Source organism: Colwellia sp. 5_MG-2023 (genome assembly GCF_030547795.1).
In the GTDB taxonomy this organism is placed as follows: Bacteria; Pseudomonadota; Gammaproteobacteria; order Enterobacterales; family Alteromonadaceae; genus Colwellia.
Map to the genome: position 1 here is coordinate 115344 of NZ_JAUOPW010000003.1, position 57671 is coordinate 173014.

Below are 57671 nucleotides of genomic sequence, written 5' to 3' on the forward strand. Positions count from 1 at the left end.
TCAGCAACAAGCTTTGGATCTTCACCAAAAGAACGTGTGTTAATAACCGGGTTCATCGCATTAGTATTCACATCAACAACAGGAGCATAGTTGTTGTTAATTCCTAATAACATTAACTCTTTAGCAATAACCATACTCGTTTGCGTAGCAAATTCGATACCTTTAGATTGATAAGTAGCACCTATTGCCATATTACCTGCAAATGATGTGGCTTGAGGCAAACGCACTACCCTGCCACCTTCTTGATCAATAGAAATAATTAACGGTTGTTGCGAATCTGACTTAACTGCTGCTGCTTGTAAATCATGCGTTAACTGAATAATTTGTTTTGTTGTTGATAAGTTTTCAGCAAAAAGCACTACACTCCCAATACCTGTTGTCGTAATAGCATCAGCTAAGGTTTTCGGTAATTCAGTCACCGGCTCTAAACAACGCCCAGTAGTATTCATCGGTTTTTCTGAGCAAAAATAACGGATATCAAGTGCCATTTTAGCTGCTAATTGTTTTTCAAAGTCAGAAAGTTGTATTGAATTATTGCTTTTGGCTGTCATAGGAGAGTTCGATGTTTTATTAACGGATAATTGGCTAGCTGCATTACTAGGTAAAGCATAAGATTTACCTGAAAGTAAGCAGCTGAAAAAAAAGTAAAAAACAAATAATGATCCGTTTTTTATCACCTTGTTTATCACTTAACTAAAGCCAAAACATTATGTACTAAACGGTTAATACCTGAGGCTGCTTCACTTATTGAAGTAGCGAGCATGTAAGCAGGCGTTGTCACTAGCTTATGCGTTTCATCAATAACAATATCGTCAACACCACAATTTTTATGTATCAATCCTTTGGCAGTAATTAACGATGCAGTATCTCTATCAGTACCAATAGTCCCTTGTACTCCTTTAGGGTAAATTAATGGCAACATAGCCGGAGCAATACACATATAACCAGCAGGTTTTTCTGCCTTTGCAAATGCTTGGCAGGCAGATAACACTTGGTCGTTTACTTGATAATTATCGCCATCTAGTGCGAAGTTAGATAAATTTTTTGCAACACCAAAACCACCAGGCACAATAATAGCATCGAAGTCTTGTACTCGTAATTCACATAGATCGTCAACATTACCGCGTACCATACGAGCTGATTCAACTAACACATTACGACTCTCATTCTCACTGACCTCGCCAGTTAAATGATTAATCACATGATGCTGTTCAATATTAGGTGCAAAACAACAATAACTTGCATTATTTTGTTCAATAGCCAGTAACGTTAGTACTGTTTCATTGATTTCACTACCATCATAAACACCACAACCACTTAAAATTACCGCAACTTTTTTCATTTTTTATCCTTATCACTGACAGCCTAATACTAAGATCTTAATACTGATATTTTACGCTATTTTTTTCTGTTGTTCATTTATACTAATAATTAATTGGCATAAAAGCACCAATAACACAGAAGAAAACATTAACCCTGCGAAAGGTAACGCACTACCATCATAAAAGTAGGCTAAAATTGGTCCAGCTAAAGCACCAACACCGAAACGCAAAGTGCCTATTACTGCAGTTGCAGTGCCAGATTGTTCAGGAAACTTAGTAAAAACTAAAGCGTCAGAATTAACAGCAACCATTGAAATACTGCCCATTAACGGCAAGATAGATAACACAGTGAACACAACAGACATTGATAAAAGGTTTACGATAACCAAGGATGCTGATGAAATCAGCGAGATAATTAAGCCATAACGCAACATTTTTCTTGAGCCTTTACGAGAAACTAAACGCGCATTAATAAAATGAGCCGTCATTAGCCCTGCAACGTTAATACCAAATAAAACACTAAAACTTAATTCTGAAACCTTATATACGGTCAAATATACAAAGGGAATTGCCGTAATATAAGAAAAAAAGGCTAATGAAATCATCATGGAACTAATAATATCTAACCTAGCTTCATGATTAGAGAAGACAATTTTATAGCGTTCTAAAAAATTAATTGCTTTAACCTGCTCTACATTGTTTGTGCCCAAGTTAGCATTAGCAGAACTCGGTTTAATTGCATCTGGCAAATACTTCATAGAGAGTACTAAAACAACAACACTGTAAAAAGCCAGCACATAGAAAATTAATTGCCAGCTGTGCGCTACCAATAAGATACTACCGATACTGGGTGCGATCATTGGCGCTACCATCATTATCATAGATACATACGACAATCCTTTGGCAGTATCTTTTTTATAATATTCTCGTATTGTCCCAGGAATAACAACGGTTGCTGCACTGCTAATAAACGCTTGTACAAAACGTAATGATAAAAACTGCTCAATATTTAGCGCAAAAGGCAGTAATAAACTTGCCAGTAAAAAACCACTGATACCAAAGATCACCATTTTTCTACGTGAATGCTGATCTGCCATTGGACCAAATAAAATCAGCCCCAAAGCATAACCTAATAAGTAAATGCTCAAAGAGTTTTGTACCATAGGCATATCGGTGGCTAAGTGTTCAGCTAAAACGGGCATTGCCGGCAAATACAGATCAATAGCTAATGGTGATAACGCCATAATTGATGCAAGTAAAGGTAAAAGCAATTTAAGTGATATCTGTACTGACTTTTCAGCCTTAAATGTATTTTCGGATTCCACTAAAACGTGTCCTTTTGATCAATTTTATTATTAATGTTGTCGTTATGAGAATACTTAAATACTAAACGACCTAACGTTTGGATTGCATTCTCTACTTGTTCATTCCATTGCACACCAAAACTAATACGCATGTAATTAGCATACTTGCCTGACATTGAAAATATAACGCCTGGCGCGAAGCTTACACCTTGCTCTATGGCTTCTTGAAAAAACTCACTAGTATTAACGTGTGACTGACACCTAAGCCATAATACACTTCCACCTTGAGGTTTAGAAACACACACCTCACTTGGGAAATATTCCGCAATTAAAGCACGCATACGTTCACAGTTGTAAATTAGCTTCTTACGCAAAACACTTAAATGACGATCATAATCACCGCTTTGTATATACTCGTTTAAAGTCCATTGTTGTAACATTGGCGTTGAGCATGATTGTGCTCGTTTGACACGTTTAGCCTGTTCTTCAAACTTACCAGGTAATAACCAACCAATTCTATAACCTGGGGCCGCTGTTTTAGAAAATGATGAACACGTCATCACTAGCCCTTTTTCAGAATATAACTGCGCCGGTTTAGGTTTTTTATCTGTAAAGTACAGTTCACTGTATACGTCATCTTCAATTAATGGCAAATCATGTTTTTCAAGTAGGCTCACCAGCGCTTGTCGTTGCACATCAGTTTTCATTGAGCCCAAAGGATTATTTATTGCCGAAGAAAATAAACAAGCTTTAATAGGGTGTTTTTGAATTGCGGTTGTCAGTTCACTTAAGCAAACCCCTTCTTCTGTGCAAGTATAGATTTCTAAAGCCTTCATTCCTAAGGTTTCAATTAATTCAATTATGCCAAAAAAGCAGGGGGACTCTACCGCAATAACATCCCCTCTTTGTGCAACACATTGTAGTGCAATAGACAATGCTTCTTGCGCGCCATTCGTGATAACAATTTCATCGGAATTAATAACAATGCCTTGTTCTTGGTAGCGAAAAGCTAACTGCATACGCAATTTAGCATCACCTGTAACAGGGCCATAGCTCACCGCTTTTTCTGCCACTTTTGATAAAACTGAACGCATTAATCTTGCTAGTGTTTTATCTGGCGGATTGGCTTGGATAGGATTTGATATACCTAAAGCAACAGTATTAGGTATATGTACCGCTTCGTACACTTGCTCTATCATATTTCGACACTGAACAGTTGCTGGTGCACAATGAGACCACTTTGTTGGCATAGGTTTCAATGTTCGCGTTCGCTGTGCCATTAAGTAATAACCTGACTGTGGCCTAGCACAAACACGCCCCTGACGTTCTAATTCAATATAAGCTTGCTTAACGGTAGGCACACTTATTTCAAATTGACGGCTTAACTTACGTAAACTTGGTAACTTATCTCCTGGCAATAAAACACCTGTTTTTTGTTGGTAATCAATAAATTCGATAACTTGTTGATATAAAAAAGCAGGAGAGGTTTTATCAAGTAATTGCATAGTATCAATCTTTAAGTCGAAAAACTGTATAGGTTTCATTTTCATTATTTTGTATATGTTATTAAAACAAATAAACTCTATACTGTCATTCGCTTTCGAAATTTACCTTTATTTATTTGGTATAGGTATTAAACAAAAAAGAGATTCAAAATGAATAATAGTTTCCTTTACCTGATTACTGTCCTTATTTGGGGCTCCACTTGGATTGCCATTAATTATCAATTAGGAGATGTTGCTCCTGAAGCTTCAGTAACTTACCGGTTTGCCATAGCGGCCCTGATTTTATTTACTTTTGCTAAAATAAAGCGTTTACCAATGCGTTTTTCTCTCAAGCAGCACAGCTTATTTGCAGCCTTTGGTATTTGTTTATTTGGATTAAACTATTTACTACTTTATAACGCGCAGCAGCATATTAACTCGGCATTAACTTGTATTGCCTTTTCGACATTAATGTTGATGAATATTGTTAATGCCAAGCTATTCTTTAAAACCCCCATCACAAAACAAGTTTACTTTGGTGGTGCTTTTGGTCTATTTGGCATCATCACATTATTTTGGCCACAGTTAACCGATATTGAGTTAGGCGTTGCCACGCTATTTGGACTAGGTCTTTGCCTAATGGGAACTTTTTCAGCTTCTATTGGGAATATGATATCGATTAAGAATCAAAAAAATAATGTACCTATTGTACAAGCAAATGCATGGGGTATGCTTTATGGCGCTATTTTTACTAGCCTAGCGGTTATTATACAAGGTAAGCAGTTTACCTTTTCATTTGAGCCAGCTTATTTAACCTCGTTAATTTACTTATCGCTTTTTGGATCTGTTATCGCTTTTGGCTGCTATTTAAGTTTAATGACGCGTATTGGGTCACATAAAACCTCTTATGCAAATATCATTTTTCCCGCTATAGCGGTATTTATTTCAACGGTTGTCGAAGGTTTTGCTTGGAGTGAATATACAGTAATTGGTTTAAGCTCTGTTTTACTTGGTAACCTAATCGTATTAACTAAAACATCGACATTACAGCGATTATTTAGTACTAAAGCAGCAGCAAAGGCTTAATGCTGACGGCATATTTACTCAATATATGAGGTATTTGCCAATAGCACACGGCATAGCAGCTCCTTCCTGCTATGCCGTTTTTTTATATCAACAATTTAACGAGTAACACTTAATATAAGCTGATTAACGTTAACCAATTAATTACCAATAGGTGACCCAGGTGGCATAGTAATTTCTGTAGGAATAACCACTCGCTTTCCTTCACTTAAACTAAAATCTATCTGCTGCTCAAGCAATTTAAAATGAGTTGCTAACTTTTTATAATCTCGATCATCATGATTATCATCTAACCAATTTTCAATGTTTTTTAAACTCGCGAGCGTTGCACTACGCACTTCAGGGACTGATGTTGGCGAATGCCATAATTCAAGCAGTTGTTCAATAACTTGTTGATTCACCCGTTGCTGTACTAATAACGCCAAACCACTTTCTGGACGTTGCTTTATTGTTTTATCAATAAGTTGTGAAATAAGTTCTTCAACAGAAAAAACGCTTTCTTGTGTTTTACCTTTTTTGTTTTCTGTAAAAGATAGACTTGCTTGCTGCGCTAATCGCGCTAAACGTTCAGTATTTAATAATAATGTTATGGTATGTTTAGCACTAGCTTGCGCTGCAGAAACAGGATCAAATGTAAGACCTGTTTGTGAGTTAAAGCTTTCACGGTTACGATAATAGCCATAAGCTTTAGGTGGTATCAGTTGGATAATTTTTTCTGGAATAGTCAAAAAGTCACTACTCAGCGTTGCTAGTAATGATGAGAGAGCTTGTTCCTGCATTGCGGCAGAAACAGTAACAAGGCCCTGTTGCGTTTCAGCTTCTTGATTGTCTTTTTTAAGCTCATAACTATAGTTTGAACCCGCTATTAATTTAACGGCAGCCTCTACTTGATAACGATGAAAATTATAAATAGGCACTAAGGTTTGCTCTAATTCAGACAAAGGTGTTCCAACAGCAATGGAATTTAAACCAAAATCTGACAATGCTTTTTTACGTACTTGTATAACTCGCGTTAATTCAATCGCAGCATTATTACCGTTATCCCACAAATGACCTGTACTTTGAGTACTTGACGACGAACGAGCGTCAGGATCTGAAGCATATAAAAGCCCTTGTGCTTGTGTGTCAGCAACCAATGCTAATAACTGCTCTGGCTCATTTTGATAATCGCCATAGCCATAAGTGATAACGTACTTATCCCATAAGCCAATATTTTCTTTATATGCATCAGATAAATCAATTTCGCCATGCTCATCAAGTGTTATATAAGGATGAGGGTAATCCATGACTGATGCTCTATCATTAACACTGGCAGCAAAATTATGCGCAATGCCTAATGTATGTCCAACTTCATGTGCTGAAAGCTGTCTAATACGGGCTAAAGCCATATTTTTCATCGCACTTGTATCTGTATCTTTAGCAGTAAATGGCGATGTTAAACCTAACGCTATTAAATAGTCTTGACGTACACGCAAAGAGCCAAGTGTCACATGGCCTTTAATTATTTCTCCTGTACGAGGATCAATAACAGAGGCGCCATATGACCAACCTCGCGTTGCCCTATGTACCCACTGAATAACGTTGTAACGTACATCCATTGGGTCTGCATCAGCTGGCAGCATTTTCACTTGAAAAGCATCCTTATAGCCAATACTTTCAAATGCCTGAGCCCACCACATAGCACCATCAATAAGCGCGGTACGTATTGGTTCAGGAACACCAGAATCTAGATAATAAACAATAGGCTCAACCGCGACACTGTTGCCAGTTGTAGCACTATATTTCTTAGCTAAGCGATGACGAGGAATTAAGCGTTTGATTAACGGCTCATCTATTTCACTGGCATAATCGGCATAAGCTATCGACCAAAATCCACTAAAAGGATGAAATGCTCTTGTTTGATAATTATCGTCAGGTAATTTAATCAAAGAATGATGTAAATGCACAGTAACCGAACTTGAGTCAGGTGTCACAGATTTTAAATGACTACCAGCGCCAGAGCCTGTAAAAGTAACCATAGCTTCAAGCTCTGTATTTTCAGGAAAGGCTTTAGTGCGCTTTGCATATAAAGCACTGCGACTGTTGTCAACCTTGAAATTCCCCTGTTTTTTATCCTTTAATATTTGGCTAATATTATGAATATCTGATAATAAAAAAGGGGTGTAATCAATTAATACTTTTTGAGTGTTTTTCCTCGTATCAACCGTTTCATTTACGACGGTAAAGCCCCAAATAATCGAGCTAGCAAAAGCTTCATCTATTGATTTTTTTTCTAATAAATTATCTGAATCGGCACGATAATAAGTATTCAACTGTTTTAAAAAGACTTTATTACCTACCCGTTCAAACTTCACTAAACGTGTGTCGCCAAGTTGGCCACGATCTAAACCGATATCATTTGAACCAATCCCATGAGGTAAACTCGATTGAAATAAAAATTCTTGGCCAAAATTATCAATTTGAAGATAAACCTTTCCTTCCTTTTTATCATGATAAAATGAAAAATATCCTTGTTGGGCTATTTTACCTTTTGTAAACTCAGCAAAACTTACAGTGGCTTTTTCAGCGAAACTCATTGTTGAAGTAACACAAAATAATATAAATAATAGTCGATTGATATAATTCATTTTTTTCCTTATTAATTAAACTAAATTAAAATGATTAATGGGTAGTATCTCAATAAAAATAAGTTTAAACCTTAGAAAGCAAAGTTAAACTTGTTATAATCAAGAGGAAAGCAAAATACATAATTAAAAAATTACTATCAACTTTCAAAAAATAGACTGCTATTAACAAGAATGCACCCTCATTAATAGCCATTGTAAAGTATACAACTTTAACGCTATAAGGTAACCCAATGCAACGACTCTCCCCTGCTCTACGCCAAGACAATGTTCCTGAAGATCTTATTTCACTGATAAAAACTATTTTAGCTGCAACTAAAGAAATTTCATTTCGTGTTAGCCAAGCTCATTTAGGCGGCTTAATGGGTTCTACACTCGATGAAAATATTCAAGGCGAAATACAGAAGAAATTAGACGTAGTTGCCAATGAATTATTTAAAGATATTGTTCTTGAATCAGGTTTTGTTAAAGCTATTTCATCAGAAGAAGAAGACACTTCTGTTGCAGGTAACCCTGTCGGTAAATATCTTGTTTCTTTTGACCCGTTAGACGGTAGTTCAAATATTGATATCAATTCACTGATTGGTACAATTTTTTCTATCCATAAAGCGCCTGAAGATATGGACCCAAGCAATCCTGATATGTTCAAACAATCAGGCGATCATCAAGTTTGTGCTGGTTATGTTTTATATGGCCCTGCTACGCTGTTAGTAATGACAACGGGTAAAGGTACACATTTCTACGTACTTGATAGAACCCATGGCGGATACCTATTAGTTCACCGAAATGTACAAGTACCTACTGATACTCAAGAGTTTGCTATCAATATGTCGAATCAACGATTCTGGCAAGAACCAATGAAAAACTACATTAAAGACTTAATTGACGGTGACACGGGGCCTCGTGGTAAAAATTTCAACATGCGTTGGATTGCCGCTATGGTCGGTGATATTCACCGTGTATTATGTCGTGGAGGTCTATTCACTTACCCTACTGATAGTAAAAACCCTGAGCAACCAAATAAACTACGTTTGATGTATGAAGCTAATCCAATGTCTTTTCTTATTGAACAAGCTGGCGGCTTAGCCATGACCAGTCAAGGTCGAATTATGGATATTGAACCTACCAGTATTCATCAGCGTGTTGAAGTTATCATGGGATCTAAAAACGAAGTAGAAGCTTGTTTGGCTTATTATAAATAGTTAAATATCTTATTAAGCTTCTGAACAAGCACCATGATAGTGTGCTTGTTCAACTCCCTACAAAAATAAAATAACACTCGTGTTATATCCCCGATAAAATAATGACTATCAACCAACTGAATATTACTTATACAAACCTATTAAACCTAATATTTAAGCGTGAAAATAATATATAACACAGTTTAAATCGCCTTATAAAGCTACCTACAGAGTAACTAGCATAAATTACAAATTGTGTACCAAGCTCATTTAGCTTATAGCAAACTTTAATCACAAATAGTGTTAAACTATATCCTGCCAACATTTTTCTTGATAAAATATTACTAATATTATTTTTCATCCGAGATTATTTCATGCCAAATTATGTTGTTGGTCACAAGATACCTGACTCAGACTCTATCTGCTCAGCCATCGCTTTATCCTATTTAAAAACGACTTTAGGAGAGGAAACTGTTCCTGCTCGTTTAGGTGAGCTTACACCAGAAACCTTATTTATTTTAGATAAGTTCGGTTTTGAACAACCAGAGCTTAAAACAAGTTACGCTGGTGAAAACATATATATTGTTGATCACTCTGAACGTACACAAGGGCCAGATGATATTGATGAAGCTACTATTTTAGGTATTATTGATCATCACAAACTAGGTGACATTACTACTTCAACACCATTAGAAATTTGGGTGCGTCCTGTAGGCTGTACTAACACTATTATTAAAATGATGTACGATTTTCACGGTGTAGAAATTCCTAAAAATATCGCCGGTGCTATGATGTGTGCCATTTTAAGTGATACGGTTATTTTTAAATCTCCTACTTGTACTACCGCTGATATTAAGTGTGTTGAAGCCTTAGCTAAAATTGCGGGTATTGACAATCCAACAGATGTAGGCATGGAAATGTTTAAAGTAAAATCAGCTGTTGATGGAACACCGGTACGAGATCTTGTATTACGTGATTTCAAAGATTTCAACATGAATGATAACCTTGTTGGTATTGGCCAATTAGAAGTTATTGATTTAGCTATTTTTGATGATATGAAAGCTGATTTAGAAGCGGATATTGCTAAGCTTAAAGCTGAAGGTAATCGCCATACTGTTATGCTTTTATTAACAGATATAATGAAAGAAGGCTCAGAGTTACTAGTTATTAGTGACAATGAAAATTTAGCCGAAGCTGCTTTTGGTAAAGCAACTACCGATGGCAAAGTATGGCTTGACGGCGTACTCAGTCGTAAGAAACAAGTTGTACCACCTTTACAAGATGTTTTTGCTTAATCGCTAATTTCAACTAATTAAATTATTTGAAATACAAAAAAACCAGCAGTTGCTGGTTTTTTTATATCTAATCATTAAAGGTTGAGTCTTTATTATCAAAGGTAATAAGTATTTATACCAGGCGAAAGCACAGAGTTGACGCTAGTCATTACTCTATACATTCGATACTTCGCCTTTCAGGTTATCCTTCGGGTGTTCATATTATTACCCGAAGAATTTATGAGTACTTTCAATACAATTAATAAAGGGTTTCAACAAAAATATTAGACTCTTTCGAATACAGTTGCTATCCCTTGCCCTAACCCTATACACATAGTGGCTAAACCAAGACTCACATCTTCACCTTCCATTAAGTTAATCAGGGTTCCTGAAATTCGCGATCCTGAACAACCTAACGGATGACCTAATGCGATTGCACCACCATTCAAGTTAATTTTATCCATTTGATCTTCTACTTTTAAGGCTCTTACACAAGAAAGTGCTTGAGCAGCAAAAGCTTCATTAAATTCAAATAACTCAATATCTTCAATAGATAGACCTGCACGTTTTAATGCTTTTTTCGTCGCTGGTACCGGACCAAAGCCCATGGTTGATGGATCGCAACCAGCAACCGCCATTCCACGAATTTTCGCACGAGGCGTTAATCCCAATGCTTTGGCTTTCGCTGCTGACATCACTAACATTGCTGAAGCACCATCAGAAAGCGCAGAAGATGTGCCTGCCGTTACGGTACCATTGGCAGGATCAAACACTGGACGCAAAGCAGATAAGCTTTCAGCGGTAGTTTCAGGACGAATTACTTCATCATGTTCCACTAACGTCAACGCACCTGAAGCGTCATGACCTTGCGTTGCAACAATTTCATTATCCCAACGACCAGCCAATTGTGCTTCATAGGCTTTTTGATGAGAGCGAGCACCAAATGCATCTTGCATTTCACGCGTTATACCATGTTGCTTACCAAGAAGCTCAGCAGTTAACCCCATGTTACCAGAAGCTAAGGCGATGTGCTTATTTAATGCAGGATCAAAATCAACATCGTACATCATAGGTACGTGACCCATATGTTCAACGCCACCAATTAAAAATACATCACCTTGGCCACACATAATGCTAGTACTTGCTTGATGCAATGCTTCCATAGAAGAACCACACAAACGATTGACAGTAACACCACCAATAGATTTTGGTAAACCAGCAAGTAAAGATGCATTACGTGCAATGTTAAAACCTTGCTCTTTAGTTTGTTTCACACATCCCCAGATAACGTCTTCGATATCTTCAGGATTTAATGCTGGGTTACGTTTTAAAATTTCTTTCATTAAATGCGCTGATAATGCTTCAGCACGTACATTACGAAAAACACCGGCTTTAGATCGCCCCATTGGAGTTCGTATGCAGTCTACAATTACAACTTCGTTCATTTTATTCTCCTCGGGTTAAGCGTTAGTTTTAACGTCTGTAGTGAAGTAAGATTTACCAGACTTAGCCATATCACGTAAACCATCTGTAACTTGATATATTTCACCTAAGTGAGCATATTTATCAGCCATAGCAATAAAGTTATTTAAACCTAATGTTTCTAGATAACGAATCGCACCGCCTCTAAATGGTGGGAATCCTACACCATAAATTAAGCCCATATCAGCTTCAGCTGCAGTATCAACAACACCTTCTTCTAAACAACGTACCACTTCATTTACCATTGGAATCATCATACGTGCAATAATTTCTTCACTAGTGAAGTCTTTTTTAGCAGCACAGTGTTGAGCAAATAGTTCATAAGCAACAGGCGCAGCAACCTTCATTGGGCGACCACGTTTGTCTTTCATATGATCATAAAAGCCGGTACCATTTTTTTGACCTAAACGATCATTAGCATATAACGTGCTTACAGGATCATTATCAATTTTGGTCATTCGTGTAGGGAAACCAGATGACATAACACCAGTACAGTGATCCGCGGTATCAATACCAACAACATCAAGCAGATATGCTGGCCCCATAGGCCAACCAAATTCTTTTTCCATCACTTTATCAACCGCAGTAAAGTCTGCACCTTCAAGTACTAATTGACTAAAGCCAGCAAAGTAAGGGAATAAAACACGGTTTACATAAAAACCAGGGCAGTCATTAACAACAATTGGTGATTTACCCATTTTAGCAGCATAAGCAACAACAGCAGCAACCGTTTCATCAGAAGTATCTTTACCGCGAATCACTTCTACTAATGGCATTTTGTTTACTGGGTTAAAAAAGTGCATACCACAAAAGTTTGCAGGACGTTTTATACTTTGTGCTAATAAGTCAATTGAAATAGTAGACGTATTAGATGTAAGAATAGCATCTTCACTGATTACCGATTCAACCTCTGCTAAAACCATACCTTTAATTTTAGGGTTTTCAACAACCGCTTCGACAACAATATCAACATCTTTAACGCTGTCATAACTAAGAGAAGGTGTAATGTTATTAAGTACGCCTGCCATTTTCTTAGCATCCATACGTCCACGTTCAACTTGTTTCGTTAAGATGCCTGTCGCCGTTTTTAAACCTAGGTCTAGCGCTTGATCATTAATATCTTTCATAATGATAGGTGTGCCTTTGTAAGCAGATTGGTAAGCAATACCACCACCCATAATACCAGCACCCAATACAGCAGCTTTACTCACAGACTTGGTCGCTAGCTTACTTGCTTTTTTGGCTTTACCTTTAATAACTTGGTCTGCCATAAACAAACCAATTTGCGCAGTCGCTTCGTCAGTTTTTGCTAATTTAGCAAACCCTGCATTTTCTACCGCCATAGCACCAGCACGATCTAAACCTGCAGCCGCAATTAATGTATTAATCATCACCATTGGTGCTGGATAATGCTTACCTGCTTTTGCTGCAATCATGCCTTTACACGTAGTTGAAGACATGATCATTTCTGTTTGAGATAACGTTAATGGCTCTAATTTAATCTGACGTTTTGCACGCCAATCTAATTTTCCTGCAATAGCAAGTTTAAGCATGCTAATAGCAGCTGAGCGTAAACTTTCTGGTTTAACAACCGCATCAACAAGTCCTTGTGAAAGAGCCGCTGACGCTTTAAATGCTTTACCTGTAGACATCCATGTTGCTGCATTATCGAAACCAATTATACGAGGTAATCTAACAGTACCACCAAAACCTGGCATTAAGCCTAACTTCACTTCAGGAAGTCCTATACTAGTATTAGTATCAGCAACACGATAATCACATACTAAAGTCATTTCACAACCACCACCTAAAGCAATACCATTAATGGCTGCAATAGTAGGTAACTGAATATCTTCAAATGAATCGAAAACATCTGAAGCATTTTTAGCCCAAGAAACTAATTGTTCTTCTGGTTGATTAAATGAACTTAAAAATTCAGTGATATCGGCACCAACAATAAAGGTTGATTTTCCAGACGTAACCATCACGCCTTTTGCATCACTACAATTATTAATTGCCGCCACAACAGCCTTATATTCTTCAAAGGTTGCTTGATCAAATTTGTTTACTGATCCTTGAGCATCGAACTTAAGTTCTACAATGCCGTCTTCTAGTAACTGGGCTGAAAGGCTCTTGCCTTGATATATCATGCTTTGTCTCCTTCACCTAAAAGTGGTGTTGATGTATTGATGATTATTGATGTTGTTCTATATTTTTTAGTCAATTTTCTCATACCAAAAAGTATAGATAACTAATAATAGCTGACTGAGTGTGCCTTGAAATATAATGAATAGCAAATTTATTTAAACGATTGTTTTAATCGTTTGTATTAATTTTATTTTAATAAGCTTAAGCTGCTGTTTTTTATATAAAGATATAAGGTACAGCTATCAGATAGAAAATTTGTTTCTGATTAGCAATTGACGTAGAGTATGGCTAAGCTCTTTACTATCCAACGGTAAAATTCATTTATGATCAGTTTTTTTAAACGCTTTAATCAACCTGAGCACTTATTATTAGCGATGGCTTTTACCATGCCGCTAGTCTTTTCTGTATGGATGGTACTACTCAATAATTTTGTAATAGAAAAAGCAAATTTTACTGGTGTCGAAATTGGTATATTACACAGCTTGCGTGAAATACCTGGCTTCTTAGCTTTTACAGCAATTTATGTATTACTCTTTATTAAGGAGCAGCGACTCGCATTAATTGCTTTAGCTATAACTAGCTTAGGGGTATTGTTAACCGGTTTTTTCCCGAGTGTCGCAGGCCTATATATTACAACTATATTGATGTCAGTTGGTTTTCATTATTATGAAACCTTGAGCCAATCATTAACTTTGCAATGGATCGATAAAGATAAAGCGGCACACTTCCTCGGTAAAATGTTATCTATGAAAGCAATCGCTTCGCTGCTCGCTTTTTCGAGTATCTGGCTATTAATGGAGCACTTTAACTGGTCTTATCAACTAACCTATACCTTATTTGGCGGTATGGGCTTATTATTCACATTAATACTGGTGTTATCCTTTAGACACTTTGAAGCAAAAGTAGAGCAAACAAAAAAAATTGTCATCAGAAAACGCTATTGGCTATTTTATGCTCTCACTTTTTTCAGTGGAGCCCGCCGACAAATTTTCGTTGTTTTTGCTGGCTTTTTAATGGTAGAAAAATTTCATTATAGTGTTGCAGATATCAGCGCTTTATTTCTTATTAATTATGTATTTAATTGGTTATTTGCCGCAAAAATAGGGAAATTAATTGGAAAAATTGGCGAACGCTCTATACTACGATTTGAATACATTGGTTTAGCTATTGTATTTATCTGCTATGGCTTAGTAGAAGACCCTAACCTTGCAGCAGCACTATATGTTATCGATCATTTGTTCTTTGCACTTGCTATCGCAATAAAAACCTATTTTCAAAAAATTGCGCAACCCGAAGATATTGCAGCAACCGCAGGGGTAAGTTTTTCTATTAACCATATTGCAGCTGTTGTAATTCCTGCGTTGTTAGGAATATTATGGATTGTACAACCTACGTGGGTATTCTATATAGGGGCTGGATTTGCACTATGCTCTTTATGCTTAGCTATGCTAATTCCAGACGAACCAGCACAAGGGAATGAAATACGTATAGCGAGTAACGCTCAGGTAAAGTAATGACAAAAAATGAAGAGTCTTGAATTATTAGGTAAAGTTAATAGTCGCATTATTTAGGGCTACTAACTTTGCGTTTTAATTCATATGGAACCTGATATTTAAACTAACTGTAATATCAGTTTAATGGTTAAGTATGGCTTTTAAGAAACGTTAAAAATTCATCAGAAGGCATTGGCTTGGCGTAATAAAAACCTTGTACTTCATCACAACCTAATTCAATTAATCTTTCTTGCTGCTCAATTTCTTCTATCCCTTCCGCAATTACCTTTAAGTTCATCTTTTTACCTAAATCGATAATTGTTTCAGCAATTACCGACTGATCTTTTTGGGCTATATCACGTATAAAAGCACGATCGACTTTAAGACGATCTAAAGGAAGCTTTTGTAAATAACTCATTGACGAGAAACCAGTACCAAAATCATCAAGTGCAATACTAATGCCTTGCCCTTTCAATTTAACTAGTGCATCAATGACTACTTCAGGATCATCCATTAAGATATTTTCGGTAATTTCTAACTCTAGTTTACAAGGCAGTATTTGATGTTTTTGCGTTGCATTTAGAACGATATCCACAAAATTACAACACCTGAATTGAGGTATAGACACATTTACAGAGATAGTAATATTGTTGAATTTTTCTTCTTCTAGCAGTTTAATTTGCGAACAAGCTTGATTAATAACCCACTCACCAATTTCAACAATCAAACCTGAGTATTCCGCTAATGGAATAAAAACTGCGGGAGAAATAAAGTTACCATCAATTGTGCGCCAGCGAAGCAAGGCCTCAGCACCAATAACTTTACCTGAGCTTAATGATAATTGTGGTTGATACCATAATTCAAGACGTCCCTCTGAAAAATCATTTCGCAGTTGTCTAATCATATTTAAACGCCATTGCGTTTCATCTTCTAACTCAGGATTATAATAAGCAAAATGTGTTTCACGTTTTTTCTTTGCCAGATTTAAAGCAATATTAATTTGATTAAGTACTTTTACCCCACTACTACTGGCATGTTCTTTTGTACAGAAACCAAAACAGGCATTTATCGGCAGTTTTTGCTCACCAGCAGTGAATGGGTGTTCAAATAACGCCAATAAAGCATCAGGCGTTACCATTGTTTGAGAGCCAATAATACCGAATACATCGGCGCCCACACGAGCAACTTGACAGTTACTGCATAAACTTTGCAGTCGCTGAGATACCGCAGATAGTAATTGGTTACCTATATTCTGCCCTAAAGCGTCATTAACATCGCTAAAATGATTTAAATCAATAAGTGCAGCAACATAATCATTAGGTGCATCTTTACTAAAAGTCTCCAGCATACGAACAAATTCTAACCTATTCGGTAAATTAGTTAGCCAATCTTTATACGCTGCACTTTTAAGCTTTTGAAACAAATGTACATTTTCATAACCTATAGAAACACCTGTTACAAATACTTCTAATAATTGTCTTTGAATATCTCTAAGTGGTTCCGTTAAGGTTAAATAGGCAACAGCACGACATCCACCTCTGGCAATATATAAACAAAGAGAATCATTAAAGTATAGATGCTCTTTTTGCATATAACACATTTGTATATGTTGATTAATTTGTTCGTTATCCAGAGTCGCTAATTTTTGATTAGGTAAAGAGGAAGAAAAATCTTGCTGCGCGATAATATAAAGACTTAAGTCATCGGTATTGTCTATTATACCCTGCCCTCTAGCACAAAATAGACCTTGAACATCTTGATTTATCAGCTGAGTTAATTGCTTTAACGTGCCTTGCGCATATTCTACTATAGAATGTAACTCAAGAAGGCTAGAAGAGCCTGACACGATTTTCTCTAAGCCTAGACTACCTTCTGTAACCGTTGCTATTTGTTGATAAGAACGAATAGCGGCATAAACAGTAGTAACCAGCTTACGCCGTGTTAACTCTGTTTTGGTTTTGTAATCATTTATATCATATTCTTTAATAACACTTTCTTCAGGTGCGTAACCTGGTTGGCCTGTTCTTAAAACAATACGTATATCTTGGCGGTTTAGTGATTCACGAATATATTTAACAACCGCTAAACCAGCACTATCAGTTTCCATGACTACATCAAGTAATACCAAAACGATGTCGGGGTTACTTTCAATAACTTGACAGGCATCCTGACCGGAATAAGCATGAAAATACTCTAAACGTCGGCCTAGCACTATTAAATCTGATAAGGCTAATTGAGTAACTGAATGAATCTCAGGATCGTCATCAACAATCAGAACCTGCCAGACTTCATCACCAGTGCCTTCTAAAACCTCTTCTTCATCACTATCATCGATAAATAGAAAGTCGTCTTGTGAGTTGTCTGATGCGTGCATATTGTCCTTAAGCAATTAGCTTGTGGCTAATTAAAATTAAATTTCTATCAATTATTTATCATTGTACTTAGGTATTCTATAACTATAACTGAACTATACCTTATTGCTACTTTTTTGAAGCATTCTTTCGTTTTTTTCATTCGAACAATGTTAGTTTAGCTAAATATTCCTTTTTGTTGCACATATTTTAATAGGTTTCACGTAACGTTAGTTGTTAAAAACCTATCTATTGTGACAAATTAATAATAAAGTCGTTAAGATAATACAGAAATTATTAACTTATTTTTCAGATAGTTAATAAATACAAATCTAGCACTAAATTATATAATAAAAGTCATTTTGACAAATTTCAATAAACCCATACAATAAAATTATATTTATATCGCTATATGCATGGTCATATATTATTTTATATCAATAAATAACGGTAAAACCTACACTTATATTGATATTACTAAAATATTTTTTAGTATGGAGTATTAACTTGAAACCAGATACATCAGATGTTGTTGTCATTGAACAAACTGAAGATAATCAACGCAACTTGCCGATTGAAGAAACTACAATTGGTAATAGCATTGAAACACCAGCACATAAACAGTTTTTTAAAATAACTCAATTATTCGGTGTAGAAGCCCCTTTACTCCCCCCTGAAAAACAAATGCCACTTCAAGATCGTAGTACTAAGCGTCAAAGATTAGCAAGCCTGCGAAAACAAGAAAATATTGAAGAGATCATGGTAAAAACTTTTGCATTTTGTGCAAATAAACCAATAGATAAAAGACCCGATTTAGATTGGTTTAATCAATACATTAGCTTAGCTGAAAATATTAGTAACGCCACAATGCAAGATTTATGGGCCAAGATACTTGCTGGAGAATTAGCTCGCCCAGGCTTATATTCACTGAAAGCATTAAAAGTTTTTCGAGATATGAGTATTGTAGACGCTAAATTATTAGCAAAAGCTTGTTCTTTAGCGGTAAAAGATAATAGTAAGAAAAATATTCGTATTATTTCCGGCTCTTATCAACAACCAGGACTATTCAATTTTTTTAATCAGGAAAGGCAGCAGTACATAAATTTAAGTCATTTTGGTTTAAATTATGCTGATATATTATCTTTAGCGGATAACAAGTTAATTTTTAAACAAGAAAGTGAATCAAGCATGATGAAAAGTGGCGAAGTACTTAATTTTTATTATAATGGCGAGCCGCTCACGCTAAGCAGTAAGAAGAATAATATTGCCTTGCAGTTTTATAAATTCACAGCTATTGGTGCCGAACTAGCAAACTTAATTATTGATAAACCAAACAAAGAATTTTTTTCTATATTAAAACAACAACTAACCCACCACTTTAACGTAGTGAGTAGTAGTTAATCTTACTTAAATTCCGTCACCGTCGGTATGTAAACCACATTCACGTTGTCCACCACCAAAGCGTGTCTCTTCTTCAGTCATACCTAAGGTTAATGGTCTTGTACTATGGACATCACCTACCGACACATAACCTTGATCCCATAATGGATGATACGGTAAGTTATGCTTAGTTAAGTACTGATGAACGTCTTTATTGCTCCAATCAATGATTGGATGCACTTTATAACGACCACGTAATGTACCGACAACACCTAAACCTTGACGATGTTCTGATTGTTGACGTCGAACACCTGAAAACCACGTTTGTGCATTTAGCTCAGTTAAACCACGCTCTAGTGGTTCAACTTTATTACGACGATTATAAGCTTTCAACGCTGCATCCGTCGATGCCCATTCTTCGCCATATTTAGCCATTTGCCACGCAGCACTTTCTTTCGCTTGATACACTTTCAAGTTTAAGTTTAAGCGCTCAGTTAACTGCTCAATAAATTGATACGTTTCTGGAAATAAATGTCCTGTATCAGTTATTAATACAGGAATATTGCTATCCACCTGCGTTAATAAATGCAACATAACTGCCGATTGAATACCAAAGCTTGATGATAACACAAATGCACCTGGCAAGTTTTGCATTGCCCATTCAGCACGTTCTTGCGCTGTTTGTTTTTCAAGTGCAATGTTCCACTGAGCTAATGCTGGATCAGGAAACTCAAGTTCGGTGGCTACTGCTGTTTTAAGCATGATGAAAATCTCTAAAACTAACGATTACTTGCTCAACAATTCCGGCACGAATAACGAAGTCACCAAAAGCTTCACCTTCGTTACGCTCAGCAGCCCAACGAGCACTGAGGTCATCGATTTCACTTAATACACCGGCTTCATCAACGTTCTCTTTATAAAGCTTAGGTACACGAGAACCTGCTAAATCACTGCCTAAATACATGTTGTATTTACCTGGACCTTTACCAACAAGACCAATTTCAGCAAGCATCGCTCGTCCACAGCCATTTGGACAACCCGTAACACGTAAAATAATGCTATCGTCTTGCAAACCATTTTTAGTCAGAATTTTTTCCACATCATCTACTAAACCAGGTAAATAACGCTCTGCTTCAGCCATCGCTAATGGACACGTTGGAAAGGCAACACATGCCATAGAGCTTTTACGTTGCTTAGAAACACCATCATTAATTAGGCCATGATCACGTGCTAACTGTTCAATAATTGCTTTATCCGCTGCATCTACACCGGCAACAATAAGGTTTTGGTTTGCAGTTAAACGGAAATCACCTTTATGTATTTGTGCTATTTCACGCATACCTGTTTTTAATGCTTTAACATTCGTACCTTCAAAATCAAGAATACGTCCATTCTCAATAAATAAGGTTAAATGATGTTTACCATCAATGCCTTCAACCCAGCCAAAGTTATCACCACGGTGAGTAAATTCATATGAACGTGAATCTGAGAACTTAACACCCGCCCTTCGTTCAACTTCAGCTTTAAATGTATCAACACCAACACGATCTAACGTGTATTTAGTTTTAGCATTTTTGCGGTTAACACGGTTACCCCAGTCACGTTGCGTAGTCACAACAGCAGCTGCAATCGCTAACGTGTGCTCTTTTGGGATAAAACCAAAATCATCAGCACAACGTGGATAAGTCGCATTATCACCATGAGTCATGGCTAAGCCACCACCAACAAGTACGTTGAAACCAATCAACTCACCATTTTCACTAATAGCGACAAAATTCAAATCATTGGCATGAACATCAATATCGTTATTTGGTGGAATTACAACCGTTGTTTTAAATTTACGTGGTAAGTAATTACTACCTAAAATAGGCTCTATTTCTTCATCTTCAGTAGTTTCAACACGCTCTTCATCCAACCAAATTTCAGCATAAGCACGCGTTTTTGGTAACAAATGTTCACTGATCTTTGTTGCCCATTCATACGCTTCTTGGTGTAATGAAGACTCAACCGGGTTAGATGTACAAAGCACGTTACGGTTAACATCACCAGCCGTTGCAATTGAATCTAAACCGACACTATTTAATGTTTGATGCATTAACTTAATGTTTGGCTTTAATACTCCGTGAAACTGAAACGTTTGACGTGTAGTTAAACGAATACTGCCGTATGAAGTGTAGTCATCAGCAAATTTATCAATCGCTAACCATTGGCTTGGCTTGATAATACCGCCAGGTAAACGCGCACGAAGCATAACATTATGTAATGGCTCTAACTTTTGTTTCTGACGCTCAGCACGAATATCACGGTCGTCTTGTTGATACATTCCATGAGTACGTATCAACTGGAAGTTATCGCTAGTAAAGCCACCAGTAATTCTATCTTGTAGATCTTCTACAATTGTACCTCTAAGGTAATCGCTTTCCGCTTTTAAGCGTTCGTTATCAGCCTGCTTACCTTCAACAATTAGTACAGGGTTTTCAACTTTTGTGAAATCGTTGCTCATTAGTAAACATCCTTCTGGTAACGCTTATTAGATCTAAGTGATTTTAAGTAATCTTCGGCTTGTTCTGTGCTTAATTTGCCATGCTCTGCAATAATTTCTATCAAGGTTTGATGAACATCTTTCGCCATACGGTTAGCATCGCCACAAATATATAAATGTGCACCACGCTCTAACCAAGCAAAAACATCGCTAGCTTGTTCTTTTAATCTATCTTGTACGTAGATTTTTTCTGCTTGGTCACGAGAAAAAGCAACATCCATACGTGTAAGTAAGCCAGATTTTAAATAGTTCTGCCATTCAACTTGATATAAGAAGTCTTGTGTGAATGTTTGATCACCAAAGAACATCCAGTTATCGCCCGTAGCATCACGCGCTTCACGCGCCTGCATGAAAGCTCTAAATGGTGCGACACCTGTACCTGGGCCAATCATAATTACTGGCGTGTCATCAGACTCTGGTAAACGGAAGTTGTCATTATGCTCAACAAAAACACGTACTTTTTGGCCTTCTTCTAAACGATTCGCTAAGAAGCCTGAAGCACCACCAGTACGACTTTCACCATTAGCATCAAAATTAACGACACCAACAGTTAAATGAACTTCTGCTTCAACTTCAGCTTGTGCTGAGGCGATAGAATATAAACGTGGCGTAATTTTACGTAATGCATCAACAAAGGTTTGTGCATCAACATCCGCCTTAGCTATTTTCACTACATCAATAATTTGATGTTCGCCGGCAAATTCACGCGCTGAATTTTTATCGCTTGCAACTTCTGTTAACTTAGCGTCTTTAGACTGTAGAGCCCAAAATTCAATAAACGCAGGCGCTGTTTGTGTAATTTCTAATTGACTGATTAAGGCATTCTTTAAGGTAAACTCTTGTACTTCACCTGATACTTTTAGCGACACTTTCTCATCGCCTGAGAAACTAAGTTCACTCAATAAGTTATCAACAAGTGCTTCATCATTTTCAAACCATACACCTAACGCATCACCTACTTGATAAGTTAAGCCAGATTCGCCTAAGTCAATTTCTATGTGACGGACATCTTTAGCTGAGTCGCGGCCAGTAATTTTTTGACTTAATGAAAACTCTGCCGCTAATGGGTTTTGTTTAGAGTATTGACTTGCAGCCCCCGCTGTTGGCAAGTTATCAAAGCCACCAAGACTTGCAGTAGTCGTTGTAGCTGGTTGAGTAAACTCGTCTTTTAATGATTCAATAATGCTTGAAGTCCAAGCTTCACAATCACTATCGTAATCAACATCACAATCGACACGAGGAGCAAGTTGCTTAGCACCGAGAGCCTGTAAACGTTCGTCGAAATCTTTACCTGTTTGACAGAAAAATTCGTAACTGCTATCACCTAACGCTAATACGCTATAGCTTAAGTTAGGTAATTTAGGTGCTTTTTTACCTAATAAAAATTCATGGAATTCAATAGCGTCGTCAGGTGCTTCACCTTCACCATTCGTACTGGCAACAATTAATAGGTGAGTTTCATTTTTTAATGATGACTTAGCTTTATAGTCAGCAGTATTTTTTAATACCACAGAAATGCCGGCTGCTTTAGCGCTAGCGGCAAGTTTACTCGCCACACCTTTAGCATTACCAGTTTGTGAAGCATATAAAATAGTTAAGGTTTTCGCGGCAACAGCAGCCAATGGCGCTACCGGTGAAATCTGTGCGTTTGCACCTTGCTCACTTTTTGCAGCTAAATAACCACTTGCCCAAGCAAGTTGTAATGACGAATAACCAGATGTAGCTTGTTGTAGTAAAACAAGTTGATTCGCATCAAGTGAACTTGATACTGTATTTGAATTTTGCTGCTCTTGTGGCATAAGAATATTCACCCATAACAATATATGAGTAAATGATAGTCAAAAACAAATAAAACTAAAAAGAATAGATAGACGTTTATTATTCCAAAAAAGAATATAAGAATAGTAAAAGTTAATAGAACCTGAAACTAAGTCAGGCTCTACATCATTAAGTGCCTTTATTTATTACTAGAAGTGAATTATTGCACCTGCAAATACACCATCAAAAGTTAAATTAGAATATAAATCGTCTATATCATTTAAGTCTAATTGAACGTTACGATAGCCTAAAGTTACATCAAAATCGATTGCAAGATTATCAAGTACTGAATAACTAATACCTACTTGATAATCATGTACACTACTGCTGTCATATGAAACAAAATTGCCTTCAGCAAACACATTAAAGCCAGTAAAAGGTAAACCAACAATCGTTTTAACATAAAATAAAGGTAAAATACCAGACACTGAAAGTTGGCTATTTGTTGGCGTAGTCACGCCATTGGCTGTAACATCACCAACAATATTAATCTGACTATCTAAATCACGAACTGTAAGACCAAAATCAAAAGTTAACAGGTCATTATCAAATACTTCGTAGTAAAAAGTATAATCAATATAGCTAGCATCAAACGTCGTCGCTAAATTTGTATTGCCATCATAAACAACATTGTCAAATTCAAAGCTGCCACTAAAATTGGCATCACCTAATGTATCAAGGGTGGTTGATACCAATTTAATATTAGGAATTAAAGGAATTGGGTGTTCAAGCGCAACAAAGTAACTTCCTTGATTTTGATCTTTAAACTGAGCAGCCGCCTGCTCTGTATCTCCCTCACCAAATGAACCTTCAGCTTGGCTTACCCATACTTGACCACCGATATAAAGCCCTAATAATGTATCCGCTTTTACACTAGTAGCACAAAGCACTGTCGCCAAACAGGTTGCTATGGTTGCTTTTTTCATTCTTATTACCCTTTTCTTAGTAGTTCATTTAAATCAATTAATGCTGCATTGGCACGCGAAATATAATTAGCCATAACTAAAGAGTGGTTAGCAAGCACACCAAAGCCATCGCCATTTAAAACCATAGGACTCCAAAGAGTTTGCTGACTAGCTTCTAATTCACGAATAATTTGTTGCAGGCTAATCGTTGCATTTTTATTTTTTAGCACACTTTCAAAATCAATTTCTATTGCTTTTAAAAAGTGAAGTAATGCCCATGCAGCACCACGCGACTCATAAAAAACATCATCAAGTTTCCACCAACTGGTTCTTACTTGCGAGTGATTGCTTTCATAGCTCGATTGTCTTGCTTCATTATCACCCGCTAGGTCAGTATTAATTTTTTCTTTGCCAACACTCGCGCTTAGTCTTTGAGAGTAGCTACCTAAGCGTTTTTGAACTTCGTCTAAATATGAGGTTAGATTATCAGCACGCGCATAAAACTGAGCATGGTCATCTTTAATTTTACTCAAACCAACTAATGCATTTCTATATAGGTGTAAACTTTCAATTGCTTTTCTATATTCTGACTCTGCACTTGGCATCGCCCAACTTTTATTATCAATATTAAATTGAGGTTGCGCTTTTTGAATATGAATGTTTTCCAAAGACTGTGATTGCGAGCGACTAAAATCTTTACGCAGCACCAATGCCATATCGCGCACCATTTCTAATACACCAAATTCCCATGCTGGCATATTATCTAGAAATAAGCCTGGTGGTAATGCATCGTTAGAGATATAACCACCGGGTTTATCTAAAATACTGGTCGCTACCTTAATCAACGTGGTGGTGGTGGTATAACCAACAACAGGTACTACATTATCTGCCTTTGCCGATATCGTTACTTCTTCTTTAACATCAAAAGATTCAACACTGAAACTCCAATACACACCAATAAAATAAAAAAGTAAGAAAATACCCGCTGTTATATAGCCAACGTTTTTAGCTGAAAAATTTGTTTTCATTTTTTACTCCTAATGATGATGCTTATGCATTTTTAACATTGTTTTTTGTGCTGCTTTTTCTTGAACAGGACTATAAACAGGTACTTCCATAGTCACAGATACATTATTAGAAAAATGTAATGTTAACTCAACCTGTTCCTTGGGGTTTAACGGTGTTGCAACATCAAAAATCATCAAATGCAAACCAGAGGGTTGTAACTTCACTCGTGCTTTTGACTCAATAGCAAGTGAATCAAGTTTACGCATACGCATCATACCATCAGTCATAATATGCTGATGTATTTCAATACGAGGTGAAATATCACTGCTAACACTTAATAGAGAAACCGTGCTGTCGCTTTGATTTTCAATTTCCATATAAGATGATGATATTGAAGTTCCAGGGATGGTGGCACGTATATATGCCTGTTCAACCACTAGGGTTGAATTTTTATCTTCTGGTATAAGGTTCGCCGCACTTAAAAAGCTCATCAAACCACAGACTAGTAATAAACAAAATAAATAAATATTTTTCATTTGATGCTATACATCCTTTTTGATAACCCTTAAGGTTTAACTTTATCACTCTTAGCAAAGTAACAAAATGACTGACTTCATTATAACCAAAGAAAACAATGGTGTATTTATTATTATTTTAAATCGTTTTGAGAAAAAAAACGCTCTAAATAAGGTAATGTATCAAGAGCTTTGCCAACACTTTGACTATGCTAAAAAGAGTGAGAAAATCAACTGCATTTTAATTCGCGGCAATGAAAAATGCTTTTGTGCCGGCAATGATCTACAAGACTTTATTGAGAACGCTAAAGGTGATGCGCTTGTAGCCCTCGATTTTGTCAAAACCCTCAGTGAGTTTAATAAACCAATTATTGCCGCAGTAGCAGGTGATGCTGTTGGCATTGGCACAACATTACTACTACATTGCGACATGGTTATTGCAGCAAATAACGCCAAATTCAAACTCCCTTTTACACAGTTAGGTTTATGCCCAGAAGCCGGTTCTAGCTTCTTATTAACACGATTAATTGGTCAAAATCGTGCCTTTGAATTAATGGTACTTGGTAACACTTTTTCAGCTGAGCAAGCATTAGAATATGGTATAGCTAATCAAATTTGTTCACCTGACGAGCTATTATCAATAAGTGAAAAAATTGCAAATACCATCGCAAACCTGCCAAGCGATGCAGTAATGACAAGCAGAAAACTTATTCGCCAAGCGAGTCAATCGCAATTATCACAAGTCATAGAAAACGAAGGTCAAGAATTCTCACGCTTAGTTAACACACCTGAATGCAAGGCTATTTTAGGAAAATTCTTTAACTAACCTTGGCTTGCTTCTTAACTGCTTTCTTAATTTTTTTTGCTAAAGATTTAACTTGCTCTTCTAGCTCATCATCATCTTGATATTCCACTTTTGCAATAACATCTTTAGCTTTGTCAGGTTGATTATTATTCAAGTAAAGTTGAGCTAAACGATATCTTCCCCATTGCTGATATTGATCAGCCTGCAAAGCAAACATCTGCTCTAAAGCGATGATACCCGCTTGAATTTCTTCGCCTGAATTAACCGCAATCTTACCTAACTGATACAAAACATGTTGTTTTTCTTGTGCTGATTCAGCATATTCTAATGCCTTATTCAGTGCTACACGTGCCTCTTTCCACAGCATACTATTTTCTTTAGCTTGCCCACTATAAACACTACCCTGAGTAAAATAAATTTCAACACTATTAGGGGTAATAGCTAAACCATCCGCAATAGCTTTTTCAGCTAAATCACTTTTGCCTTGTTGCCAGTAAACTTTCGCTAAATTTGCATAGCCCTTTTCAGAGTCTAGGGTTAGCAATGTTTTTGCATAAGCTAAGCCTTTTTCAATATCACCACCAGCAATGCTTGGCGCACCTAAGTGAAAGCCAATAAGCCCCTCTAATGTTTCAATATGCTCAGGATTTAAACTTAAAGCATGCTCCCATGACTCTAATGCTTCACTTGCATAGCTTAATTTAGAAAAAATACTAACTTTTTGCGCCATCACAATCGCGCTACGACCAAAATAATAATAAACCTCAGCATTATCTTTATTGTCTTCACTTAATGCTTCTAACAATTCATAGGAATCTTCTGTGTTATCTTCTCGAAAGAGTATTCGGCTATGTAAAATTTTTCCTGATATCGTATTTTTTTCTACTTTTGTTAAATTAGAAAAACGCTCTTTTGCTACGACAATTTTTCCTGCTTCAAGTGCTTCTATTACACCCTGTTCACTATTATCACTCGCGAATAACGAAAAATTAATACCTAAAACTAAGGTAGTGAGTACTAGGCTCTTTAACATAGGTAAACGTTTTTTCCGTTGTTGCATGATTATTCCTTGTGTGAAAATGCTTTTTAAACTTTTTATTGAGCCTTAGTATATTGTTTTCCTGAATGATTTCTAGTCATTAACCATATAATTGTAGCAATAAGTAGAATCGGCCAAAAAACACCTACCGCGACCATAATTAACGAACCTACAATTAAAAGACCAGCAAAAATCAATGAACCAAACACACTTAACACTATTGCTAACGCAATTAACACTAAAATAACGGTAGCCACAGCTGAAACTCCTATTGCTTTTAATGGCTCAATTAGTTCGCCATCCATGTACACATTAATATCAAGTAGCTCTAAAAAACTCACACCTAACACATAGGTTAAAAATAAGGTTGCGAATATTGCTAATAATAACGATTTAAAAAATGTCATTGTGTATCCTCTTTTTATGCTCTAGAAAACGCAAACGTTATCTATATTTGCTTTCAGGTAACAGAACACTTGCAACGACATAGGCAACACCAGTTGCAAAAGGAAATAAGATCAGTGCCCCAAGAGTCGCTATACGCACAGCAATACGAGGAAAATCATAATGCTTTGCAATACCAGCACACACACCTGATACTTTTTTATGAACACTATCTTTAGTCAACGTGTCATCTATGTTTTGATTGTTTGAGAACTCTCTTTCATACTTCATGCGTTTATTCCTTTATTATTTGATTTGTTATACAGGGCAATTAGTGTCAACCTATAACAACTTTACCGATTCCAACTGCCCTATAGCTATTTATTTTTTAGCTTAGTCGCTACTCTTATAACGACTAAGCAGCTGATAATTTTTGTTTGATTTTTGCAAGTTCTTGAGTGATCGCTTCTTCTTTCTCCATGTCAGCAAATTGAGCATCTAAACTTTGCCCTTCTTTACTTGCTGCCATTAAATCATAAGCTTCTACTTGCGCTTCGGCTCTATCTATCTTTTGCTGATAACGTTCGAATTTACTCATAGCTTCATCAATATTATAAATTGCAGCGTTTTCACGAACCTTTAATCGAACATGTACTGACTCTTGACGTAGCGTAAATGCTTCTTGACGACGTCGTGCTTCTGATAGTTTTTCTTGTAAACGTGCAGCATCTTCTTGTACTTTTATTGAAAACTCAGCGAATGCATCACTTTCTTGCTGAAGGGAATTAAGTTCATTTTGATACTTATGCTTTTGTGCCAATGCTGACTTAGCAAGATCTTCTCTATCTTTTGCAATAGCCAATTCAGCTTTACTTTGCCACTGTTCCACACTGTCTTCTGCAAATTTTACTCTACGTTTATGCGTTTTTTGTTCAGCAATATTTTTTGCTGCCGTTGCGCGCACTTCAACTAAAGTCTCTTCCATTTCTTGAATAATTAAGCGAATCATTTTTTCAGGATGCTCAGCTTTATCAAGCATACTATTTAAATTAGCGTTAACAATATCGGTAAAACGTGTAAATAATCCCATGACTTCTCTCCTACTATTTCAGTATATTAATATCAGTTGTTGAAACATTTTCTAGCTGGCTTACCGGCTGTTCATCTTTAGTGCTTTCTTCTTCTGTTAACCAAGCGATAGATTTTTCAATTGATTCATCAAAAGAAAAACTTACGCTAAGGCGATTAACTTCCTCCATGATAGATTCTTGTAATTGCACGGTTAGATCGCTCATCACCTTTTGTCCTTGTACCATTACCATTTCACTTAATGACTTTTCGATACTAGCCGAGTCTGTTGCACTTGCATTTACGCTAAAAGCTGCGCCTAAAGTAATTAATAAAGCAACGGTAATAGCGCTACGGTTAAAATGTTTCATGTCGAAATTCCTTCTTATGTTTTGTGTAATTGTTAAGTAAACCTAGTTCAGGTTAAATAATGTTATTAAGACCTAACTGTATTTTTAATTACTGCCAGGTTGTATTCATGTATTAACTATTACAAGTGCCGTGCCAAATGATAAAAAAACAACAAACTACTGATTTAAAAGAAATAAATAAAAATCGCTACAATCCAGTGAAGATCGCGACATAATATGTCAAACTAAAAAATAGTTAAATTGACCTCATCGTTAGTTAAATTGACCAACGACTTACCTAATAATTAATCCAATAATTTCCACGATGATTTTTAGCCGTAAAAAGATCAACTATTACGACAAGACAAGTGAATGTTAAGCCAGAGAAGTAAGTGCTTTTAAAACTGATGAAGTAAAAAGATTTTAAGAAAGGTAAGAGATTGTAGGTATACAGAAAATACGGACAAGTATAATAATGGGGAAAACTTCACCCTACTGATCAAAGTGAGTGATCAGTAGAGCATAAATAAATTATCGGTTTACTCAGGTAGCACAACTTTAGCAAATGCCTGTTTCAAACTATCACCGTTAGCATTGGCATTGCTAGAACAGTCACTTAAATCACGACGGAACTGTCGAGCGCCCGCTAAACCATTACACATTCCTAACATATGTCGTAATACATGCCATGCTCTATTACTACCATGTTCAGGCGTTATGCTAATGTATGTATCGATATAATCAGCCATAGCATTGATAACTTGCTCACGAGAAATAATTGGTTTATCAACCCCGTAAATTTGCTGATCAACCTCAGACAAGAGATAAGGACTACTATATATTTCGCGCCCTATCATTACGCCATCAACATGTTGTAAGTGTTCTTTGGTTTCAGTTAACGATTTAATACCACCGTTAATTGAAATATTTAAATTAGGGAAGTCTTGTTTAATTTGATAAACACGCTCGTAATCTAAAGGTGGAACATCACGATTCTGCTTAGGACTTAATCCCGTTAGCCATGCTTTTCTTGCGTGTATAATAAAGTGATTACAATCGGCTTTCGCCACTTCATCAATAAAAGTATGTAAAAACTCATAAGAATCTAAGTCATCAATGCCAATTCGTGACTTTACAGTAACAGGGATATTAGTCGCATTCTGCATTTCGTTAACACAATCCCCCACAAGCGTCGGCTCAGCCATTAAACAAGCACCGAAGCGTCCATTTTGTACGCGGTCAGACGGACAACCAACATTAATGTTAATTTCATCGTAACCATACTGCTCTGCGATTTTAGCGCATTCCGTCATATCTTTAACGTTACTGCCACCTAATTGCAGCACCAATGGATGCTCTGCCTCGTTATAAGAAAGATAATCACCTCGACCATGTAAAATAGCCCCAGTGGTCACCATTTCAGTATAAAGCACGGTATGTGCCGACAAAACACGATAAAAATAACGACAATGACGATCAGTCCAATCGAGCATGGGTGCTACAGATAGCTTGTGATCTAACATATTACTTTACTCTCAGAAGAATTAGTTGGGGTAGAATAGTTCATAAATAAAATATCGCTATATTTATACCCTTTCTCAATTTGGTATACCCCAATAGAATGATGGTATTCAATACTAATACCTATTCTTTAAAAATGGAGGCGTAGTATACAATGAATCTAGAACCTTCATCAAACAACTTACAGTAAAGCTGATATGTAGAAGACACTGGTAGTCTTTTAACAAAGAAGTTAACCTGTATTTAATTAAGTTTCGCTAAAGTAATGACTGTAAAAATTTTATCATTTAGCGACACGTTATATTCTAATAAGTAGGTACTCAGTTGAATAAGATATCAGATAAAAACCTCAAGACTATTGTGTATACAGTAGCAGCGTTAATCGCCTTTGCTGCGAATTCAGTTTTAGGGCGAATGGCTTTAAAAGACAGCGCTATTGATGCCTCAAGCTTTACAGCAATTCGTCTGGTATCAGGCGCAGTAATGTTATTCGTTTTATATATTTTATTTAATATGAAATCAAAAAAACAAAACAATACACAACTAACAAAGGGAGGTAGTTGGAAAGCGGCACTGATGCTATTTACTTACGCTATCACTTTTTCATTGGCGTATGTCTCTTTAGATACAGGTACAGGCGCGCTGGTATTATTTGGTGCTGTTCAGCTTACCATGATCATTGCGAGTATCATTTCAGGGAATAAATTACATAAAACCGAATGGATCGGCATTATTGTTTCTTTTTCTGGTTTAGCCTATTTAATTTATCCAACCGTTACAACACCTAGCGTATTTGGCTTTGTGTTAATGGGAATATCAGGTGTGGCTTGGGGAATTTACACGTTAACGGGCCGCGGCTCTATTACTCCACTACGAGATACTACGGTTAATTTTAGCTACACTATCCCGTTTGTTGTAATACTGGCATTTGTGATGTTTCCTCATATACAAATTTCTACTGAAGGAATTATTTTAGCGATATTATCCGGAGCGGCGGCTTCAGCGCTTGGCTATACACTTTGGTATATTGCTTTAGCAGGTTTATCTGCTACGGAAGCAGCTGTAGTACAATTATCTGTGCCAGTTATAGCCTCTATTGGTGGTGTTATATTTTTATCTGAATCGGTAACTATGCGGCTGATTATTGCTTGTGCCCTCGTTTTAGGCGGTATAGCAACCGTTATTATTGGTAGAAATAAAGTTTAATGGAAATTGTGTAAAACATACTCAATAAATAGCCTTACACGCAGTGGCATATTATTGCGATCGCGATAAAGCATAGAAAACGCGCGATCTTTACTCTGCCACTGAGGAAGAATGCGCTTTATATCACCTGACTCTATTAAAGGTAATGCTAAATAATCAGGTAAATAACTGATACCGAGCCCAGCTTTAACTGCATGTGTAACCATTTGAATTTCATCTACTTCTAAACGAACAGATTTATTAGGATGGTAATCAAACTCCTCATTTGTTTCTTGATTTTGTAATCGCCAAGGTATCAAAGGATAACTGATAATAGTTGCGTGATTGGATAACTGTTCAGGGTGAGTAATATCATCAGCGATATAGTTGGCGTGAGCACATAAAATATTGTGGGTGTACTTTAATGGTCTCACAATCCAGTTTTCAAGTGCCGGATTGCCCATTCTAAATGCCACATCAATACCCTGCTCTTCTATATCAATTAATTTGTTTGAAAACCGCAAATCTAATTGAATTTCGGGGTTTTCCTGCAAGAAATCATAAAAAATAGGTCGTAAGAATTGTGTGCCCGAATAAATAGGCGCTGTAACTCTTATTTTTCCTTTGGCTTGATGTTTATCTTTATGGAGATCGTGATCAATGTCATCAAGTTCATCAAATAAAGCACTAGAGCGTAAAAAATATTGTTCCCCTGTATGGGTTAATGTTACCCGATGTGCATCGCGGTTTAATAACCTTAATTGCAAATCGGATTCTAACTGCTTTATTCGCCTGCTTAGAGTTGATAGAGGCATATCAAGACTAATTGCAGCATCTTTAAAGCTCGCTAACTTTGCTACGGCACAAAAACAGCGCAAATCATCAAGAGAAAAATTAGCTTTCACTACGTCCTACTACCTTTACTTTTATTATCACATTTTTAGGTATCTGAACCCGATATAGCTTCAATATTGACAATTTCGCTACGGTTTAACGTAATTTTAAATCGCTGAATATTCTCACCATCATGATCGACATTGCGAAGAATCAGGTTAATTTGATATCGTCGTTCAACGGCCTGACTTGATATTTTTTGCCCTTCTAAATTATATAAACGGCCAGCCCCTTTTTTCAAAAAGCGAACAAATGGTGTTAAATTAAAAAACACTTGCTGCTGTATTTCATCAAAACCGGGCAAAAATTCTTTAGACAATACTTTATTATCACACCTAAAGTGCAGTAAACGCGCAGCTTGTTTATTTTGTTGCCGACGTTGTTGAAGTAATTCATTCACGCCTTTGGGCAAATCTTTGGTATTGATATATTCTAGCCATAATATCTGACTTAAAATGCGCTTTTGGTTAACACTATGACGAAATAAGTTTTGCCATTTGGGTCGGCCTTTTTGTATTTTACGCCAAATTAAACTGGTAACATCTTCTTTAAATGTTTCTCGTAAGCCATAAATAACGCCTAAAAAAGCAATTAACGCAACGGTTACTTCTGTAAAACTTGAACGAGCATTAAGAACTAATACCATCACAAACGCCATAATCACAGCGGTAACAGTACCTCGAACTAAACGTTTTAAATGTAAATCCAAATAACGAGTTTTCTTTTGAAATACAATACCGTACTCAATTAAACGCTGTAATAACCTCATTTTATTGGTAATACGATTCGGATCTTCGAGTGTTACTTGAGAGTTATATTTACATTCGATACGGTAAGCATTCTCTCCGCGGCAAAAAGCAAATAAATACTCTCGTTCAGCCGTAAATTCACTACTTTTTGGACCTTTAGACAGTAATTTTAAGAATGACTGCTCAATATGCCAACTTAAGTAATTATCGGCATTCTCAAAAAAAGAACTTAGCTTAGTATCAGAGGGGGTATAGCGACGTAACTTTTTCACTAAACCTGCGATTTGATCTGCTACTTCAATAGCTGCGGGATAAAACTCTTCTGCATTTTTCAATTTCAAGGTTTGTTTGATGTCAGTATCAAGCGCTATTTTTAACTGATAAGAGTATAAATTCAGGTTCAAGCGATAGTCGCTCTGACCATCATCTTCGCCTTCAAAACGTTGACTGATAAAACGACTTCGCACTAAAGGGAGATGCACTTGATCTGAATGATAAGCACTATGGCTTGTAATATTGCTATAGAAATAATCTTCAGCGTTTAAAGTGCTTGGACTTATGCCCATTTCAACAGGTAATGAAAAATAAAGATCAATACGCTGTAACGCCTGTGGCGACAGCTGATGACTGATTTTAATAGATAAATTCTCATCTTGAGATAATTTAATTTTCTTCACTCTTTAATACTTCTCTTGATAATAATATTACTAACGTTTTATCCCTTTTATTTAAATCATACTAACCTTAATACTTCAGATAAAGCAAAGGCTTAATTCAAAACTTATATTTTAATAAATATCTTATGTTGATAAAGCTTCAACGACACGAACCAAAATAAAATCACATGCGACAATGCAAACAAAAATGACGCTAATGTAGGTTCAGCAAAAAGCTTATATTGTTCATATAACCAACGATACAAACTACTATCTCCTACAGGTATTATCAAATAAGTCGTTACGAATACAAATGACAATACATAAACAAACAAAGGATTTGTGCCGTACACAAGTAACGGCGACACTAGTTTTTCATGACCTTTTATATCAATTAACCAAATAAATATGGCTAATAAAAGACATGCAAATCCGGTCGTATATATTACATATGAACTCGTCCATAATGGTTTATTAATAGGCAGTACAAGATGCCACAAAGCGCCAAGCCCTATCGCAAGACTACCAATAATAATAAGTTTAATAACACTCGATTTTTTCTCTTTAATACTGGTTAAATAACGTGTTAATTCAAACCCTAGCAACATATTCACTACTGCAGGAATAGTACTCAGCAGGCCTTCAGGGTCAAAACTAACATCACGCATCGTATACATATGATTGGCACCTAAGATAGCTAAATCGAACTGTCGAATAATATTCCCCTCTAGCGTTAAACCTGCCTCTCCTACGCTTACCAATAAGCCCCAGTAAGCAAGCAAAATAACTCCTGAGATAATAAAAATACCACGACGATTTAACAATAAAACTAAACTGGCGGCTATCACATATGCTATGCCAATCCGTTGCAATACCCCCATAATTCGTAAATCTTCCAGTGGCGTATCAAAAGGTATTACATTTAGCATAAAACCAATAAAGAACATGATAAAGCCACGTTTAAGGATCTTTAAAAATTGTTCTGAATTCGCAGTAAAATCACTTTTTTTAAAAGAGAAAAACATCGCTGAGCCGATAATAAACAAGAAAAATGGAAACACTAAATCTGTTGGCGTAGCACCATGCCAATCTGCATGTAAAAGTGGTGCATAAACATGTCCCCAAGTACCAGGCGTGTTAACTAAAATCATTAAGGCAATCGTAATACCTCTAAAAGCATCAAGAGCAAGATATCGAGTCATAAATCAAAATCCTAAAGTAGTTAAAGTAAAGTTTGTCTCAAATGACAACGCTATCATTTAGTTAATGTAAATGATCATCATGGTTTTGGCTAATTAAATACTTAATACAAACTTGAGCTAAGGTTAGTTCTTAATTTAATGGCGATAAAGAGCTTGCATCGTTCAAGTTTACCTTTATAAGGTATAGGCTAAGCGAGTCTAATATTTAATCTAACATCACCATAAATCGCCAAAAGTGGCTATGTTTACTTTCGAATAATCGATTAATATAAATAAATAGTCCAGTTTGATTTACATTTGTTTCAGAAGTGTGCAAAATCAAGCTATTGCAAATAACTAAAGGCGCGAAAGCTACATGAGAGTAGAGTTTATTAACCCATTTTTATCATCAATGCTTAATGTAATGTCAACAATGGCACATATGGAATTAATTCCAGAAAAGCCAACGTTGAAAAAAGATGAAACCTCGATGGGTGATGTATCAGGGTTAATAGGTATGATCAGTCCTGAAGCTAAAGGCTCTCTATCTATTACATTTGATGCTCCTTTAGCACTAGCAACAATGAAGGGAATGGTTGGCGAAGCACCCGATGAGATAAATGACGAAATAACAGATTTAGTGGGTGAGATCACTAATATGGTTACTGGTGGCGCAAAACGTTTACTTAGTGAAAAGGGCTTTGATTTTGATATGGCAACCCCTATTGTTGTTTCTGGAAAAAATCATAGCATTCATCATAAATCCAAAGGACCTGTCGTCGTTATCGCACTACGAGGCGAACTGGGTAAGGCCTACATTGAATTTTCTTTTGATGAATAATTAATTGACTATTGGCTGCTCTTTTCCTGACATATAGTTATCATTCTCTCGTTATATTGGCGCATAAAATTGAGCTCTTTTTTACGCGCTAATCGCTCCTCTTCAGAGCGAATAACATCCCCCGTATTAGAGTTATATTTTTTTCCACATAATGCAATCATTGCTTGATAATCTTTAGGGTGTACGCCAGGAATATTGATACTTCTTGTTGACGTAGTCTGTAACCGATAGTCTTTATTTTCTATTGCTAACGCCAGTGCTTGGTTTAGCTTTTCTTCATCAGTATGTTCCAAGATACTTGCCGGTGTCTGATTACTTTCCTGTGTACTTTCTTGCATTGTTTCTTCTAAATTAGTGTCAGTTGTGGCTGTGCTATCAACAAAAGTTTGATTTGTACAACTCGCACAAAAGGCCACGACTAACGTTAGGATGCTCCATTTCATTTGCTACAACTCCTTTTTTGACGCCATAGTAACGCAAAGGTGAATAATAATAACCAAGACATACTACCAGATGATTTATCATTGCCTGCTTCAGGCTCTGAGGTAGGCTCTGTCTTTGCTTCAACGGTAAGATTAACCAGCTGTACGGAACTACTGACATTGTCTTTACTTATCACAACAGACACTACAAGCTCGCCAGAAAAATCACTGTTTGGCGTAACCGTTTGCCCTAGGAAAGTATAATTATCACCCGCTTGAATTGTTATTGAATCTGCCGCTTCACATGCATAAGTAAATAATGCATTGGTTAACTCAATACTGTTTCCCTGAACAAGCGAGATAGCTTGTTGGCTAGTAATTACAAGATCCTTAGCAGCTAATGCCTTATTAATATTAAAGGCTCCTTGGTTTACGGCATAAAAAATATTATCACTACAAACAAGCTTAATTCTAGCTTCAGCAGTATTAATGTCATTCGGACAAAAACTGTCTATTGATAGCGTAGCATTACCGTTATTACTTATATTATTAGCTAGCGTTATATCAAAACTTTCTCCATTATTTTTTGAAAGTAAAACGTCAACAGCCGCACAATTAATAGGTAAGGTATCAGTCTGAGCAACTTGCCAACTTATATTATTATCACTTTCTGTCCAAACATCTTCTGCTAATGGGGTATTAAGAGAAAAAGCTTCTCCTGAATCAACAACCGTTAATGTAGTCTCATCATAACTAACACCGCCATTTTGATCAAAAACCATCAAACGAAAGTTAAGGTCTCTATTTGTGGTGGGTAATGATTCCCCGATAGTATGAGTGCCCGTAAGTACGTTTGATAATTGTGGAAAGAATCGAGTGGCATGTTCATTTGGTAGAAAAGCTCGAAATAAAGGTCGTGTTCCATCGTCCACTTGCTCGGCAAGCGAAGCACTTTTTTCCCCTAAATCAAATTGTTGCCAACTATAACTCAGCTCATCGCCATCAACATCTGTAGCGGTACCTGATAATTTAAATGGTGTTCGTGCCGGAATAGTATAATCCAAACCGGCGTCAACAATAGCGACATTATTGCTATCAACAGAAGCAATACCACAGCTGTCACCAACGCTACTTTCTAAATAAGCATGTATTTGATCGATTGATCTTGCATGAAAAAATGCATCAGAATGCGACTGTAGATTTTGATCATCACAAAGCCCTGCATAAGACATAATTGTTGAGCCACTACCCACTTCATAAGCTGAGCGTTGTACACGATTACCAGAGCAAGCTCCTCCTGTACCATTGAAGCTGTGTTCAGCACCAAATTGATGGCCTATCTCATGAGCAACATAATCGATATAAAAAGCATCATTAGTAGGATTTAAGTCGCCAGTAACGCCATCACCTTTATATATTGGGTGGCACACAGCACCAAGCACAGCTAAACCGCCACCATCAGTATTAAGCACATGACCTATATCATAATTATCACTGCCAATAATACTATTAATAACACCTGTATTTAGCCCGCCATCATCACTGTTATTATTGAAGGGATCTGTTTCTGCGTCGGTAAAAACTAACAAATCATTATTTTCGACTAACTCTAATTTTATCGCTAAATCATGCTGATAAATTTGATTTAACCGGTTAACTAAAGTGATTATCTCTGCCATAGTAGTATCAACTGTACCACCATTAAATTCTGTATATTCTGCCGCTGCAGATATAGCGATACGATATGTTGTTAAGACACTTTCAGTGTTGTTAGCACCTTCTTCTTTACTCATTTTATTTCGTGATAAGCTTTCTAAAGCGGTAGATAACTGCGTAATATTTTTGGGTTGATGAAAGGTAAGTAATTTTTTATCTTGTACTCGGCTATTTTCTTTAATGTAACTTGTATATTTAGCATTTACACTATTAAAGACGCGTTGCACCTTTACAGGAGAAGCATTTTCTGAAGTTACTATTGATGATTGGCTTTTTGCTAAAGACTGGGCTGCTTTTTCTTCAATATAAATATTTTCAGGCTCAACAAAAACCCGTTCTCCATTATAATAAAACATGCCATGAAAACCATTGGATGTAATATCAAAACGACCGGTATTGTTGCTATTATCAACCGCTACCCCCGAAAATGTTCGAATATGAGGGTATTTTTTAGCAAGCCCTTCAGACATCACACTTTCAGGCGTTAATTCAAAATTAACGAGTGCGCCACTAGGTAATGGTAATGCAATGATTATCGCCTTATCATCACTAAACAAAGCGGTTTGTAATTCTGGTGTGTTGAGCGTTAATAAGCCTGAACTAGTATCTTGATGAAAAATGCTTTTAGCTTTCACGGTTGGTTCTTGAGCATAAACCAATGTTGAAAATACACTTTGAGTACATAATGCTAATACACCCCCAAAAGTAACCTTTTTTAATAGTTTTGCTTTTTTCTGTAAATTCATACTGACCGCTCGATAGTAAAATAGTTATTTGTCATCAAAAGATGTTTTTAGTTGGAAAGCATACGACTCGATTTAATCTTCTTGCCACTGTGGCTTAATTAACGCTTGATATCATTAATTAAGATTTTATCCTATGCGCTAAGATTAACGAGTATAGAACAAAAAAGCCACTGACAATGCAGTGGCTTTACTTTAAAACTTGCTAACAAAACTCAACGTAGCAAAATATATACACTAGTTGAGACTTTGTTTAAGCCTGTGTAACCGGATTATTAACTGACTTTTGTTTCTTTTTACGACTAAAAACACCACGTAAATCTTCAATAATCACATATAAACTTGGAATAAAGATTAACGTAACTACAGTGGCAAAAAGCACACCAAACGACAAGGATACTGCCATTGGGATAACAATTTGCGCCTGAGCACTGGTTTCAAAGAAGATGATAGGCACTAAACCAATAAAAGTGGTTAATGAGGTTAGCATTATTGCTCTAAAGCGCTTAGTACCTGCATGGATAACAGCGTCTTTTAAACGCTCTCCACGTTTACGCGCATTATTGACATAATCAACCATTACCAAGGAATCATTCACCACAACCCCTGATGCCGCTAAAATTCCCATAATGGATAATGCACTTAAATCCATCCCTAATATAAAGTGCCCAAATACAGCACCAATCACACCAAAAGGAATTACCACCATAATCATACACGCTTGTGAGTAGGACTTTAGCGGAATGGCAAGTAAAGAGAAAATAACCATTAACGAAATCATAAAGTCTCTGAATTGCTCACCTGCGCTATCCATTTCTTCCTGAATACTACCCGACAATTCACTTTGAACACTCGGATACTGCCTTAACAGTTGAGGAATATAGTTATCACGAATATCTTTGGCTATTTCAAATGGTTCAACTTGCTCAGAATCAACACTTGCCCAAACATTAATTGTACGATTACCACCCTCACGACGAATAAGTGTAACGCCATCTGTTAATGATATTTCAGCAAGTTCAGATAATGGTAATTCAGCACCATTAGACGTTTGAATCATCACATCATCAACATGGCCAATACTACTACGTTGCTCAAGTGGATAGCGTACCATCACTTTTATCTCTTCACTGTTACGTAAAATACGTTGTGCTTCAAGACCATAAAAACTATAGCTAACTTGTGATGCTACCTCAGCTAAAGTTAACCCTAAACTGTAAGCTAATGGCTTAAGTTCCAACTGAACTTCTTTAGCACTGGTTTGACGAGAATCATTAACATCACCAACACCTTTTAACGAATTAAGTTTAACCTTTAAGTCGTTTGCTGCTGCGAGTAATTGTGCATCGTCAGTACTTTCTAATTTAAAAGCAACGTCACCATCATCGCGACCGCCGCCAAATAAATTATCATTGATAGATAACGATTTAACGCCAGGGTAATCAGGAATAGCTTTTCGCCATAAATCCGCTAATTCAAAAGTATTAATCGCCCTTTCTTTTGGAATAACTAACTTAACCATCACATTACCACTAGTACGGCTACGTAAATCAACCTGCATATCAGCAATCATTGAACTGCCATATTGTGCTTGAATATCATCATCAACGGCGTAAAGAATACGTTCAATATTCAACAATACTTCCAATGTGGATTTCTCAGCAGCATCTACGTTCATTTCAATACTGACACTAGGAAAATCATGTGGGATTTGAGGCTGACCAATATATCGAACAAAACCACCGCCAAATAAGCCAGCACTTAACAACATTAAGCTAATAAAAAACATTAACACCGCATAACGATATTCAATACACATTGTTAATGCTGGTCGATACATAGTGTCAATAAAAGCTTTTAATTTAATATCAATCCAACGACGAAGCCTATCTAGCGGATTTTTAGGGTTAAAGGTCTTTATTTTCATTTTAACTAAATGCGCAGGTAAAATGAGTTTCGATTCGATCAGAGAAAAAATTAAACAAAGTACAACTACCGCACCAATAGCTTTACCAAATGCAGAAGAAGGCCCTTCACCAAAAAGGAAAGGTACAAATACCGCAATAGTAGTTAACACCCCAAAGGTAGCGGGCATTGCGACACGCTTAACACCACGAATAACATTTTCGGTTGAATGTCCATGCTCTTCTATTTCATCATGCGCACTTTCCCCCATGACAATCGCATCATCTACAACTATCCCGAGTACAAGAATAAAAGCAAACAGGCTAATAATATTAATAGTGACACCAACAAACTCCATTGGCATCACTAATAGCGTACCTAGAAAACACACAGGTAACCCCATCATCACCCAGAATGCTAAACGTACACGTAAGAACAGTGCTAGCATAATAAAGACTAATACCGCGCCGCTTTCCATGTTGCTTAACATCATGTTTAAACGGCCTTCAAGGTAGTAGGTCATATCAACCCATGTCTCTAACTTCACACCTTTTGGTAAAACACTGTCTTTGCTCTTTACATAACTATTAATTACCTGAGCAACATCAGTAATACTTTGATTGTCGGCTGCCCCAATAAACAAGGTAACTGAATTCTTACCATTAAACTTAGAGTATTGAATGCCTTCTTCAAAGCCATCAATCACTGTAGCAACATCCCCTAATAATATTTTAGTACCATCAGCCAATGTAATAATAGGGATTTGTTCAAACTCATGACCACGATAAGCTTGATTCTCGACCCTAAGGTTTATATAACCATTTTCGGCACGAATTTGCCCAGCAGACATATTTCGAGATGAGCCACGTACAGCATTGGCTACATCGACAAAACTTAAACCATACTCTCTCAATTTGTCCTTACTGACTTCAACAGAAATTTCGTAATCTAAGCCACTATAGATTTCAGAAATATTTATTTTAGGTAATTGTTGAATTTCATGATGAATTTTACGCCCTAGTTCTTTTAATTCACTATTCGTTAAATCACCATACAAGCTAAGGTACATAACTTCTTGACGATACTTTTCTCTTTCAACTTTAATGCGTTCCATGCCATCAGGGAAACTTGAAATGGAATCAATCGCTGATTTAATTTCTTCGAGTACCACTTGAGGATCGTAATCGAGCTCTACTTCAAAAAAACCATTAGAAAAATTTCTGTTAGAGTAAGTAATTACACGTTTAAGACCTTGCACTGTTTTCAGTGCCTCCTCGATCTTAATGGTAATACCTTCCTCTACCTCTTGCGGGGCTGCGCCAGGATATTGCGCAACATAGGAAACCCAGTTGATTTTTACTTGTGGAAACATTTGCTTGTCAATAGTTTTTATGGTTAAAAAGCCACCAATCAAAATAAAAACCATTAACAAGTTAGCTGCTATAGTATTACGGGCAAACCAAGCAATAATACCGGTATTAGTATCAATAGACTCATCAATTTTTGAGGGGTTCTTCTCTGTTTTTGCGCTACTATCCGAAAGAGAACTCATCATTACTCCCCTTCGTTTTCATTATTAACAACATCAATTTTTTCTGGTGATGTACTACTGTTATCATTTGTTTTTTCTTGTATATCAGTTACTAATGATAATTTCATTCCTTCTACAGGGTAATCTAATGAAGACACGATCAACTGATCACCATCAAGTAACCCTTTATTGATAACCACATCCCCTCCTTCTTGACGAACAATATTAACATCGGCGTAATGAAGTTTTGACTCGCTATCTAAAAGTGCAACTTGCTCGTTTACGACTAAATATTGAGGGACAATACTCGCATGTTCAATATTTATACCTAAAATTTTAGCTGTCACATAAGAGCCAAAACGTAACGGCAGATCATGCTCTTTGTTACTATGATTAAGGTAATAAGGATCTTGAATTTCGGCGACTAGGTAGGTCATTCGACTATTGTCATCAACAACACCTTCACTTCTCACTATTTTCGCTTGCCATTGTATTTCTTCACCAGCAAATGTACCGGATAAATTTACCGTTGATTGTAAACCTTGATCGATAAGATATTGTAGCTGGTTATCGGCAACAGGTAAGCGAACTTCGGCAATAGCCGTACCTAATAACATTCCTATTTCACTGCCCACACCGACAAAGGAGCCTAAGCCAATACTTCGGCTATTAATCATAGCATCATAAGGTGCTCTGATTTCAGTACGTTGTAAATTTCGCTCGGCACGTAAAATAGCTGCTTGAGCAGATTTAACATTCGCTAACTCTTGTGCAAGCTGCGGTTTGCGCAGGCTTAGTTCAGTAGGCGAGGTATCCGTTATCTGTTGCCATTCTTTTTCAGCAACCTTTCCTTGTGCTACTTCAGTTTCTAATGCAGCACGTGCCGATGCCATATTTGCCTGAGCGTCAATAAGCGCAGCATGATAATCATTAGGATCGATTCTAGCTAATAATTGACCTTTTTTAACCAAACCACCACGAACGAATGTATCACTTAGTTCAACAACTTCACCACTTACTTGCGCAACAATCGTTGTTTCATATTTGGGTTTTACAACGCCATAAGAGCTTACTTTCATCGTCATTGGCATGACAGTAATATTTTTAACTTCAACGATTGGTGTATTATCCACTTCAGCTTTTTCTTCTGGTGGTTTTTTCATACTAGAAAAACCAATATAAGCACCAATACCAATAGCTAAAATGGCGATAGGTATGATAATTTGTTTTTTACGAGCCACTGTTTTATCCCTTTAATAATCTAATTTTATTTTTATACAGAAAACGAATATCAATTCTCTGATTATCTGAATGAACAATAACGAATATGGTATAACGAAATTTATCAAACATGTTACTGTTTATTACAAAAAACACGCCTATTTGTAAAAAAAAACCAAAAACACCAATTCTGTATATTTATCCCTTATTTATCAATATATTGCAATATTTATTTAAAAAGAGATTTTTAGATAAAAATATCATACACTAAATAATTAAGTCACTTATTGGCTTATTTCACCACTTTTTAACTTTTCACAAATAATACCTGTTAAATTAACAACTTTTGTACGAAAGGATTAATCATGTTTAATAAAATAACCGACTTCTTCAATAACTTACTAGATTCCAAAGCTGACAATACTCAGTGTCAACTTTCTATAGAGATTGCTTCTGCGGTACTACTTTGTGAGGTAATGCGTGCGGATAGTGTTTTTACCGAAAGTGAACAGGATACCCTTAGCAATATTTTAGCTAAACAATTCAACCTGAATGTCCAAGAAGTCAGTACTGTTTTACAACAAGCTTTTGAGTTAAGTGAAAATGCTAGTGATTTTTATCAATTTACGTCTAAATTAAATCAACACTACTCCTTAGATGATAGGATCGAAATTGTGTCATTATTATGGAAAGTTGCCTATGCTGATGGTGAATTAGCAAGTATTGAAGAACATATCATTCGAAAAATCGCTGATTTACTTCATTTAAGACACAGTGAATATATTGCAACTAAAATTGCAGCGGAACAGTTTGCCAAATGAATAGATTTACCACCAAAATAATTTATTAATGCGTAAGAGAATCGGTTATTATACTCATCAATATTTTCCCTACTTATAACGGCATTTTTAATGACAGATTCAACAGCACAACCTAGCAACTCACCTCATGTTGAAATAGGAAAATACAATACACTTACTGTTGTTGCAGTAACGCCAACTGGAGTTTACCTAGACGGTGGAGATTTAGGTGAAATATTACTTCCGAACCGACATGTGCCAAGTGATTGTAAAATTGGTAATAGTATTAAGGTTTTCATTTACTTAGATTCGGCAGAGCGAATTTCAGCAACCACTGAAAAAGTACTTGGTCAAGTAGGTGAGTTCGTATCCTTAAAAGTAGTACAAGTAAATAAAATGGGGGCCTTTTTGGACTGGGGGTTACCGAAGGATCTACTTGTTCCTTATAATCAACAACATTCTGAAATGGAAGTTGGAAAGTATTACTTAGTACGCATTTTTCTTGACCAACGTACAGAGCGTGTTGCTGCATCAAGTAAACTTGATAAATTTATTGATATTTGGCCCGCAGAATATCAACAAGGTGACAAGGTAAAATTAATTATAGGCGGAAAAACTGACCTAGGCTTCAAAGCCATAGTAAACGATTTACATTGGGGCTTACTTTACGACAATGAAATTTTTCAACCATTACGTATTGGTAAGAAAATAGATGGCTACATCAAACAAGTTCGCGAAGATGGTCGCTTAGATCTTATTCTAACTCGTGGTAGTAAAAACACAGTAAAGAGCTTTGCAGATAAACTTGTTGACGCTTTACAAAAGAATAATGGTTTTCTACCACTGCACGACAAAAGTGCACCAGAATTAATACAAAGAACGCTTGGGGTAAGTAAGAAAACGTTCAAGGCTACAGTGGGTAATTTGCTGAAAAATGGTAAATTAACGATAGAGAAAGATGGAATTAGGTTGAAGTAGTCAATCCTTTTGACTACTTTCATCTTTACAATTTAACGTAACATTGTAAACCAGCCCATAAGCATAGGCAGTAGAGGGAAAGCAATAAACGCTACTAAAATTAACGAAATTAAACCGAAACCTGTACTATCTTTAAAATCTTCATTCTGTGACATTGTGAGGATACCCTTAATAGGAAAAAAAACAGGCGTAGTCTAACGATTAACAAAACGAAAAAAAAGGTTTATTTGATCTATATCAAATATAATAATCAGTGATATATAAAAATAAACCTACTTGGCATAACTTATTAATAATAAATTGAGTCTTATACTTATTCCACACTCAATGAAATAGATAGTTATTATGTTGCGAAAAACCTGATATGCTTCTTTATTGACCAATACTTAATATGCTAAAAATAAGATCAACATCTTGCAAAAAACACATAAAATAACTAACAAATCAGATGATGAATTATATCAGCCTCATGTGGTTGCTGTCTTTTCTTTGGTTGGCATGTCAATCCTTGCCACTATGGCGGTTATCGCATTATTTAACCAAACTTATATCTTAGCTGTAACTTTATTTGGCTCAAGTTTGCTATTTTTTATGGGCTACTATGTTTATAAAAAGTTTAATAATTCGATATTTAGCTCTGCGATTGTTCTATATTCGCTTTATTCTCTTATGTTTTACCTTGTTTATACTGGAGGTGTAGCACAGACAGGACCATTATGGATATTTATCATTCCTCCTATCTCGTTATTTATTCAAGGTCTAAAATACGGCTTAGTCAATATTGCGATGTTCGTTGCCGTTATCAGTATTATAATGTTTATACCAACAGATGTTATGACACATGCGCCATACAGTATGGAATTTAAATTACGTTTGTTATACTCGTTTTTAACCGTGACAGCTCTCTCTGCACTATATGAATACTCTAGAGAACGCTCATATAAAAGCGCATTAAGGTTAAGTGAAAAGTATCAACAACTCGCTAATTTTGACCCGCTAACCCAGCTATCAAATCGTCGTGGTGCCCTTGCTATTTTACAACAAGAACAAGCTCGTATATCACGTAAAGAAGATCCATTGTCTATTATTTTATGCGATATAGATTATTTTAAAAAAGTAAATGATCTATATGGGCATAACGCTGGTGATGCTATTTTAATAGCGCTAGCAAAGATATTTATGTCTAATATGAGAGAACAAGATTCTATTGCACGCTGGGGCGGAGAAGAATTCTTATTTATTTTGCCACAAACAACAGCTGCCAATGCCAATGTTGTGGCCGAAAAAATTCGAGGTCAGATACAAAACCATACGACTTTTTATCAAGATAAAGCAATTAAGGTAACTTCGAGTATGGGTATTGAGCAATTCGATGGCACGAAAAGTATTGATGAAGTGATCAATAGCGCAGATAAACACTTATATAAAGCTAAAGATGCAGGCAGAAACCAAGTTTTTCCTAAACTAGAAACTACTGACGATTTGTAGACCTAGCTTCCACTTACGGCCCAGTTTTAAAATCATTCAGGTTTAATAGCAACAATTTGTGCGATAGCTTGCTTCGCATGGTTACCTTGTGAGGTAAAAACCTCTCCTTCAAAACTATACAATATTTTCCAATCTGAAAAATATTCAAGCAGTTCATTAGGCTTTAATAAAAAATTAGAATTTTTAGGCCTGCCTAACTTTGCTTGTTTTTCTGTGAAGGTTTCATAAATAATCATGCCCCCTGGTTTTACAGCAGCTTTAATCTGCGTCATCAGCGGACGATGTAAGTAACGAAAAACCATAATAGCGTCAAAGGTTTCTGCCTTTAATGGTTTATCGTTACCTTGATCAAAATGGACTTGATCAAAATGATCTTGCTCAAAATCTACCTGCCAATATTGCGCTAACTTTTGTGTATTTAGCTGCAAACGATTAACGGCCTGTTCAACCTGCTTTAGTGATTCACCATTAATATCAGCAAAAACAACATTAATATCATTCTCAAGTACATGCAGACCATTTCGCCCTTCACCACAGGCAAGATCGAGTACCTGCGCTTTACTATCAAACGTTAGCAGCTGCGATGACAATAAGTATTTATCTATTAATGATGAATGTTTCAAACCTAAATTCCAGCAATTATACGACGTTATATCTCAAAGTAATTGGTAAAAACTTTATAAAGTTCAGTCCCTTGATTCACACTTGCAGAAGCGAAATGTAAAATAGGAAGGACATCTTTATCAAGAATAACATTATGTAATGGATTACCATCACCGTAATTATCCATTCTTAAAATACGTGCTAATGGCTTACCTGCGGGTAGAGGCTTACCAAATTCAGCTAAATAATCCACCATCCCCCCCATAGGAGAGTACAATGCTTTATAGTCTTTTAAATAACAAGCATAGCGTGTCATTTCTTGAGGTTGATACCCTAATGACTCAGCTTTTTGTAACGATACCTCTTCAGAAGGGGTTTCTAGGCAACTACTAAGCCCAATCACACCTTTGTACTGTAAGTAGCTTAAAATACCTAATGCGTCTTGATGCGCGACATCCAAATCAATTTGCTCTTGAGAGCCCAGCTCTACAGTAAAACTCTCTTTAGCAAAAGCCCCCTCGCCCATGACAAAGTTTCGATCTAACTTTTTATAGGCTTGTTGCAAGCTCCACCAAGGACAAAAAGTTGCTTCATCCATTGCACCATCGAAATCATTAGGAATAAAAAGGGTATGAGGTATATCAAAGTAGCTAGCACTTGCCTTCGCGTATTCAGGGCAATATAAATGTTTACTTGAAATGGGGCCAGTATGTAAGTCGAGTACTATATCAGCTTGATGTGCCATACGTTGTAACTGATAAGCAATGCGTTGACCAGTAGTCAGTCCCCAAATATTATGATCCAACTTTTGTTCAATTTGATCGATTAATACATTTTCAAATCCTACTCTAATTTCATCTTCACTCGCATTAATATTTTGCTGAGCAAAAGGTACTATAATTGACTCATCAAAATGGTACATTCTATTCCAGTTCACGCCCGTAATAGGGTCAAATCGACCTAATGTATATTCACCATTTTTATGGTTACAAGCCACAGGATTGGCATAAGGTACCAAAGTAATATCACTTTGAATTTTGCAATCTTTTAATAGCTCTAGCAACTGAAAGATAACTGCATTTCCTTGTACTTCAGCACCATGCATATTTGCTTGAATATAAACATTAGGCGCTGTACTTTGAGTTCCAGAGGCTGTATTACTTTTTTCACTTTCAAACGAATAAACAGGCACGGTTAACTTAGCGCCACTAGCCATTTCCCCAACGTGCATAATACTTTTTTTGAAGGTATTCATCATTTATCTCATTTATTAACCGGTATAGGCAAAACTACGCGAATATTACTCGAATACTATTCGAATACTATGCAAGGTATGAACTCGCAGGTTTCGCAGCTCTAACTTCAACTAATTTATTTTCTTGAATTACATATTCTGCCGCCAATTGGTGACATAAGAAAAACGGCATGCTTTCAGTAAACCCATAGGCACCACAATAACCAAAAACTAATTCATCACCAACCTCAACATCTTTTGGTAAAGATAAATGACCAAGTTTATCCATACTTGTACAAAGAGGCCCATGTAAATCAAAGTATTGGCTTGACTCATTCGACTGACGAAGTAAGGTAACTGGAAAAGGTTGATCTGTTATTGCTGGACGAATAAGATGGTTAATACCTGCTGCCAACACCAATTGTTCTTGACCATAATTAGTTTTTCTATCAATTACCGGAACAACATAATAGCCACATTCAGCAACCGCAAAACGACCAAGCTCTAACCAAAGCTCATCAACGCCAGCCTTGGCTTTAATGTCAGCTAAATCGGAAATAATTTGCTGCCATGCTAACGTTTTACCTTCACCAAGATAATCGATACCTAAGCCACCGCCTAAATCAAGAATTTTTAGCTCCATACCAATATCGTTGGCAAGTTCAGTGAGTGGCTTAACCATTTGCCCCCATAAGGAATACATTTTTTCATTACTGAGCATGTTGCCCCATTGAAAAATATGTAAACCACAAATATTTAATTCGGGATAGTCACTTACTTTAATGTGTTGCCATTCTTCTACCGATAAACCAAAAGGCGTTAAGCTATTACCACCTAATGGATTCTTTTCACCATCAGGCCACTGTAACTGTACACGCAGTAATACCGTTGGTTTTTCACTAGCTGGCTTTTCCTTAACAACTTCATTAAGCCAAGTCAGTTGATTTAAGCTTTCAATCACAAAAGTACCGACACCTTTTTTGACAAAAGCATCAAGTTGTTTTTTAGATTTAGCGGGACCTGTATTCAAAATACGGCTAGGATTCACACCTTGTGCTAATACTTGTGATAACTCACCGGTGCTAGCAACATCAAAATCAAACCCTTCACTATCTAATGTTTGAATAACTTTAGATAAAGGATTGGCTTTAACAGCAAACCAAAGCTTAATCACATCTTGTTGCTGTAATGTCGCAAGGTGTTTTTTTAACGTATCTAATTGATAGACAAAATAGCCTTGTTCATCTTCGGGCGATTGATGAGCTAATAACGTACTTTCAAGATTGGTGTCGAACCAAGTAGGTTTAGTCATAATATTTCAATTCATTTATTACACTGTAAGTTTCAATTAATTCATTATTATTAATAATCTAGCTTTAAGCTATATAGTTCAAGTTAAAAGCAAAAACACGGAATTGATCATCAATCAATATTCCGTGTTTTTTATGCTTAAGCGTTTAGCCCATTCTTTGAAAATTAAAATACTTTCCCAAGAATTTATAAGTACTTTAACGCTTAACTTGCACTATACAGCAACAAGTTGAACAATTAACGAAGGATAGATTCTAACTCTAATGCCGCATCACTTTGTTCATCACGATATTTAACGATCAACGCACATGCCATGTTCAAGCCTTGTGCTTGCGCCCAATCTCCTTTTACAGGGCGAGTGCCCGGAACAACAATAGCATTTTCTGGAATTTCAGCGCCTTTTTCACGCATCACTTCATTAACACAATCATATACTGGTACTGATTTAGATAATGAAACACCTGGTGCTAGTACAGCGCCTTTTTTCACTACAATACCTTCAACAATAACAACACCGGCACTCAAGAAAGCATTATCTTCAATAATTACTGGGCTAGCACCGATCGGCTCTAATACACCACCAATTTGAACCGCAGCTGAAACATGAACATTTTTACCAATTTGAGCACATGAGCCAATTAGAGCATGGCTATCAACCATAGTACCGGTATCAACAAATGCACCAACGTTAATATAAGCTGGTGGCATAATAATGACGCCTTTAGCAACATGAGCACCAGCACGTACAGATGAACCGCCCGGTACTAAACGAACACCATCCTCAGGTGTAAACTGACGAGCAGGTAAATTATGTTTATCAACAAAACCTAAATAGTTATCACCAAAAGCAATGTTTTCACCCGCTTTAAATGCCGCTAAAATACCTTGTTTTACTTCAACATTGGCATGCCAATTACCGTTTTCATCTTGAGTTGCTGCGCGTAGTGCACCAGTTTCTAATTGTGCTATTACATCTTGCCAATTCATGCGATATTCCTATTTTCATGTATATTTATAAAAGAAGATTGATTAGCTTGCACTAACCATTGATTAATTTTTTCATCAAATGCCAATAACTCTGTATTATCGGTTAATTCAAGGTGTGTTAATGGCGCTCGCAATATCGGTGTTTTAATATTTTGTTGCTGCTGCATTAACATTTTGACTGGGATAGGGTTAGCAACACAAAATAGTGCTGCTACAGCCCTGTTCCATAATGGAAACATAGTGTTGGTTTGCCCAACTAAACATAGTTGAACATACGTTTGTGTTGCTTGAGGCCATGCATTAGCGCAGACCGAGACTAAACCTTTCGCACCTGCCGGTACTAGATATGGCATCATGGCATCTTCACCACTATAAAGTGCTACACCTGGGCATTGTTCACGGTAATTAAGAAATTTATGTAAATCGCCACTTGCCTCTTTCATTGCCCAACAATTTGGATGATTTTGCAAATTTTGTAAGGTTTCAACGGGAATTTCCACGCCACTACGAGAAGGCACGTTATATAACATACAGGGGAAATTAGCAGCATCTAGTAGAGCTTTAAACCATTGTGTTTGGCCAACGACACCAGGTTTAGCATAAAGTGGGGTTCCAAGTAAAAAACTATCAATAGGTAACTGGTTACAATAATCAACCCAGTTAATTTGTTCTGCTAGATTAGAGCCACCAACAGCAACCATTAACGGTGTATTAAGCTGTAGACTGCACACAAACTCAACAATACTCATTTGCTCATCACGGGTTAATGCTAAACCTTCACCTGTGCTACCAAGTAACAGTATACCGTTACCTGCTTCAGCTTGTGCTATTGCGATTCGTTCTAGACTAGTAAAGTCAATTTGATTATTTTCTAAAAATGGCGTCACTAAAGCTGTCCATAAAGAACAAGCGTCAAGGTTTCTGTTGCCAATAAGTTGGGAATTTATATTTGTAGGTGATTGTGTATTCATTGCTCTCGAACTCATAATGTTTATATCGGCTTAAGCACAATACAAATTAGTTCGGAGGGCTTTAAGGTATTCACAATAAAGAGCTAAGTATAACAACCTTATGTTAAGGCTATTATTGGCTTTTATGCAAAGACCAGAAGCTCTCCACTCAATTATAACCTACCTTCTATTAAGGTAGCTCAATATCAGTGACAGTTGTCGGGATTCAGCCCTTAAACTTTGGTTAGACACCAAGGTAAACAACCGATAAGTGTTTTATCAAACAAATACTTATCTCGGCGCTAATCCCCCTCATTACTATTATCAGATTTTGATCTCTGTGCAAAATAACATTGCAAATAATAACTACCTGGTTAACGCTCCTCTTCTGGCCCCTTTCCTCATAACTATTAACATTTTATTTGTATTCCTATCAGTAACTGCCGTCATCATTTATAAAATATAAACATTGCTGACACTTATCTTGATGGTTTATCTAAAATATCAATAATTTAGAGGTGAACTTTTGATATTAAATCAAAAATCTGAATTAGGGACGCCGCTATTTAAACATTGTTATCACTTTTCTGTCAATATCGAAATATTCAGACTATAGAAAAAACCTTGAATACAGTAGAATACTATCTTCTAACTTATTCACTGTTAATCATCATTATGTCAACTTCAAACATCAGCCAAATATTAGTACGAAATAGTGCACTATTATCGGCTAAAACGCCCTTATTTATTAATTTAATGGCAGATGGTTTTATTGAAAGCTATCTACTTGATAATCCAGAGGCACAATTAAGTTGCCATAATACTAATTTTGTCGATTATTTAGCGATAAAAAACAAATTTGATAAACAGGTCGAAACAAGTTTTGCTAGCGAATATAAAACTGAACGACAACACGACTTAGTTGTGATTAACTTCCCAAAAAGCAAAGATGAACTTGCTTTTACTTTTGCGGTGATTGCCCCTTATTTAAGCAACGATGCTAAAGTAATCTTAGTAGGCGAGAAGAAAGGTGGCATACAATCTAGCACTAAATTAACCGGAGAATTTCTTCAGAATTGTCAAAAAATAGATGCTGCACGTCATTGTTTACTCTTTGCCGGCATCGTTAACCCTGAAAATTTAAATAAGCCGTTCAATATTGAAGGCTGGTTTAAACAATATCAAATTAATATCAACAATATATCGCTTACTATCGCTTCATTGCCAGGTGTTTTCAGTCAGAAGAAGTTAGATATTGGCACCGCATTATTATTAGATAACTTACCTCAGTTTATGCAAGGAAAAGTGCTAGATTTTGGTTGTGGTGCAGGTGTTATCAGCTGTTTTATCGGTAAGAAGTTTGAATCTACCCAATTAGACTTACTGGATGTAAGTGCTTTAGCAATAACATCAGCCCAAAAAACACTCGCATTAAATAATTTATCTGGTACTGTTTTTGCCTCAAATAGTTTATCTAACGTAGCAGGAAAATATCAACATATAGTCTCTAATCCGCCTTTCCATCAAGGCACCAAAACCAGTTATCAAGCAAGTGAGGATTTTTTAAGAGGAATTAAGCCTCATATTGAGCCTCGTGGAGATATCACCATAGTTGCCAATAGTTTTTTACAGTATTTACCGATCATGCAAGAATACATAGGAACAACCAAACGATTAATTAATAAACAAGGATTTAACATTTATCACTGTAGAGCTAATTAATGGTCAACCAGACTTGATAAATGTATTTTTTTCAGCGATGGTTATGCCATGAAAACAAAAAATAAATTAATATCTAATCGAAGATTTTTACTCGCCAGTATTTTAGGCGTAGCTTCTTTCGTAATAGTCATTATTCTAACCAGTATTATCTATATTGTAGAAACTCAAGAAGAGTTAAAGTTAGAAAAATACACTCGCGCTTGGGCCAAATCTATTGCTCAAGCCAATGTAACCTACTTAGTTGAAAATACAAAAGGCGCCGAAAAAAGAGCAAACGCTAACCTAAAAAAACTCGTGACAGCTGACTACATTAATTATATTCATATTTATAAAAAAGAAGGCACTGAAACGACTTACTTTACTGGTTTTAATAAAAGCATCTATCATCCAGCAATTCCAAGTAAAGTTGCTCAAATAGATGAATTACTAACTCTTAAAAATCAAAAAAATAATTTAGAGTTAGTGGTAGAAATAAAACAAAATAAAACCATAGTCGGTTATTTGTATATTCAAGCAAGTAAAAAAAACATTCATGATTTTAGTCGACAGCTAACGTTCACTGCGATTGCATTATTGCTATTCGCTTTAACGCTCTTCTTTATATTAGCATCTTCAATTAAAAATAAAATCAATCAATTACTCACTACTTTAGTTGAGTCATTACAAGAAATATCACACAGTAAAAACTATAATGAACAAATAGACCCCCTACCACTTATTGAATTTGATATTTTAGCTCAAAACATTAATATTTTATTAAATAGAACAGCGAAGCACATCACAAAAAAAGATAACACACACCAACAAGCCTTATTAGAAAATAATATATTGGCAGAAAAGGTACAGGCTAGAACGAATGCTTTAAAAGAATCTAATCAAGAGTTGCTTTCAACTTTGGAAAAATTACATCAATTTCAAGGGCAGTTGGTTGAAACCGAGAAAATGGCCTCTCTAGGCGACATGGTTGCAGGTATTGCCCATGAAATAAATACCCCGATTGGTTTGGGTGTTACGGCCTCAACACTAATGAATGACCGTTGGATGGAAATAAAACAAGCCTTTGAAGATAAAACGTTAAAATCCAGTCAGCTAAAAAAATTCCTGACTCAGGGTGAAGAAAATATAGAGATGATTTACCGAAACCTAGATCGGGCTGCAAAATTAATTTCTAGCTTTAAAAAGGTGGCAGTTGATCAAACAAGCACAGAAACAAATTCGTTCAATTTTAAAACGCTGCTTGAAGAAGTATTTATCACCTTAAAAGCGAAACTACATGAACAACATATTGATCTCATTATAGACTGTCCTGACAACCTTATTGTTGAAAGTAAAGCCGGACAGATTAACCAAATATTGGTTAATCTTATTTTAAATTCAATTATTCATGGTTTTGAAGGCAAGACTGATGGTGAAATAACTATCTCTGTATTTTATCTGAGTGATCAATTACATATAAGCTATAAAGACAATGGTACAGGTATTGATGAAAGTGTAAAATCGAAAATATTTGCTCCTTTTACCACAACTAAACGCGGTAGCGGTGCAAGCGGTTTAGGACTCCATTTAGTGTTTAATATTGTGACCCAAGCCTTAAATGGACATATCGATTTTGAAAGCGAAATAGGGATAGGCACTAAATTTAATATCATTTTTCCCGCTTTACTTACCTTAGAACAATAAATAATGGTAATAGTTTGCAATATAATTGTTATTTAATTTAGACTTAGTTAACATGGTTTACAAAGTGTTAACTATACTTTCACGATAAAACAATAATATTAAAAATTCGCTTGAACATCTCTATTAAATTAACGGAATTGGCATGGAAAATTATCAAATACTCATAGTAGAAGATGAAGACGTTACACGTTTCAATTTACGCAATTTATTTGAAGCTGAAGGTTATAATGTATTTGAAGCATATAACGAAGAAACGATGACCATTATGCTAGAGCAGCAAGATATCAACCTAGTGATCATGGATATTAATCTTCCGGGGAAAAACGGCTTATTACTAGGCAGAAATTTGGCAAGTAATAAAAATTTAGGGTTAATATTCTTAACAGGTCGTGATAGTGATATTGATAAAATACTAGGGCTAGAAATTGGTGCTGATGATTATTTAACAAAACCATTTAACCCTAGAGAGTTGACCATTAGGGCGCGTAATATTTTAAGCCGTATTGGTAACAGTAAAAACGACATCGAGTTAGAACAACCTATTGTTACTTTTAATGAGTGGAAATTAAATGGTCATTCACGCGAAATGACTAGTCCAACAGGAGAAGTAATTCCTATTCCTCGCGGAGAATATAGAGCGTTACGTTTATTAATAAAAAATGAAGGCAATATTGTTTCTAGGCAAGAATTAATTAAAGAAATGACTGGTCGAGATTTGCGAGACAATGATAGAACTGTTGACGTAACAATTAGACGATTACGTAAACATTTCGAATCAAATGATAATACCCCTGAACTAATCAATACCATACATGGTGAAGGTTATCGTTTTGTAGGTAAAGTAACCTAGCCTTAACTACAATAAATATAAATTAACAACCATTAAGCTACAAACCTGAGAGCCAATCATCAAAAGCGGCTATCGCTTGTTTATTATGAATTTTAAGCTCAGCAAGTTGTTGAGCTTTACCACTCGTACCCATTGTGGTTTTTTCCATTTCTTTCAAGCGTATATGTAATGACTTTAAACCAACGCTACCTGCTGCACCTTTCATTTTATGACAATGTTCTTGCCATAATTGTGAGTTATCGCTCAACAATGAACTTTCAATATCATTAATATATAAAGCCACCTGTTGAATATATAAATCAAACATTTGTTTTACCACGCCGTGACCTAAGCGTTGTACATAGTCACTAAGCAGCTCTTTATCTAACTGTGTCGACTCAACATTTTCATTCATAAACCACCTACCATCTTATTTATAGTGCGTTACTTATTAACATAACAAGTGAATGAATAAGTATTTGCTGCTTGAATTCTATTCTAAATGACTACGCAGTATCCATCCATAGTTTCACTTACATAATTAAAAATTAGTTTACCGCAAATCATCTTAAGCTAATAATTGATTAATTTTGAAGTAGTATGGCTATAAAAAATAAGATAGAATGTGCGCCCTTGAATTTACTTGTTGCGCGGTTATTTAGCTATCATCACGCAGCCTTAGTTAAGTAGCTATAGCTTAAAAAGCGGAGTCACAATGCCGACAACGATGCCTGATATTGCCAACCATACCACAGCCCAAACAGAAGGAACACTTGACTGGGTAGGGATGAGTAATATTGAAATGCCAATTATGGTCGCCTCAAAAGGCCAGAGCGAACGTATGGTTTCAGCCCATATTGATGCATTTGTTAATTTAAAAGAAGCTCAGGCTAAAGGCATTCATATGTCACGTCTGTATTTACTTCTCGACGAGTTATCAACCAGCAATGTACTGAACTATCAA

49 protein-coding genes and 1 riboswitch (2 of these 50 cut by a window edge) are annotated in these 57671 nt (G+C 36.2%); of the genes, 15 read left to right on the forward strand and 34 right to left on the reverse strand.

Annotation, left to right across the window (positions count from 1 at the left end):
• The 4 genes in view from Q4496_RS03650 to Q4496_RS03665 are tightly spaced (at most 51 nt apart) and all read right to left on the reverse strand, a layout consistent with a single transcriptional unit that may run on beyond the window.
• Positions 1-677 carry the start of a glycoside hydrolase family 3 protein gene (locus Q4496_RS03650; protein WP_303609955.1) on the reverse strand. 1312 nt of this gene lie to the left of the window's left edge, so 677 of the gene's 1989 nt are visible here — the first part of the coding sequence; it begins with the start codon at positions 675-677; its stop codon lies off the left edge, out of view.
• 8 nt (positions 678-685) lie between these two features.
• The gene (elbB, locus tag Q4496_RS03655; protein ID WP_303609956.1) at positions 686-1342 is read right to left on the reverse strand and encodes an isoprenoid biosynthesis glyoxalase ElbB; all 657 of its coding nucleotides are present in this window, start codon (positions 1340-1342) and stop codon (positions 686-688) included.
• A gap of 51 nt (positions 1343-1393) precedes the next feature.
• Positions 1394-2647 (reverse strand): multidrug effflux MFS transporter, encoded by a 1254-nt coding sequence (locus Q4496_RS03660; protein ID WP_303495274.1) that lies wholly within the window; start codon positions 2645-2647, stop codon positions 1394-1396.
• Complete coding sequence (locus tag Q4496_RS03665) at positions 2647-4131, reverse strand: PLP-dependent aminotransferase family protein (protein WP_215972288.1); 1485 nt, start codon at positions 4129-4131, stop codon at positions 2647-2649. Before Q4496_RS03665 ends, Q4496_RS03660 begins: the two co-directional genes overlap by 1 nt.
• A 150-nt stretch (positions 4132-4281) precedes the next feature.
• On the opposite strand from Q4496_RS03665, the gene Q4496_RS03670 reads away from it, so the two are divergent.
• Positions 4282-5196, forward strand: coding sequence for a DMT family transporter (locus Q4496_RS03670; RefSeq protein ID WP_215972146.1), 915 nt, complete (start codon positions 4282-4284; stop codon positions 5194-5196).
• Positions 5197-5333: 137 nt separating this feature from the next.
• Here Q4496_RS03670 and Q4496_RS03675 read toward each other — a convergent pair whose 3' ends face one another.
• A complete protein-coding gene (locus Q4496_RS03675; RefSeq protein WP_303609957.1) occupies positions 5334-7820 on the reverse strand; it encodes a zinc-dependent metalloprotease in 2487 nt (828 codons plus the stop codon).
• Positions 7821-8050: 230 nt separating this feature from the next.
• Between Q4496_RS03675 and Q4496_RS03680 the strand changes: the two genes are divergently transcribed.
• Positions 8051-9019, forward strand: coding sequence for a class 1 fructose-bisphosphatase (locus tag Q4496_RS03680; protein WP_215972148.1), 969 nt, complete (start codon positions 8051-8053; stop codon positions 9017-9019).
• 353 nt (positions 9020-9372) lie between these two features.
• The gene (locus tag Q4496_RS03685; RefSeq protein ID WP_215972149.1) at positions 9373-10293 is read left to right on the forward strand and encodes a manganese-dependent inorganic pyrophosphatase; all 921 of its coding nucleotides are present in this window, start codon (positions 9373-9375) and stop codon (positions 10291-10293) included.
• A gap of 263 nt (positions 10294-10556) precedes the next feature.
• On the opposite strand, the gene fadA is transcribed toward Q4496_RS03685, so the two are convergent.
• Together fadA and fadB are read right to left on the reverse strand one after the other, a co-directional pair.
• Positions 10557-11717 carry an acetyl-CoA C-acyltransferase FadA gene (gene fadA, locus Q4496_RS03690; RefSeq protein WP_215972150.1) on the reverse strand — a complete coding sequence of 387 codons (1161 nt, stop codon included), beginning with the start codon at positions 11715-11717 and terminating at the stop codon, positions 10557-10559.
• Between the two features lie 15 nt (positions 11718-11732).
• Complete coding sequence (fadB, locus tag Q4496_RS03695; protein WP_215972151.1) at positions 11733-13904, reverse strand: fatty acid oxidation complex subunit alpha FadB; 2172 nt, start codon at positions 13902-13904, stop codon at positions 11733-11735.
• Positions 13905-14225: 321 nt separating this feature from the next.
• Between fadB and Q4496_RS03700 the strand changes: the two genes are divergently transcribed.
• Positions 14226-15416 carry an MFS transporter gene (locus Q4496_RS03700; protein ID WP_252727391.1) on the forward strand — a complete coding sequence of 397 codons (1191 nt, stop codon included), beginning with the start codon at positions 14226-14228 and terminating at the stop codon, positions 15414-15416.
• A 127-nt stretch (positions 15417-15543) separates the two neighbouring features.
• Here the strand turns inward: Q4496_RS03700 and Q4496_RS03705 are convergent, their stop codons facing one another.
• The gene (locus Q4496_RS03705) at positions 15544-17769 is read right to left on the reverse strand and encodes an EAL domain-containing protein (protein WP_215972152.1); all 2226 of its coding nucleotides are present in this window, start codon (positions 17767-17769) and stop codon (positions 15544-15546) included.
• A 484-nt stretch (positions 17770-18253) separates the two neighbouring features.
• Here Q4496_RS03705 and Q4496_RS03710 point away from each other — a divergent pair, with 484 nt between their 5' ends.
• Positions 18254-19147: a TIGR03899 family protein gene (locus tag Q4496_RS03710; RefSeq protein WP_303602104.1), complete on the forward strand. Its 894-nt coding sequence runs from the start codon at positions 18254-18256 to the stop codon at positions 19145-19147.
• Positions 19148-19153: 6 nt separating this feature from the next.
• Here Q4496_RS03710 and Q4496_RS03715 read toward each other — a convergent pair whose 3' ends face one another.
• The 6 genes from Q4496_RS03715 to Q4496_RS03740 all read right to left on the reverse strand — a co-directional run bounded on the left by Q4496_RS03715 (position 19154) and on the right by Q4496_RS03740 (position 25935).
• A complete protein-coding gene (locus tag Q4496_RS03715; RefSeq protein ID WP_303609958.1) occupies positions 19154-19888 on the reverse strand; it encodes a phosphoadenylyl-sulfate reductase in 735 nt (244 codons plus the stop codon).
• A complete protein-coding gene (gene cysI / locus Q4496_RS03720) occupies positions 19881-21629 on the reverse strand; it encodes an assimilatory sulfite reductase (NADPH) hemoprotein subunit (RefSeq protein ID WP_303609959.1) in 1749 nt (582 codons plus the stop codon). Before cysI ends, Q4496_RS03715 begins: the two co-directional genes overlap by 8 nt.
• A complete protein-coding gene (locus Q4496_RS03725; RefSeq protein WP_303609960.1) occupies positions 21629-23467 on the reverse strand; it encodes an assimilatory sulfite reductase (NADPH) flavoprotein subunit in 1839 nt (612 codons plus the stop codon). The genes cysI and Q4496_RS03725 overlap by 1 nt, the downstream gene beginning before the upstream one ends.
• A gap of 168 nt (positions 23468-23635) precedes the next feature.
• A complete protein-coding gene (locus Q4496_RS03730; RefSeq protein WP_215972156.1) occupies positions 23636-24412 on the reverse strand; it encodes a TIGR04219 family outer membrane beta-barrel protein in 777 nt (258 codons plus the stop codon).
• A gap of 5 nt (positions 24413-24417) precedes the next feature.
• Positions 24418-25419 carry a DUF2333 family protein gene (locus Q4496_RS03735; protein ID WP_215972157.1) on the reverse strand — a complete coding sequence of 334 codons (1002 nt, stop codon included), beginning with the start codon at positions 25417-25419 and terminating at the stop codon, positions 24418-24420.
• A 9-nt stretch (positions 25420-25428) separates the two neighbouring features.
• Positions 25429-25935 carry a copper chaperone PCu(A)C gene (locus Q4496_RS03740; RefSeq protein ID WP_215972158.1) on the reverse strand — a complete coding sequence of 169 codons (507 nt, stop codon included), beginning with the start codon at positions 25933-25935 and terminating at the stop codon, positions 25429-25431.
• Positions 25936-26002: 67 nt separating this feature from the next.
• On the opposite strand from Q4496_RS03740, the gene Q4496_RS03745 reads away from it, so the two are divergent.
• On the forward strand, positions 26003-26740 hold the full coding sequence (locus tag Q4496_RS03745) for an enoyl-CoA hydratase-related protein (RefSeq protein ID WP_303602087.1): 738 nt from the start codon (positions 26003-26005) through the stop codon (positions 26738-26740).
• On the opposite strand, the gene Q4496_RS03750 is transcribed toward Q4496_RS03745, so the two are convergent.
• The 6 genes from Q4496_RS03750 to dusA all read right to left on the reverse strand — a co-directional run bounded on the left by Q4496_RS03750 (position 26733) and on the right by dusA (position 31083).
• A complete protein-coding gene (locus tag Q4496_RS03750; protein ID WP_303609961.1) occupies positions 26733-27779 on the reverse strand; it encodes a lipopolysaccharide assembly protein LapB in 1047 nt (348 codons plus the stop codon). The genes Q4496_RS03745 and Q4496_RS03750 overlap by 8 nt on opposite strands.
• 35 nt (positions 27780-27814) lie before the next feature.
• Complete coding sequence (locus Q4496_RS03755; protein WP_303609962.1) at positions 27815-28165, reverse strand: hypothetical protein; 351 nt, start codon at positions 28163-28165, stop codon at positions 27815-27817.
• A 37-nt stretch (positions 28166-28202) separates the two neighbouring features.
• Positions 28203-28433 (reverse strand): PspC domain-containing protein, encoded by a 231-nt coding sequence (locus Q4496_RS03760; protein ID WP_215972162.1) that lies wholly within the window; start codon positions 28431-28433, stop codon positions 28203-28205.
• A 124-nt stretch (positions 28434-28557) separates the two neighbouring features.
• Positions 28558-29232, reverse strand: coding sequence for a phage shock protein PspA (pspA, locus tag Q4496_RS03765; protein ID WP_303609963.1), 675 nt, complete (start codon positions 29230-29232; stop codon positions 28558-28560).
• Between the two features lie 13 nt (positions 29233-29245).
• Complete coding sequence (locus tag Q4496_RS03770; protein ID WP_303609964.1) at positions 29246-29581, reverse strand: hypothetical protein; 336 nt, start codon at positions 29579-29581, stop codon at positions 29246-29248.
• A 518-nt stretch (positions 29582-30099) separates the two neighbouring features.
• Positions 30100-31083, reverse strand: coding sequence for a tRNA dihydrouridine(20/20a) synthase DusA (gene dusA / locus Q4496_RS03775; RefSeq protein ID WP_303609965.1), 984 nt, complete (start codon positions 31081-31083; stop codon positions 30100-30102).
• Between the two features lie 322 nt (positions 31084-31405).
• On the opposite strand from dusA, the gene Q4496_RS03780 reads away from it, so the two are divergent.
• Positions 31406-32287 (forward strand): DMT family transporter, encoded by an 882-nt coding sequence (locus Q4496_RS03780; protein WP_215972166.1) that lies wholly within the window; start codon positions 31406-31408, stop codon positions 32285-32287.
• On the opposite strand, the gene Q4496_RS03785 is transcribed toward Q4496_RS03780, so the two are convergent.
• From Q4496_RS03785 to Q4496_RS03795, 3 genes are all read right to left on the reverse strand, one after another.
• Complete coding sequence (locus Q4496_RS03785) at positions 32284-33171, reverse strand: LysR family transcriptional regulator (RefSeq protein WP_215972167.1); 888 nt, start codon at positions 33169-33171, stop codon at positions 32284-32286. The genes Q4496_RS03780 and Q4496_RS03785 overlap by 4 nt on opposite strands.
• Before the next feature lie 35 nt (positions 33172-33206).
• On the reverse strand, positions 33207-34586 hold the full coding sequence (locus Q4496_RS03790; RefSeq protein WP_215972168.1) for a hypothetical protein: 1380 nt from the start codon (positions 34584-34586) through the stop codon (positions 33207-33209).
• A 104-nt stretch (positions 34587-34690) separates the two neighbouring features.
• Complete coding sequence (locus Q4496_RS03795; protein ID WP_215972169.1) at positions 34691-35767, reverse strand: acyltransferase family protein; 1077 nt, start codon at positions 35765-35767, stop codon at positions 34691-34693.
• Positions 35768-36122: 355 nt separating this feature from the next.
• Between Q4496_RS03795 and Q4496_RS03800 the strand changes: the two genes are divergently transcribed.
• Complete coding sequence (locus tag Q4496_RS03800) at positions 36123-36587, forward strand: chemotaxis protein CheX (protein ID WP_215972170.1); 465 nt, start codon at positions 36123-36125, stop codon at positions 36585-36587.
• An 8-nt stretch (positions 36588-36595) separates the two neighbouring features.
• On the opposite strand, the gene Q4496_RS03805 is transcribed toward Q4496_RS03800, so the two are convergent.
• The 4 genes from Q4496_RS03805 to Q4496_RS03820 all read right to left on the reverse strand — a co-directional run bounded on the left by Q4496_RS03805 (position 36596) and on the right by Q4496_RS03820 (position 44145).
• A complete protein-coding gene (locus Q4496_RS03805) occupies positions 36596-37030 on the reverse strand; it encodes a hypothetical protein (RefSeq protein ID WP_215972171.1) in 435 nt (144 codons plus the stop codon).
• The gene (locus Q4496_RS03810; protein WP_303609966.1) at positions 37027-39471 is read right to left on the reverse strand and encodes a reprolysin-like metallopeptidase; all 2445 of its coding nucleotides are present in this window, start codon (positions 39469-39471) and stop codon (positions 37027-37029) included. The genes Q4496_RS03805 and Q4496_RS03810 overlap by 4 nt, the downstream gene beginning before the upstream one ends.
• Before the next feature lie 250 nt (positions 39472-39721).
• Entirely contained in the window at positions 39722-42928 is a 3207-nt protein-coding gene (locus Q4496_RS03815) for an efflux RND transporter permease subunit (RefSeq protein ID WP_303609967.1), read from the reverse strand.
• Complete coding sequence (locus Q4496_RS03820) at positions 42928-44145, reverse strand: efflux RND transporter periplasmic adaptor subunit (RefSeq protein ID WP_215972174.1); 1218 nt, start codon at positions 44143-44145, stop codon at positions 42928-42930. The genes Q4496_RS03815 and Q4496_RS03820 overlap by 1 nt, the downstream gene beginning before the upstream one ends.
• Positions 44146-44490: 345 nt before the next feature.
• On the opposite strand from Q4496_RS03820, the gene Q4496_RS03825 reads away from it, so the two are divergent.
• Both Q4496_RS03825 and Q4496_RS03830 read left to right on the forward strand, forming a co-directional pair.
• On the forward strand, positions 44491-44946 hold the full coding sequence (locus Q4496_RS03825; RefSeq protein ID WP_303609968.1) for a TerB family tellurite resistance protein: 456 nt from the start codon (positions 44491-44493) through the stop codon (positions 44944-44946).
• Between the two features lie 90 nt (positions 44947-45036).
• Complete coding sequence (locus tag Q4496_RS03830) at positions 45037-45903, forward strand: S1 RNA-binding domain-containing protein (RefSeq protein ID WP_215972176.1); 867 nt, start codon at positions 45037-45039, stop codon at positions 45901-45903.
• Between the two features lie 32 nt (positions 45904-45935).
• Here the strand turns inward: Q4496_RS03830 and Q4496_RS03835 are convergent, their stop codons facing one another.
• A complete protein-coding gene (locus Q4496_RS03835; protein WP_289847522.1) occupies positions 45936-46058 on the reverse strand; it encodes a hypothetical protein in 123 nt (40 codons plus the stop codon).
• Between the two features lie 259 nt (positions 46059-46317).
• Here Q4496_RS03835 and Q4496_RS03840 point away from each other — a divergent pair, with 259 nt between their 5' ends.
• Positions 46318-47391: a GGDEF domain-containing protein gene (locus tag Q4496_RS03840; protein ID WP_252727393.1), complete on the forward strand. Its 1074-nt coding sequence runs from the start codon at positions 46318-46320 to the stop codon at positions 47389-47391.
• A 32-nt stretch (positions 47392-47423) separates the two neighbouring features.
• Here Q4496_RS03840 and Q4496_RS03845 read toward each other — a convergent pair whose 3' ends face one another.
• The 5 genes from Q4496_RS03845 to dapA form a co-directional block, all read right to left on the reverse strand.
• Positions 47424-48014 carry a bifunctional 2-polyprenyl-6-hydroxyphenol methylase/3-demethylubiquinol 3-O-methyltransferase UbiG gene (locus tag Q4496_RS03845; protein WP_303609969.1) on the reverse strand — a complete coding sequence of 197 codons (591 nt, stop codon included), beginning with the start codon at positions 48012-48014 and terminating at the stop codon, positions 47424-47426.
• Between the two features lie 26 nt (positions 48015-48040).
• Positions 48041-49249 (reverse strand): succinylglutamate desuccinylase/aspartoacylase family protein, encoded by a 1209-nt coding sequence (locus Q4496_RS03850; protein ID WP_303609998.1) that lies wholly within the window; start codon positions 49247-49249, stop codon positions 48041-48043.
• A gap of 67 nt (positions 49250-49316) precedes the next feature.
• Positions 49317-50540: a PLP-dependent decarboxylase gene (locus Q4496_RS03855; RefSeq protein WP_215972177.1), complete on the reverse strand. Its 1224-nt coding sequence runs from the start codon at positions 50538-50540 to the stop codon at positions 49317-49319.
• 236 nt (positions 50541-50776) lie between these two features.
• Entirely contained in the window at positions 50777-51526 is a 750-nt protein-coding gene (locus Q4496_RS03860) for a 2,3,4,5-tetrahydropyridine-2,6-dicarboxylate N-succinyltransferase (RefSeq protein ID WP_159821485.1), read from the reverse strand.
• A complete protein-coding gene (gene dapA / locus Q4496_RS03865; RefSeq protein ID WP_303609970.1) occupies positions 51523-52497 on the reverse strand; it encodes a 4-hydroxy-tetrahydrodipicolinate synthase in 975 nt (324 codons plus the stop codon). Before dapA ends, Q4496_RS03860 begins: the two co-directional genes overlap by 4 nt.
• Positions 52498-52626: 129 nt before the next feature.
• A riboswitch (Lysine riboswitch) is annotated at positions 52627-52872 on the reverse strand.
• 279 nt (positions 52873-53151) lie between these two features.
• Here dapA and Q4496_RS03870 point away from each other — a divergent pair.
• From Q4496_RS03870 to arcA, 3 genes are all read left to right on the forward strand, one after another.
• The gene (locus Q4496_RS03870) at positions 53152-54198 is read left to right on the forward strand and encodes a methyltransferase (RefSeq protein ID WP_303609971.1); all 1047 of its coding nucleotides are present in this window, start codon (positions 53152-53154) and stop codon (positions 54196-54198) included.
• Between the two features lie 48 nt (positions 54199-54246).
• The gene (locus tag Q4496_RS03875) at positions 54247-55878 is read left to right on the forward strand and encodes a sensor histidine kinase (RefSeq protein ID WP_303609972.1); all 1632 of its coding nucleotides are present in this window, start codon (positions 54247-54249) and stop codon (positions 55876-55878) included.
• A 142-nt stretch (positions 55879-56020) separates the two neighbouring features.
• Positions 56021-56728 carry a two-component system response regulator ArcA gene (arcA, locus tag Q4496_RS03880; RefSeq protein WP_303609973.1) on the forward strand — a complete coding sequence of 236 codons (708 nt, stop codon included), beginning with the start codon at positions 56021-56023 and terminating at the stop codon, positions 56726-56728.
• 37 nt (positions 56729-56765) lie between these two features.
• Here arcA and Q4496_RS03885 read toward each other — a convergent pair whose 3' ends face one another.
• Positions 56766-57122, reverse strand: a complete 357-nt coding sequence (locus Q4496_RS03885; protein WP_215972182.1) for an Hpt domain-containing protein — start codon at positions 57120-57122, stop codon at positions 56766-56768.
• A gap of 300 nt (positions 57123-57422) precedes the next feature.
• Here Q4496_RS03885 and folE2 point away from each other — a divergent pair, with 300 nt between their 5' ends.
• A protein-coding gene (folE2, locus tag Q4496_RS03890) for a GTP cyclohydrolase FolE2 (protein WP_215972183.1) crosses the window boundary here: on the forward strand, positions 57423-57671 show its beginning. It continues 675 nt past the right edge of the window; only the first 249 of its 924 coding nucleotides appear in the window; it begins with the start codon at positions 57423-57425; its stop codon lies off the right edge, out of view.

Excerpts from the sequence above, each read along its gene's own strand:
- dusA (WP_303609965.1), bottom strand. The coding sequence starts at position 31,083 with ATGTTAGATCACAAGCTATCTGTAGCACCCATGCTCGATTGGACTGAT.
- Q4496_RS03665 (WP_215972288.1), bottom strand. The coding sequence starts at position 4,131 with ATGCAATTACTTGATAAAACCTCTCCTGCTTTTTTATATCAACAAGTT.
- Q4496_RS03885 (WP_215972182.1), bottom strand. The coding sequence starts at position 57,122 with ATGAATGAAAATGTTGAGTCGACACAGTTAGATAAAGAGCTGCTTAGT.
- Q4496_RS03685 (WP_215972149.1), top strand. The coding sequence starts at position 9,373 with ATGCCAAATTATGTTGTTGGTCACAAGATACCTGACTCAGACTCTATC.
- Q4496_RS03830 (WP_215972176.1), top strand. The coding sequence starts at position 45,037 with ATGACAGATTCAACAGCACAACCTAGCAACTCACCTCATGTTGAAATA.
- arcA (WP_303609973.1), top strand. The coding sequence starts at position 56,021 with ATGGAAAATTATCAAATACTCATAGTAGAAGATGAAGACGTTACACGT.
- pspA (WP_303609963.1), bottom strand. The coding sequence starts at position 29,232 with ATGGGATTATTTACACGTTTTACCGATATTGTTAACGCTAATTTAAAT.
- elbB (WP_303609956.1), bottom strand. The coding sequence starts at position 1,342 with ATGAAAAAAGTTGCGGTAATTTTAAGTGGTTGTGGTGTTTATGATGGT.
- Q4496_RS03870 (WP_303609971.1), top strand. The coding sequence starts at position 53,152 with ATGTCAACTTCAAACATCAGCCAAATATTAGTACGAAATAGTGCACTA.
- Q4496_RS03670 (WP_215972146.1), top strand. The coding sequence starts at position 4,282 with ATGAATAATAGTTTCCTTTACCTGATTACTGTCCTTATTTGGGGCTCC.
- Q4496_RS03800 (WP_215972170.1), top strand. The coding sequence starts at position 36,123 with ATGAGAGTAGAGTTTATTAACCCATTTTTATCATCAATGCTTAATGTA.
- Q4496_RS03700 (WP_252727391.1), top strand. The coding sequence starts at position 14,226 with ATGATCAGTTTTTTTAAACGCTTTAATCAACCTGAGCACTTATTATTA.
- dapA (WP_303609970.1), bottom strand. The coding sequence starts at position 52,497 with ATGAATACACAATCACCTACAAATATAAATTCCCAACTTATTGGCAAC.
- Q4496_RS03725 (WP_303609960.1), bottom strand. The coding sequence starts at position 23,467 with ATGCCACAAGAGCAGCAAAATTCAAATACAGTATCAAGTTCACTTGAT.
- Q4496_RS03760 (WP_215972162.1), bottom strand. The coding sequence starts at position 28,433 with ATGAAGTATGAAAGAGAGTTCTCAAACAATCAAAACATAGATGACACG.
- Q4496_RS03795 (WP_215972169.1), bottom strand. The coding sequence starts at position 35,767 with ATGACTCGATATCTTGCTCTTGATGCTTTTAGAGGTATTACGATTGCC.
- fadA (WP_215972150.1), bottom strand. The coding sequence starts at position 11,717 with ATGAACGAAGTTGTAATTGTAGACTGCATACGAACTCCAATGGGGCGA.
- Q4496_RS03730 (WP_215972156.1), bottom strand. The coding sequence starts at position 24,412 with ATGAAAAAAGCAACCATAGCAACCTGTTTGGCGACAGTGCTTTGTGCT.
- Q4496_RS03805 (WP_215972171.1), bottom strand. The coding sequence starts at position 37,030 with ATGAAATGGAGCATCCTAACGTTAGTCGTGGCCTTTTGTGCGAGTTGT.
- Q4496_RS03810 (WP_303609966.1), bottom strand. The coding sequence starts at position 39,471 with ATGAATTTACAGAAAAAAGCAAAACTATTAAAAAAGGTTACTTTTGGG.
- Q4496_RS03855 (WP_215972177.1), bottom strand. The coding sequence starts at position 50,540 with ATGACTAAACCTACTTGGTTCGACACCAATCTTGAAAGTACGTTATTA.
- Q4496_RS03770 (WP_303609964.1), bottom strand. The coding sequence starts at position 29,581 with ATGAAACATTTTAACCGTAGCGCTATTACCGTTGCTTTATTAATTACT.
- Q4496_RS03750 (WP_303609961.1), bottom strand. The coding sequence starts at position 27,779 with ATGCAACAACGGAAAAAACGTTTACCTATGTTAAAGAGCCTAGTACTC.
- cysI (WP_303609959.1), bottom strand. The coding sequence starts at position 21,629 with ATGAGCAACGATTTCACAAAAGTTGAAAACCCTGTACTAATTGTTGAA.
- Q4496_RS03860 (WP_159821485.1), bottom strand. The coding sequence starts at position 51,526 with ATGAATTGGCAAGATGTAATAGCACAATTAGAAACTGGTGCACTACGC.
- Q4496_RS03735 (WP_215972157.1), bottom strand. The coding sequence starts at position 25,419 with ATGAAAACAAATTTTTCAGCTAAAAACGTTGGCTATATAACAGCGGGT.
- Q4496_RS03715 (WP_303609958.1), bottom strand. The coding sequence starts at position 19,888 with ATGCTTAAAACAGCAGTAGCCACCGAACTTGAGTTTCCTGATCCAGCA.
- Q4496_RS03740 (WP_215972158.1), bottom strand. The coding sequence starts at position 25,935 with ATGAAAAATATTTATTTATTTTGTTTATTACTAGTCTGTGGTTTGATG.
- Q4496_RS03745 (WP_303602087.1), top strand. The coding sequence starts at position 26,003 with ATGACTGACTTCATTATAACCAAAGAAAACAATGGTGTATTTATTATT.
- Q4496_RS03675 (WP_303609957.1), bottom strand. The coding sequence starts at position 7,820 with ATGAATTATATCAATCGACTATTATTTATATTATTTTGTGTTACTTCA.
- Q4496_RS03680 (WP_215972148.1), top strand. The coding sequence starts at position 8,051 with ATGCAACGACTCTCCCCTGCTCTACGCCAAGACAATGTTCCTGAAGAT.
- Q4496_RS03850 (WP_303609998.1), bottom strand. The coding sequence starts at position 49,249 with ATGAATACCTTCAAAAAAAGTATTATGCACGTTGGGGAAATGGCTAGT.
- Q4496_RS03705 (WP_215972152.1), bottom strand. The coding sequence starts at position 17,769 with ATGCACGCATCAGACAACTCACAAGACGACTTTCTATTTATCGATGAT.
- Q4496_RS03815 (WP_303609967.1), bottom strand. The coding sequence starts at position 42,928 with ATGATGAGTTCTCTTTCGGATAGTAGCGCAAAAACAGAGAAGAACCCC.
- fadB (WP_215972151.1), bottom strand. The coding sequence starts at position 13,904 with ATGATATATCAAGGCAAGAGCCTTTCAGCCCAGTTACTAGAAGACGGC.
- Q4496_RS03755 (WP_303609962.1), bottom strand. The coding sequence starts at position 28,165 with ATGACATTTTTTAAATCGTTATTATTAGCAATATTCGCAACCTTATTT.
- Q4496_RS03875 (WP_303609972.1), top strand. The coding sequence starts at position 54,247 with ATGAAAACAAAAAATAAATTAATATCTAATCGAAGATTTTTACTCGCC.
- Q4496_RS03835 (WP_289847522.1), bottom strand. The coding sequence starts at position 46,058 with ATGTCACAGAATGAAGATTTTAAAGATAGTACAGGTTTCGGTTTAATT.
- Q4496_RS03825 (WP_303609968.1), top strand. The coding sequence starts at position 44,491 with ATGTTTAATAAAATAACCGACTTCTTCAATAACTTACTAGATTCCAAA.